Annotated in this window: 55 protein-coding genes (2 of these 55 running past the window's edge); 24 read left to right on the plus strand and 31 right to left on the minus strand. The window is 73.2% G+C overall.

What is annotated here, in order from left to right:
- Window positions 1-373 carry the 3' end of a PKD domain-containing protein gene (locus ABZ128_RS07360; protein ID WP_356846608.1) on the plus strand. 1226 nt of this gene lie to the left of the window's left edge, so 373 of the gene's 1599 nt are visible here — the last part of the coding sequence; its start codon lies beyond the left edge, outside the window; the stop codon is at window positions 371-373.
- A 176-nt stretch (window positions 374-549) separates the two neighbouring features.
- Here ABZ128_RS07360 and ABZ128_RS07365 read toward each other — a convergent pair whose 3' ends face one another.
- The 6 genes from ABZ128_RS07365 to ABZ128_RS07390 form a co-directional block, all read right to left on the minus strand.
- Complete coding sequence (locus ABZ128_RS07365; protein WP_356846609.1) at window positions 550-1038, minus strand: DUF3180 domain-containing protein; 489 nt, start codon at window positions 1036-1038, stop codon at window positions 550-552.
- Window positions 1039-1098: 60 nt separating this feature from the next.
- Window positions 1099-1707, minus strand: a complete 609-nt coding sequence (gene folK, locus ABZ128_RS07370) for a 2-amino-4-hydroxy-6-hydroxymethyldihydropteridine diphosphokinase (protein ID WP_356846611.1) — start codon at window positions 1705-1707, stop codon at window positions 1099-1101.
- Window positions 1704-2063: a dihydroneopterin aldolase gene (gene folB, locus ABZ128_RS07375; protein WP_356846612.1), complete on the minus strand. Its 360-nt coding sequence runs from the start codon at window positions 2061-2063 to the stop codon at window positions 1704-1706. The genes folK and folB overlap by 4 nt, the downstream gene beginning before the upstream one ends.
- A 130-nt stretch (window positions 2064-2193) precedes the next feature.
- Window positions 2194-2637: a nuclear transport factor 2 family protein gene (locus tag ABZ128_RS07380; RefSeq protein WP_356846613.1), complete on the minus strand. Its 444-nt coding sequence runs from the start codon at window positions 2635-2637 to the stop codon at window positions 2194-2196.
- Window positions 2638-2689: 52 nt separating this feature from the next.
- Window positions 2690-3553 (minus strand): dihydropteroate synthase, encoded by an 864-nt coding sequence (gene folP / locus ABZ128_RS07385; RefSeq protein WP_356846703.1) that lies wholly within the window; start codon window positions 3551-3553, stop codon window positions 2690-2692.
- 767 nt (window positions 3554-4320) lie between these two features.
- On the minus strand, window positions 4321-6174 hold the full coding sequence (locus ABZ128_RS07390) for a phosphatidylglycerol lysyltransferase domain-containing protein (protein ID WP_356846614.1): 1854 nt from the start codon (window positions 6172-6174) through the stop codon (window positions 4321-4323).
- 152 nt (window positions 6175-6326) lie between these two features.
- Between ABZ128_RS07390 and ABZ128_RS07395 the strand changes: the two genes are divergently transcribed.
- Window positions 6327-7436, plus strand: coding sequence for an alpha/beta hydrolase-fold protein (locus ABZ128_RS07395; protein WP_356846616.1), 1110 nt, complete (start codon window positions 6327-6329; stop codon window positions 7434-7436).
- 131 nt (window positions 7437-7567) lie between these two features.
- Here the strand turns inward: ABZ128_RS07395 and ABZ128_RS07400 are convergent, their stop codons facing one another.
- Window positions 7568-8548: an ATP-binding cassette domain-containing protein gene (locus tag ABZ128_RS07400; RefSeq protein ID WP_356846617.1), complete on the minus strand. Its 981-nt coding sequence runs from the start codon at window positions 8546-8548 to the stop codon at window positions 7568-7570.
- A gap of 154 nt (window positions 8549-8702) precedes the next feature.
- On the opposite strand from ABZ128_RS07400, the gene ABZ128_RS07405 reads away from it, so the two are divergent.
- The 4 genes from ABZ128_RS07405 (at window position 8703) to ABZ128_RS07420 (ending at window position 12190) form a co-directional block, all read left to right on the plus strand.
- A complete protein-coding gene (locus ABZ128_RS07405) occupies window positions 8703-9389 on the plus strand; it encodes an ABC transporter permease (protein WP_356846618.1) in 687 nt (228 codons plus the stop codon).
- A 4-nt stretch (window positions 9390-9393) separates the two neighbouring features.
- Window positions 9394-10059, plus strand: a complete 666-nt coding sequence (locus tag ABZ128_RS07410; protein ID WP_356846619.1) for an ABC transporter permease — start codon at window positions 9394-9396, stop codon at window positions 10057-10059.
- Between the two features lie 77 nt (window positions 10060-10136).
- Window positions 10137-11123: an ABC transporter substrate-binding protein gene (locus tag ABZ128_RS07415; RefSeq protein WP_356846620.1), complete on the plus strand. Its 987-nt coding sequence runs from the start codon at window positions 10137-10139 to the stop codon at window positions 11121-11123.
- A 101-nt stretch (window positions 11124-11224) separates the two neighbouring features.
- Window positions 11225-12190, plus strand: a complete 966-nt coding sequence (locus ABZ128_RS07420; protein ID WP_356846622.1) for a hypothetical protein — start codon at window positions 11225-11227, stop codon at window positions 12188-12190.
- An 18-nt stretch (window positions 12191-12208) separates the two neighbouring features.
- Here ABZ128_RS07420 and ABZ128_RS07425 read toward each other — a convergent pair whose 3' ends face one another.
- On the minus strand, window positions 12209-12796 hold the full coding sequence (locus ABZ128_RS07425) for a TetR/AcrR family transcriptional regulator (RefSeq protein WP_356846623.1): 588 nt from the start codon (window positions 12794-12796) through the stop codon (window positions 12209-12211).
- Between the two features lie 162 nt (window positions 12797-12958).
- On the opposite strand from ABZ128_RS07425, the gene ABZ128_RS07430 reads away from it, so the two are divergent.
- Entirely contained in the window at window positions 12959-13846 is an 888-nt protein-coding gene (locus ABZ128_RS07430; RefSeq protein ID WP_356846624.1) for an NAD(P)-binding domain-containing protein, read from the plus strand.
- Window positions 13847-13917: 71 nt separating this feature from the next.
- Here ABZ128_RS07430 and ABZ128_RS07435 read toward each other — a convergent pair whose 3' ends face one another.
- The 3 genes from ABZ128_RS07435 to ABZ128_RS07445 form a co-directional block, all read right to left on the minus strand.
- Complete coding sequence (locus ABZ128_RS07435) at window positions 13918-14133, minus strand: hypothetical protein (protein WP_356846625.1); 216 nt, start codon at window positions 14131-14133, stop codon at window positions 13918-13920.
- A gap of 67 nt (window positions 14134-14200) precedes the next feature.
- Window positions 14201-15073, minus strand: coding sequence for an arylamine N-acetyltransferase (locus tag ABZ128_RS07440; RefSeq protein WP_356846626.1), 873 nt, complete (start codon window positions 15071-15073; stop codon window positions 14201-14203).
- Window positions 15074-15120: 47 nt separating this feature from the next.
- On the minus strand, window positions 15121-16263 hold the full coding sequence (locus ABZ128_RS07445; protein WP_356846627.1) for an NADH-quinone oxidoreductase subunit D: 1143 nt from the start codon (window positions 16261-16263) through the stop codon (window positions 15121-15123).
- A 31-nt stretch (window positions 16264-16294) separates the two neighbouring features.
- Between ABZ128_RS07445 and ABZ128_RS07450 the strand changes: the two genes are divergently transcribed.
- Both ABZ128_RS07450 and ABZ128_RS07455 read left to right on the plus strand, forming a co-directional pair.
- A complete protein-coding gene (locus ABZ128_RS07450; protein WP_356846628.1) occupies window positions 16295-16786 on the plus strand; it encodes a PH domain-containing protein in 492 nt (163 codons plus the stop codon).
- Window positions 16783-18096: a PH domain-containing protein gene (locus tag ABZ128_RS07455; RefSeq protein WP_356846629.1), complete on the plus strand. Its 1314-nt coding sequence runs from the start codon at window positions 16783-16785 to the stop codon at window positions 18094-18096. The genes ABZ128_RS07450 and ABZ128_RS07455 overlap by 4 nt, the downstream gene beginning before the upstream one ends.
- 13 nt (window positions 18097-18109) lie before the next feature.
- On the opposite strand, the gene ABZ128_RS07460 is transcribed toward ABZ128_RS07455, so the two are convergent.
- The 3 genes from ABZ128_RS07460 to ABZ128_RS07470 all read right to left on the minus strand — a co-directional run bounded on the left by ABZ128_RS07460 (window position 18110) and on the right by ABZ128_RS07470 (window position 20536).
- Window positions 18110-18550, minus strand: a complete 441-nt coding sequence (locus ABZ128_RS07460) for a DUF1992 domain-containing protein (protein ID WP_356846631.1) — start codon at window positions 18548-18550, stop codon at window positions 18110-18112.
- Window positions 18551-18638: 88 nt separating this feature from the next.
- Window positions 18639-19316, minus strand: coding sequence for a response regulator transcription factor (locus ABZ128_RS07465; protein WP_356846632.1), 678 nt, complete (start codon window positions 19314-19316; stop codon window positions 18639-18641).
- A gap of 17 nt (window positions 19317-19333) precedes the next feature.
- Window positions 19334-20536 carry a sensor histidine kinase gene (locus ABZ128_RS07470; protein WP_356846633.1) on the minus strand — a complete coding sequence of 401 codons (1203 nt, stop codon included), beginning with the start codon at window positions 20534-20536 and terminating at the stop codon, window positions 19334-19336.
- Window positions 20537-20643: 107 nt separating this feature from the next.
- On the opposite strand from ABZ128_RS07470, the gene ABZ128_RS07475 reads away from it, so the two are divergent.
- Window positions 20644-21633: an SAM-dependent methyltransferase gene (locus ABZ128_RS07475; RefSeq protein WP_356846634.1), complete on the plus strand. Its 990-nt coding sequence runs from the start codon at window positions 20644-20646 to the stop codon at window positions 21631-21633.
- Between the two features lie 82 nt (window positions 21634-21715).
- On the opposite strand, the gene ABZ128_RS07480 is transcribed toward ABZ128_RS07475, so the two are convergent.
- Complete coding sequence (locus tag ABZ128_RS07480; protein ID WP_356846636.1) at window positions 21716-23272, minus strand: M28 family metallopeptidase; 1557 nt, start codon at window positions 23270-23272, stop codon at window positions 21716-21718.
- A gap of 153 nt (window positions 23273-23425) precedes the next feature.
- Entirely contained in the window at window positions 23426-24547 is a 1122-nt protein-coding gene (locus ABZ128_RS07485; RefSeq protein WP_356846638.1) for a DUF5937 family protein, read from the minus strand.
- 107 nt (window positions 24548-24654) lie between these two features.
- On the opposite strand from ABZ128_RS07485, the gene ABZ128_RS07490 reads away from it, so the two are divergent.
- Complete coding sequence (locus ABZ128_RS07490; protein ID WP_356846640.1) at window positions 24655-24909, plus strand: hypothetical protein; 255 nt, start codon at window positions 24655-24657, stop codon at window positions 24907-24909.
- Here ABZ128_RS07490 and ABZ128_RS07495 read toward each other — a convergent pair.
- The 5 genes from ABZ128_RS07495 to ABZ128_RS07515 are packed head-to-tail and all read right to left on the minus strand — an operon-like array spanning window position 24879 to window position 30430.
- Entirely contained in the window at window positions 24879-25688 is an 810-nt protein-coding gene (locus tag ABZ128_RS07495; protein ID WP_356846641.1) for a type III pantothenate kinase, read from the minus strand. The genes ABZ128_RS07490 and ABZ128_RS07495 overlap by 31 nt on opposite strands.
- On the minus strand, window positions 25688-26692 hold the full coding sequence (nadC, locus tag ABZ128_RS07500) for a carboxylating nicotinate-nucleotide diphosphorylase (RefSeq protein ID WP_356846643.1): 1005 nt from the start codon (window positions 26690-26692) through the stop codon (window positions 25688-25690). Before nadC ends, ABZ128_RS07495 begins: the two co-directional genes overlap by 1 nt.
- Window positions 26689-28458 (minus strand): L-aspartate oxidase, encoded by a 1770-nt coding sequence (locus ABZ128_RS07505; RefSeq protein WP_356846644.1) that lies wholly within the window; start codon window positions 28456-28458, stop codon window positions 26689-26691. Before ABZ128_RS07505 ends, nadC begins: the two co-directional genes overlap by 4 nt.
- The gene (gene panC / locus ABZ128_RS07510) at window positions 28455-29453 is read right to left on the minus strand and encodes a pantoate--beta-alanine ligase (RefSeq protein ID WP_356846705.1); all 999 of its coding nucleotides are present in this window, start codon (window positions 29451-29453) and stop codon (window positions 28455-28457) included. Before panC ends, ABZ128_RS07505 begins: the two co-directional genes overlap by 4 nt.
- Window positions 29454-29488: 35 nt before the next feature.
- Window positions 29489-30430: a DUF2520 domain-containing protein gene (locus ABZ128_RS07515; RefSeq protein ID WP_356846645.1), complete on the minus strand. Its 942-nt coding sequence runs from the start codon at window positions 30428-30430 to the stop codon at window positions 29489-29491.
- A 98-nt stretch (window positions 30431-30528) separates the two neighbouring features.
- On the opposite strand from ABZ128_RS07515, the gene ABZ128_RS07520 reads away from it, so the two are divergent.
- From ABZ128_RS07520 to ABZ128_RS07550, 7 genes are all read left to right on the plus strand, one after another.
- On the plus strand, window positions 30529-31662 hold the full coding sequence (locus ABZ128_RS07520) for a beta-eliminating lyase-related protein (protein WP_356846647.1): 1134 nt from the start codon (window positions 30529-30531) through the stop codon (window positions 31660-31662).
- A 213-nt stretch (window positions 31663-31875) separates the two neighbouring features.
- Window positions 31876-32139 carry a DUF397 domain-containing protein gene (locus ABZ128_RS07525; protein ID WP_356846649.1) on the plus strand — a complete coding sequence of 88 codons (264 nt, stop codon included), beginning with the start codon at window positions 31876-31878 and terminating at the stop codon, window positions 32137-32139.
- A 16-nt stretch (window positions 32140-32155) separates the two neighbouring features.
- Window positions 32156-32776 (plus strand): hypothetical protein, encoded by a 621-nt coding sequence (locus ABZ128_RS07530; protein WP_356846650.1) that lies wholly within the window; start codon window positions 32156-32158, stop codon window positions 32774-32776.
- Between the two features lie 14 nt (window positions 32777-32790).
- The gene (locus ABZ128_RS07535; protein ID WP_356846652.1) at window positions 32791-32958 is read left to right on the plus strand and encodes a hypothetical protein; all 168 of its coding nucleotides are present in this window, start codon (window positions 32791-32793) and stop codon (window positions 32956-32958) included.
- A 156-nt stretch (window positions 32959-33114) separates the two neighbouring features.
- The gene (locus ABZ128_RS07540; RefSeq protein ID WP_356846654.1) at window positions 33115-33630 is read left to right on the plus strand and encodes a BlaI/MecI/CopY family transcriptional regulator; all 516 of its coding nucleotides are present in this window, start codon (window positions 33115-33117) and stop codon (window positions 33628-33630) included.
- A gap of 9 nt (window positions 33631-33639) precedes the next feature.
- Window positions 33640-34170 carry an amino-acid N-acetyltransferase gene (locus tag ABZ128_RS07545; protein WP_356846656.1) on the plus strand — a complete coding sequence of 177 codons (531 nt, stop codon included), beginning with the start codon at window positions 33640-33642 and terminating at the stop codon, window positions 34168-34170.
- A 164-nt stretch (window positions 34171-34334) separates the two neighbouring features.
- Complete coding sequence (locus ABZ128_RS07550; RefSeq protein ID WP_356846658.1) at window positions 34335-34673, plus strand: Lsr2 family protein; 339 nt, start codon at window positions 34335-34337, stop codon at window positions 34671-34673.
- Here ABZ128_RS07550 and ABZ128_RS07555 read toward each other — a convergent pair.
- A complete protein-coding gene (locus tag ABZ128_RS07555) occupies window positions 34652-35257 on the minus strand; it encodes an SCO3374 family protein (RefSeq protein ID WP_356846660.1) in 606 nt (201 codons plus the stop codon). The genes ABZ128_RS07550 and ABZ128_RS07555 overlap by 22 nt on opposite strands.
- A 452-nt stretch (window positions 35258-35709) precedes the next feature.
- Between ABZ128_RS07555 and ABZ128_RS07560 the strand changes: the two genes are divergently transcribed.
- Complete coding sequence (locus tag ABZ128_RS07560; protein WP_356846662.1) at window positions 35710-38235, plus strand: ATP-dependent Clp protease ATP-binding subunit; 2526 nt, start codon at window positions 35710-35712, stop codon at window positions 38233-38235.
- A 1637-nt stretch (window positions 38236-39872) separates the two neighbouring features.
- Window positions 39873-40478, plus strand: a complete 606-nt coding sequence (locus tag ABZ128_RS07565) for a M23 family metallopeptidase (RefSeq protein WP_356846664.1) — start codon at window positions 39873-39875, stop codon at window positions 40476-40478.
- Window positions 40479-40547: 69 nt separating this feature from the next.
- Here the strand turns inward: ABZ128_RS07565 and ABZ128_RS07570 are convergent, their stop codons facing one another.
- From ABZ128_RS07570 to ABZ128_RS07595, 6 genes are all read right to left on the minus strand, one after another.
- Window positions 40548-41780 (minus strand): LamG-like jellyroll fold domain-containing protein, encoded by a 1233-nt coding sequence (locus tag ABZ128_RS07570; RefSeq protein WP_356846666.1) that lies wholly within the window; start codon window positions 41778-41780, stop codon window positions 40548-40550.
- 135 nt (window positions 41781-41915) lie between these two features.
- Window positions 41916-43229, minus strand: a complete 1314-nt coding sequence (gene cseC, locus ABZ128_RS07575) for a two-component system sensor histidine kinase CseC (protein ID WP_356846668.1) — start codon at window positions 43227-43229, stop codon at window positions 41916-41918.
- A complete protein-coding gene (gene cseB / locus ABZ128_RS07580) occupies window positions 43226-43939 on the minus strand; it encodes a two-component system response regulator CseB (RefSeq protein ID WP_356846669.1) in 714 nt (237 codons plus the stop codon). The genes cseC and cseB overlap by 4 nt, the downstream gene beginning before the upstream one ends.
- Before the next feature lie 47 nt (window positions 43940-43986).
- On the minus strand, window positions 43987-44622 hold the full coding sequence (locus ABZ128_RS07585; RefSeq protein WP_356846671.1) for a hypothetical protein: 636 nt from the start codon (window positions 44620-44622) through the stop codon (window positions 43987-43989).
- A gap of 134 nt (window positions 44623-44756) precedes the next feature.
- Window positions 44757-45329, minus strand: coding sequence for a SigE family RNA polymerase sigma factor (locus ABZ128_RS07590; protein ID WP_356846673.1), 573 nt, complete (start codon window positions 45327-45329; stop codon window positions 44757-44759).
- Window positions 45330-45557: 228 nt separating this feature from the next.
- Window positions 45558-46481 carry an A/G-specific adenine glycosylase gene (locus tag ABZ128_RS07595; RefSeq protein WP_356846675.1) on the minus strand — a complete coding sequence of 308 codons (924 nt, stop codon included), beginning with the start codon at window positions 46479-46481 and terminating at the stop codon, window positions 45558-45560.
- A 239-nt stretch (window positions 46482-46720) separates the two neighbouring features.
- On the opposite strand from ABZ128_RS07595, the gene ABZ128_RS07600 reads away from it, so the two are divergent.
- Window positions 46721-47518: a hypothetical protein gene (locus ABZ128_RS07600; RefSeq protein ID WP_356846706.1), complete on the plus strand. Its 798-nt coding sequence runs from the start codon at window positions 46721-46723 to the stop codon at window positions 47516-47518.
- A gap of 127 nt (window positions 47519-47645) precedes the next feature.
- On the opposite strand, the gene disA is transcribed toward ABZ128_RS07600, so the two are convergent.
- Together disA and radA are read right to left on the minus strand one after the other, a co-directional pair.
- Window positions 47646-48770 carry a DNA integrity scanning diadenylate cyclase DisA gene (gene disA, locus ABZ128_RS07605; protein WP_356846676.1) on the minus strand — a complete coding sequence of 375 codons (1125 nt, stop codon included), beginning with the start codon at window positions 48768-48770 and terminating at the stop codon, window positions 47646-47648.
- Between the two features lie 192 nt (window positions 48771-48962).
- On the minus strand, window positions 48963-50363 hold the full coding sequence (gene radA, locus ABZ128_RS07610) for a DNA repair protein RadA (RefSeq protein ID WP_356846677.1): 1401 nt from the start codon (window positions 50361-50363) through the stop codon (window positions 48963-48965).
- A gap of 171 nt (window positions 50364-50534) precedes the next feature.
- On the opposite strand from radA, the gene ABZ128_RS07615 reads away from it, so the two are divergent.
- Window positions 50535-52247, plus strand: a complete 1713-nt coding sequence (locus tag ABZ128_RS07615; protein ID WP_356846678.1) for a hypothetical protein — start codon at window positions 50535-50537, stop codon at window positions 52245-52247.
- 34 nt (window positions 52248-52281) lie between these two features.
- On the opposite strand, the gene ABZ128_RS07620 is transcribed toward ABZ128_RS07615, so the two are convergent.
- Window positions 52282-53064 carry a hypothetical protein gene (locus ABZ128_RS07620; protein ID WP_356846707.1) on the minus strand — a complete coding sequence of 261 codons (783 nt, stop codon included), beginning with the start codon at window positions 53062-53064 and terminating at the stop codon, window positions 52282-52284.
- A gap of 96 nt (window positions 53065-53160) precedes the next feature.
- Between ABZ128_RS07620 and ABZ128_RS07625 the strand changes: the two genes are divergently transcribed.
- Together ABZ128_RS07625 and ABZ128_RS07630 are read left to right on the plus strand one after the other, a co-directional pair.
- The gene (locus tag ABZ128_RS07625) at window positions 53161-54090 is read left to right on the plus strand and encodes a Ppx/GppA phosphatase family protein (protein WP_356846679.1); all 930 of its coding nucleotides are present in this window, start codon (window positions 53161-53163) and stop codon (window positions 54088-54090) included.
- A gap of 146 nt (window positions 54091-54236) precedes the next feature.
- On the plus strand, window positions 54237-54848 hold the 5' portion of the coding sequence (locus tag ABZ128_RS07630; RefSeq protein ID WP_356846681.1) for a sugar phosphate isomerase/epimerase. It continues 219 nt past the right edge of the window; 612 of the gene's 831 nt are visible here — the first part of the coding sequence; it begins with the start codon at window positions 54237-54239; its stop codon lies beyond the right edge, outside the window.

Raw genomic sequence — 54848 nt, forward strand, 5'->3', positions numbered from 1 at the left:
GGACTCCCGGGGCATGCACCCCGGCAGCTGGCCCTGCCTCGCCGGCGGGTACTTCCCCATGAACATGGACTCCATGAACCGCGGTGATCTCCCCATCGAGGCCTATGTCCTGAATCTCACCGTCGCCGCCACGACCGGAGCGGGCCACCTCTCAGTCGCCCCCGACCCGTACTCGGTGGACGTGTACCGCAACGGGCGCCCGGTCCCGCCGCCCCGGCCCACCTCCTCGGCCCTGAACTGGACGGCCGGCAAGGACGTCTCCAACCTGGTCCAGGCGAAGCCCGGCCCGTACGAGATCGTCGACCTCTGGAACCAGAGCAGCCGGGAGGTCCACTACATCGTCGACTGGTTCGGCGAGTACGACGCCTACTGATCCGCAGGCGGGCTGCCGAAGACCGCGCGGGAAGAGCGTCCGGGCGAGGACTCCATCGCCGCCGGCCCTTGGCCAAGTCCTCGGCGTCGAACTCCAGGGACAGGTCCTCCATCAGCGACGGCATTGGCAGCGCGAGCTGACCTACGACGGACTGCGTGCCGCCGCGGATGCTCGCTCTAGGCGCGGGCCGAGGACTGCGGGGTGGTGTCGTCGTCCTCCGGGAGTTTGAGGACGTGTTCCAGGAACAGGGCGGCGGCGATGACGGCCGCGCCCGCCAGGACCGAGAAACCGGCGTACCAGGCCTGGTCGCGGCGGGCGGGGACCTCCAGGCCGCCGGCCCACAGGAAGACCCCCACGCCGCCGTACATGCCCGCCACGAGGGCCGCCACCAGGGCACTGGCCTGGCCGAAGACGACGGCGCGGGCCGCCATCAGCGGCTCCACGCCCTTGGCGTCCGGCCGGCGCTCGCGCTGGGCCTTGAGGCGGGAGCGGAGCGAGAGGGCCGTGGCCAGCAGGACGACCGCGATGGCGCCCAGGACGATGGGGGCGGCCAGCGGGACGCCGGGCAGCGTCCCGTACGCGCTCCACAGCCGGGCGCCGGCCCAGGACAGGACCCCGGCGACGGCGAAGATCCCCGCCAGAACCGCCGGCCTCAGTTGCTTCACGTGCCCGCTCCCCGCTTCCGTCCTGTTGCCTGTCGGCAGCCGTGCCCAGGCTACTAACGACTACTCGGGCAGGCGGAGTTCCAGGTCCGGGCGCGGCGTGATGCCGGCCGGGCCGATCGCGGCCAGCAGGGCGGCCACCGGGCCGCGGCCAGGGATCCGCGCCTCCGGGTCGATGTCGTGCCACGGGGCCAGGACGAAGGCCCGCTCGTGGGCGCGGGGGTGCGGGAGGGTCAGGACCGGGTCGTCCGAGACCACGTCGGCGTACGACACGATGTCGACGTCGATGGTGCGCGGACCCCAGCGCTCCTCGCGGACGCGGTCGAAGGCCTCTTCGATGGCGTGGCCGCGCTCCAGCAGGGAGGAGGGCGGCAGGGTGGTCTTCAGGGTGATGACCGCGTTCAGGTACGCGGGCTGGGAGCCGGGCTCGACGCCCCACGGCTGGGTCTCGTAGACGGGGGAGACGCCCTTGACCCGCAGGCCGGGGGTGTCGCCGAGGGCGTCGATGGCGCCCTGGAGCGTCTCCAGCCGGTTGCCGAGGTTCGCGCCGAGCGCGATTACGGCCCATTTGGGGTTGGACAGGGTCACGTCGGCCGCGTCCACCGTCTCGACGACGGATGCGGGCACCGGCTGGACGGTGGGGTCGCTCTGGGCGTTCAGTGCGTTGTTCACACGCGGCTCCGGGTGATCGTGATGGTCACGTCGTCGAAGGGGACGGTGATGGGCGCGTCCGGCTTGTGGACGACGACTTCCACCTGTGCCACCGCTTCGTGCTTGAGGCACTGCTGGGCGATCCGCTCGGCGAGGGTCTCGATCAGGTCGACGGGCTCTCCCTGGACCACGTCGACGACCTCCTCGGCGACGACCCCGTAGTGCACGGTCTTCGCCAGGTCGTCGTCCGCCGCGGCGGGGCGGGCGTCGATGTGCAGCACGAGGTCGACGATGAAGGTCTGGCCCTCCTCGCGCTCCCGGGGGAAGACGCCGTGGTGCCCGCGAGCCTTCAGGCCGCGCAGTGCGACACGATCCACGCGAATCACTCCTGCTTTCGTAGGTGCTTCCGGTCCGGGACTCCCCGGATCCATGGGCCTACGCCGAGTGCGGTCGGCGTCGTCCGTCTTCGAATTTACCTGCGAAACGCGCTCGACCCCGCCGGAGGGGTCAGGCGGAGCCCTCCTCTTCGTCCTCCTCGGACTCCGTCAGGACCGGAGAACCGTGGTGGGACCAGAGCCGCCAGCCCTCGGATGTGCGTCGGAACACATTCGTGGCGACGACGAGCTGGCCGACGAGCGGACCGAGCTCCCCGCCGTCCTCGGCGGGCCCGCCGCTGAGGATGTTCTCGGTGCACGTCACCAGTGCGGTGTCGCCTATGACGGCGACCTTGGTGTCGGTGAGGAAGAACTGGATGTAGTCGGTGTGCGACATGATCAGCGCGTACGAGCGCAGGACCTCGCCGCGGCCCGAGAGCACCGGCCAGCCGGGGTGCACGCAGGAGATCTCGTCGTCGAGCCAGAGCGCCGACAGCGTGTCGAAGTCCCCCCGCTCCATGGCCTCGTAGAAGGCCGTGTTGGTCTCCTCGACCGCTTCGACGTCGGTACGGCTCACCGTGCCCCTTTCCAGGCTGTACGGGTCCCACCCGAGGGTCGGATGGGGCGGATCACAGAGCCCCTTCCACGGCGCGGGCCACCCGAACCGCGTCGGCGGTCGCCCGTACCTCGTGGACCCGTACGGCCCAGGCGCCCTGGTGGGCGGCGATGGCGGAGACGGCGGCGGTGGCGGCGTCGCGCTCCCGGGCGGGCGGGGGCGGGGCGTCGGCGGCGCCGGCCAGGACCCGGCCGAGGAATCGTTTGCGCGAGGCGGCGACCAGCAGCGGGAAGCCGAGGGCGCGCAGCTCGGGGAGGTGGGCGACCAGGGCGAGGTCGTGCTCGGCGTTCTTCGCGAAGCCGAGCCCCGGATCGACCAGGAGCCGCTCGGGGGCGATGCCGCCGGCGACGACCGCGTCGATGCGGGCGCGGAGCTCGGCGGTGACCTCCGCGAGGACGTCCCCGTACACGGCGAGGCTGTTCATGTCCTGGCTGAAACCGCGCCAGTGCATCACCACGAAGGGCACCTCGGCCGCGGCGACCGCGGGGATCATGCCGGGGTCGGCGAGGCCGCCGCTGACGTCGTTGACCAGTGCGGCCCCGGCGGCGACGGCCCGGGCGGCGACGGAGGCGCGCATGGTGTCGACGGAGACGGTGACGCCCTCGGAGGCGAGGCCGCGGACCACGGGGACGACCCGGCGCAGCTCCTCCTCCTCGTCGACGCGGGTGGCGCCGGGGCGGGTGGACTCACCGCCGACGTCGACGAGGTCGGCGCCCTGGGCGACCAGGTCGAGGCCGCGCTTGACGGCGGCGGTGGTGTCGAACCAGCGGCCGCCGTCGGAGAAGGAGTCGGGGGTGACGTTCACGACGCCCATGACCCCGCAGCGGTCCCATTCCGGCAGCCCTGCGACCCGGCCCCGGCCGGCGGCCCCGTGCATCGTGTTCATGGTCCCAGGGTAGGGCCGCCACCACTGCCCTGGCCGGGCGGGACGAGCCTCCGGGCCGCTCCGCCCCCGCCCCCGGGCTCGGCCCGGGGCGCAGGCCCCGTCTCCGGGCACCGCCTTGAGCCGGGGTCCCGGACGCGGTTCGTCCCCGGCCCCGCGGCGGGCGCGGTCCGGGCCCCCGCGTCTCGCCGGGCGCGGCCTCGTGGACACGGTTCGGACCCCGGGCCCCACCCCGTCCGGGCGCGGTTCGGCCCCGGCCCCGTCTCCGGCGCGGTCCGAGCCGCGGCCCGTACCGGGCGGTCCCGGCCTTGGCCCCGTAACTGGGCGCGGTTCGGGTTCCGGGCCCGGGGCACGGTCCCAGCCTCGGTCCGGTGGCAGGCGGGGTTCGGGACTCGGGGCCCGTCCCCGGGCGGTGTCGGCTTCGGCCTCGTATCGGGCGCGTCCCAGGGCCAGGCCCTTCCCCCGGCGGGTCCGGGTCCAGGTCCCCGTCCCTGGGCGTGGTTCGGGTCCCGGGCCGTCCCCGGGGTGGTGTTGGCCTCGGCCTCGTTGCGGGGCGGTTCGGGCCCGGGCGCCGCCCGCGCGCGGTCCTGGCTCCGGGCCCCGGGCGCGGTGGCGGTCTCGGGCCGTATGAGGTGCGGGCCCGGGCACGTTCGGCTGGGGTGGGCGTTGGTCGGCGGGCTTCGGGAACGCCGGAGCCCGGCTTCCCGGGGGTGCCGGGGGCCGGGCTTCGGTGCCGGGGGCGTGACCCGCCCGGCCAGGGCTTACGCGGCCTGGACCTCGCGCTCCGCCTGCGCCGGGACGGTGGCGGTCAGGTGGGTGTGGGCGCAGGTGCGCACCGGCTTGGGCCGGCGGCGGGCGGCGAACAGCCGCGGCAGCGCCAGGGTCACGAAGCCCTCGGCCTGCATCGCGGCGAAGCCGATGCGGGGCAGGTCGCGGGTCTGCCGGAAGACGACGAAGCGGGGCTCCCAGCGGGGGCGGAACTTCGCGTTGAACTTGTACAGCGACTCGATCTGGAACCAGCGCGACAGGAACACCAGCAGGCTGCGCCACATCCGCAGCACCGGCCCGGCGCCGATCTTCTCGCCGCGGGCCAGCGCCGAGCGGAACATCGCGAAGTTCAGCGAGACCCGCTCGATGCCCAGCGACGGGGAAGCCTCCAGGGAGGCGACGATGAGCAGTTCGTTCATACCGGGGTCGGCGGCGCGGTCACGGCGCATCAGCTCCAGCGACATGCCGTCCTTGCCCCAGGGGACGAAGTGCTGGATCGCCTTGAGGTCGCCGAAGGGGCTGGTGTCGCCCTCCTCCACGCGGTGGGCGGTGGCGATGAAGCAGTCCCCGTCGCCCGGGTCGCCGACCCGGCCGAGCGCCATGGAGAAGCCGCGCTCGGTGTCGGTGCCGCGCCAGGCCTCGGCGGCGCCGCGCACCTGCTCCAGCTCCTCCTCCGTCAGCTCGCTGACGCGGCGGACCTTGGTGGTGTAGCCGTTGCGCTCGATGCGCTTCACCATCTGGCGGACATTGCGCATGGGCCGGCCGGAGAGGGAGAAGTCTTTGACATCGACAATCGCCTCGTCACCGAGCTCCAGGGCGTCCAGACCGGTCTCGCGGGTCCAGACCTCGCCGCCGGTCTCGCTGCATCCCATGACGGCCGGGGTCCAGGAGTGCGCCTTGGCCTCCTCCATGAAGCGCTCGATGGCGCCGGGCCAGGCCTCGACGTCGCCGATCGGGTCGCCGGAGGCGAGCATCACGCCGGAGACGACGCGGTAGGTGACGGCGGCCTTGCCGCTGGGGGAGAAGACGACGGCCTTGTCGCGGCGCAGCGCGAAGTGGCCGAGCGAGTCGCGCCCGCCGTGCTTGGCGAGCAGCTCGCGCAGCTTCAGCTCGTCGTCGGAGGTGAGCCGGGCGGCCGGGTGCTCGGGGCGGAAGGCGAGGTAGATGGTGGTGAGCGCGGTCAGCATGCCGAGGGCGCCCAGGGAGTAGCCCACCGTCCAGGAGACCCGGCCCGCGTAGTCGACCGGTCCCTCGAAGCCGAACAGGCCGTACACGACGTGGCTGATCTGCTCGTAAATACCCGGATGGCCGACGACACGGCCGGGGTGCGAGTTGACGATGACCAGACCGAGGCCGATGGAGCCGGCGCCCATGAGCACGAAGTTGGCGAGTGCCTTCCAGCGGCTGCGCGGGTCCGGCAGCGCCTTGAATTCACTCTGGTGGCGCACCAGCAGGCCGAGGAGCACCGCCGCGATGACGACCCCGATGACGGAGTGCCGGTACGTGAACTGCGCCACAGCGCCTGCGGGCAGCAGGACCACGGCGGCCCGCCAGGCCCGCCGCTTGCGGCGCTTGAGGCCGTGGGCCAGCAGCAGGAGCAGTACGCCCGCGCTGAGGGCGAGGGCGGCCGCGAAGGGGCCCAGCGAGCCGGGCAGCACCTCGGTCACCGCGTGGATCCGGCTGTGCCGGAAGCGCGGGAAGACTCCCGCGGCGATGTCCAGGAGGCCGACGACCGTTACGGCCGTACCCACCAGGCCGGGCACCGACTCCGGTCGGGGACCACGGAGGATTCGGCGGACCTGCTTCGGAACCTGTCCCGACTTATCGCCATCTATCCTGCTAGACATCGCTTCCCGTTGCTCCGCGAGAGATCATGTGGCCGAAGGCCGCGACAGCCTCCGGGGTGTGGTGCGTCCACTAGGACGACATCGAGGCCGAGCGGGTTCACTCTTCCGTCGAGAAAAACTAGTCCTGCCATCAGAAAGTCGACTGACTGCTCATGGGTCTCACCAGTAATACGGTTCTGGCGCTGGCCATCGTCGCCGGTGTGCTGCTGTTCGCAGCCACGGTGTGGTTCTGGCCCCGGCTCTCGGGCCGCACCTGGCGTGCGCTGCTCGGCCGGATCGGCCTCCTGCTCGCGACCCAGCTGGCGCTGTTCTCCGCAGTCGGTCTGGCGGCGAACAAGTCGTTCTCCTTCTACGGCTCATGGGCCGACCTGTTCGGCCGGCAGACATCGGTCGGCAAGGTCGTCGACCACTCGATGTCCAGCAAGGACATCAAGGTCGTCGACAAGCAGAAGCTCGACGTGCCGGGCGGTGCCCAGCCCCAGGTGGGCGGACAGATCCTGAAGGTTGCCATAACCGGCCAGAAGTCGAAAATAACGAGCCCCGGGTACGTGTGGCTGCCGCCGGAGTACTTCCAGCCGCAGCACAAGGACAAGAACTTCCCGGCCTCCATCGTGCTGACCGGCTACCCCGGCACCGCCGAGAACCTGATCAAAGGGCTGAACTACCCGATGACGGCCTTCAAGCAGGCCAAGGCGGGCAAGATGAAGCCGATGATCCTGGTCATGCTGCGCCCGACCATCGCGCCGCCGCGCGACACCGAGTGCGTGGACATACCGGGCGGCCCGCAGACCGAGACCTTCTTCGCCCAGGACCTGCCGCAGGCCATCCAGGACACCTTCCGGGTCGGCAAGAAGCCCCAGAACCTGGGCTTCATCGGCAACTCCACGGGCGGCTACTGCGCGCTGAAGATCGCCGCGCACTACCCGCAGACCTTCGGCGCGGGCGTGGGCCTGTCCGCGTACTACGACGCGGCGAACGACGCGACGACGGGCAACCTCTTCCAGGGCGACGACAAGCTGAAGAAGCGCGCGGACGTCCTCTACAGCATGGAGCACAAGAAGCCGGCCGGTACGTCCTTCCTCGTGACGAGCAGCCAGACCGGCGAGCCGAACCTGGAGGACACCAAGAAGTTCATCAAGCTGGTCAAGGGACCGGACCGGGTCTCCTCGATCATCCTCGACAGCGGTGGCCACAACTTCAACACCTGGCGTCGCGAGATCCCGCCGATGCTGGTGTGGCTGAGCAGCCGCATCCAGGCCTGACCGACGGCGGGACGGCCCGCCGGCAATGACCGTGACCGGCCCGACCAGGCCGGTCACACGTCGTTCCGGGCCCTGCCGAGCCGGTCCCCGGGGCCTTCCGGGCGACGCGGCCCGCGCGGGCCGCGTCCGCCTCAGACGTCCTGCAACCGGGCCCGGCGCAGGGCCTGGTGCACGCCTTCCGGGGTCAGGACGCCGACCAGCGCGCCCGACTCGGGGTCGGTGACCCCGATCCGGCCCGAGTCCTCCTGCAGCAGCGCCGCCAGCGCCTCGCGCAGCGTCGCGCCCAGGGGGACCGAGGCGACCGGAGTGGCCGGGGCGGCCGTGGCGCGCTCGTCCGGCCGCGCCAGGTCGGTGGCCTCGACGGGAGTGACCGCGAGCCGCTTGAGCCCGCGGTCCGCGCCGACGAAGGAGGCCACGTACGGGGTGGCCGGCGCGCCCAGCACCGCGGCCGGGCGGGCGAACTGCTCGATGGTGCCCTCCCCGTAGACGGCGATGCGGTCGCCGAGCCGGACGGCCTCCTCCAGGTCGTGCGTGACCAGCAGGATCGTCTTGCGCACCGTCTTCTGGAGCGCGAGGAACTCGTTCTGGAGGCGCTCGCGCACCACCGGGTCCACCGCCCCGAACGGCTCGTCCATCAGCAGCACCGGCGGATCGGCGGCGAGCGCGCGGGCCACCCCGACGCGCTGGCGCTGCCCGCCGGACAGCTGCTCCGGGTAGCGGTTGCCGTACACCGCCGGGTCGAGGCCCACCAGCTCCAGGAGCTCGGCCGCCCGGGCGCGGGCCTTCGCCTTCGGGGTGCCGATGAGCTGCGGCACGGTCGCGGTGTTCTCCAGCACCGTCTTGTGGGGGAACAGCCCGACCTGCTGGATGACGTACCCGATCCTGCGGCGCAGCTCGACCGGGTCGGCGGTGGAGACGTCCTCGCCGCCGAGCAGGATCCGGCCGGAGGTCGGCTCGATCAGCCGGTTGACCATCTTCATGGTGGTGGTCTTGCCGCAGCCGGACGGGCCCACCAGGGTGACCAGCTCGCCCTCCGCCACCTCGAAGGACAGGTCCTCGACGGCCGTGGTCCCGTCGGGGTACCGCTTGGTCACGTGCTCGAATCGGATCACACCGCCATCCTTCCCTACCGGCACAGCCGTTTTGTAAAAGGAGTGTTGCCCCCGTGCGAAGGAATCCGGCCATGGTCGGCGGCGGGGGTTAGGGTCGCTCGTGACGGACACCCGGTACGGGGGAACGCGCGGTGCGGCGGCAGGGGGTGGGGACATGGCCGGGCAGAACTGCATGGTGGCGAACGACTGGATCTGCTGGGACTACGTCACCTCCCGGTCGCAGGAGCTCACCGACGCCACGCTCCAGCACGTCTGGATCACCGGCGCGTCCGTGCTGATCGGCCTCGCCGTGTCCCTGCCGCTCGCCCTGCTCGCCCGCCGCGGCCGCCGCTGGGCGGCGCCGGTGCTGGGCCTGACCACCCTGCTCTACACGATCCCCTCGCTCGCCATGTTCTCCCTGCTGCTGCCGTTCTTCGGGCTGTCGGCGGCCCTGGTGGTGACCGGCCTGGTGCTGTATTCGCTGACCATCCTGGTCCGCAACGTGATCGCCGGTCTGGAAGCCGTCCCCGAGGAGGTACGGGAGGCCGCGCGCGGCATGGGGTACGGGCCGGGCCGGCTGCTGTGGCAGGTGGAACTGCCGCTGGCGCTGCCCGCCCTGCTGGCGGGGGTGCGGATCGCCACCGTGTCGACGGTGGCGCTGACCACCGTCGGCTCCATCGTGGGCAAGGGGGGCCTGGGCAACCTCATCGCCCCGGCCGTGAACAGCTCCTTCAAGGCCCAGGTGCTCACCGCGTCCGTGCTGTGCGTCCTGCTCGCCCTGGTGGCGGACCTGTTGCTGCTCGGCCTCCAGCGGCTGCTCACGCCGTGGACGCGGGCCGCCCGATCCGCGAAGGGGGCCTGAGCGGATGGGTGCGCTGTCAGGGGCCTGGGACTGGCTGGCGGACGGCGCCAACTGGTCCGGGGAGAACGGCGTGTGGCACCGGCTCGGCGAGCACGTCTACGTCAGCGGGCTCGCCCTCGGTCTCGCCTGTGCGGTGGCGCTGCCGATCGGCCTGTGGCTCGGCCACCTCGGCAAGGGCGGCGCCCTCGCGGTGAACGTGTCCAATGCCGGGCGGGCCGTACCGGTCTTCGCGGTGCTGGCGCTGTTCATGGTCTCTCCGCTGCGCAGCGCGGGCTACCTGCCGACGGTCGTCGCGCTCGTGCTCTTCGCCGTCCCGCCGCTGCTGACCAACGCGTACGTGGGCATGCGCGAGGTGGACCGCTCGGTGGTGGAGGCCGCCCGCGGCATGGGGATGTCCGGGGGCCAGCTGTTCTGGCGGGTGGAACTGCCGCTGGCGCGCGGGCTGGTGATGACGGGGCTGCGCTCGGGCGCCGTCCAGGTGGTCGCCACGGCCACCATCGCGGCGATGGTCGGGCAGGGCGGCCTCGGCCGGATCATCACGGCGGGCTTCAACACGTACAACACGGCGCAGGTCGTCGCGGGAGCCCTGCTGGTGGCGGCGCTGGCCCTGCTGGTGGAGGGCGTGCTGGTGGCGGCGGACCGGCTCTTCCCGCGCCCGGCGGGGCGCTGAGACCTGCCCGGCCGGCCCCTCCCGGCCCGCCGGTCACCCTCTGTCCCTGTCATCCCATCTCCCTTGGAGGAGCAACCATGAGCAAGTCCACGCGCGTCCTCGGCGCGGCCCTGGGGGCGGTGGCCCTGACCGTCTCGCTGACCGCGTGCGGCGGCGACAGCCTGGAGAAGAGCAAGGACGCGGGCGGCGGCGCCTCGGCCGGGTCCGGCTCCGGGTCCGGCAAGGGCGAGCTGGTGATCGGCGCGGCCGGGTTCACCGAGTCGACCGTGCTGGCGGAGCTGTACGCGCAGGTGCTGCGGGACGCGGGCTACAGCACGTCGATCCACACGGTCAACAACCGGGAGCTGTACGAGCCCTCGCTGGAGAAGGGCGAGATCGACGTGGTCCCGGAGTACGCGGCCACCCTCGCGGAGTTCCTCAACGCCAAGGTGAACGGCCCCAAGGCGCCGCAGGAGAAGCCGGTCGCCTCCAGCGACGTGGCGGCGACGGTGTCGGCCCTGGAGAAGCTGGCGGCGCCGCTCGGGCTGAAGGTGCTGCCGGCGGGGCCGGCGGTCGACCAGAACGCGTTCGCGGTGTCGGCCGAATTCGCCGCGAAGAACAACCTCAAGACACTTTCCGATCTTGGTGGGTCGGGATTGAAGGTGAAGATCGCGGCCGGTGACGAATGCGCCGTACGGCCCTTCTGTGCTCCCGGGTTGAAGAAGACATACGGAATCGACGTTTCCGGTATTGACCCGAAGGGGGTGGGCACACCCCAGGCCAAGCAGGCCGTGAAGGACGGCGTCGACCAGCTGGCGCTCACCACGACCACGGACGCCACCCTCGACGGCTTCGGCCTGAGGCTGCTGGAGGACGACAAGAAGCTGCAGAACGCCGACAACGTCCTGCCGGTGGTCAACGCCGAGGACGCCGGCTCCCCCGAGGTCGCCGCGGCACTCGACAAGCTGACCAAGGTCCTCACGACCGCCGACCTCGTCGACCTGAACCGCCGCGTGGACGCCCAGCGGGAAAAGCCGGCGGACGTCGCCAAGGCCTACCTCAAGGCGAAGGGCCTGCTGAAGTAGGAGTAGCTACCGGTTTGATGGAGAAATGACAGGTAACTGCCCGGCTACAGATTGCCGGGCAGTTACCCCACTCGACCTCCACGCCCTGTAAATTTCAGGCCATGCCCCGTGGACGCCACCGCAATCCCGAACCCCTGCACCGGTTGCTCACGCCGACGACCGTGGCCGGTGTCTCCCTCACGAGCGCGGCAGTGGCCTGGCTGCTCGCGGACCCCGTGGCGCTGCGGCTGCTCGTCGCTGCCACGGCCGCCGCGGGTGTCGCGGGCGCCGTCGTCATGCGCGCCTGGGACCGCGCGGCCGGGCGCCGCGTCGCGGAGCTGGCCCGGGAGCGGGTCAAGGACGAGTGGAAGACCGAAGAGCGCATAGCCGAGCTCGAATCCGACCTCGAAGAGGCCCGGATGCTGCGCGCCAAGCTCGACGCGAAGCTGCGGGCCAAGCGGGTCGAACTGGCGGGGCTGCGGGGCGAGCACGCGGCGCTGCTGCGGCGGTACGCGACCGCCGAGACCGAGCGGGCCAGCGCCCTGGAGGGCCGCCGGCTGCTCGCCATCGAGGCCGCGGCGGCCCCGGCCGCCCCGAAGGAGCTCCCGCCGGTCTCCGAGGAGCGCACGTCGAGCGGCGCGCCCACCTCGGTCGGCTACGCCCGCGCCCACGCGGCGCTGGTGGCCCTGGCCCGCCGGGCGGAGCAGGCGGCCGCTCCGGCCCTCTCCGCTCCGGCCCTCTCCGCTCCCGCTCCTTCCGCGGTCCCGGCGCGGCGGCAGGCGGCGACCGTGGCCCCGTACGCGGGCCCGCGGCGGGCGTCCCGCGCCGAGGGCGGCTTCGACTTCTTCGGCACGAAGAACGCGGCGCAGGCCCGGGCGGCGATCGAGTCGGTGCAGAACGAGGACCTGGCCGACGTGGTCGGCGCCGAGGCCCTCGCGGTCCACAAGGCGGAGAGCGAGCAGGCCGCCGGGGAGCCGGGGTTCAAGCCCGCTCCCGAGCAGGCCGCGCCGGGCAATGTCATCGACCTGACGGCCCACGACGAGACCGAGCCGATCGACGTCGCGCGGCTGCGCACCGCCATCTCGTAGTCCTGGCGCCCTCGTTCCTCACGGGGCGTACGAGCCCACCAGCCGGGCCAGGTGACGGCCGGCCAGCAGCAGCGGGGTCCGGCTCCGGGTGACCTGGGCGGTCATCTCCGCGCCTTCGAGCGTGTTCACGACGGTCACCGCGAGGTCGCGGGCCTCCGGCTCCGGCCAGCCCGAGGCCAGGAGCTTCGCCGCCACCAGCTCCTGCCAGTGCGCGAAGGCCTGCGCGCAGGCGGCCTGCAGTTCGGGCAGGCGGCCGACCGTCTCCAGGGCCGTCGCCGTCACCGGGCAGCCGTCCCGCCAGTCCGAGGCGGCCAGGGCGTCGGCCAGCAGGACCGTGACCTCCTCCAGGGCCCGTGCCGGGTCGGCTTGCGCGGCGAGTCCGGCCCTCAGCAGCTCCGCGAACTCGGCGTCCCCGTACCGGAGCGCGGCGACCGCCAGCTCCTGCTTGCCGCCGGGGAAGAAGTGGTACAGGGAGCCCAGGGTGGCCTCCGCCTCGCGGACGAGCTGCTTGACCGGGGTGTTCTCGTACCCGCCGTGCTGCATGAGGCGGGAGGCCGTGCGGACCAGCCGCTCGCGCGTCCCCAGTTCGGGCTTCGTCGCTGTCATGGGCCGGATCCTACCTCCGCAATTGGATAGAGCGCTCGTTCTAGTCCGTGCTACGGTCGGCCCCGAGCGCTGGATAGAGCGCTCGTTCTAGTTCTGTCACAGCGTCGGCTTCGTGCCACCGCACCGCCCTCGCCATGCCACCGGATCCAGGAGAACTCCGCCATGCAGCAGAGCAGCAGCAGCGCCAAAGCCGCGGTCACCGTCATCGGCCTCGGCCCCATGGGCCGCGCCATGGCCGCCGCCTACCTCGACGCGGGGTACGAGGTCACGGTCTGGAACCGCAGCCCCGGCAAGGACGCCGACCTGGTCGGACGCGGCGCCCGGCGGGCCCGCTCCGCCGCGGAGGCCGTCGCCGCCGGCCCCCTCGCCGTCCTCAGCCTCATCGACGTCGAGGCCATGTACCCGGTCCTCGCGGACGCCGACCTCGACGGCAGGGTCCTGGCCAACCTGTCCTCCGACGTCCCGGACAAGGCGCGCAAGGCCGCCGAGTGGGCGGCGGCGCGCGGCGCCTCGTACCTCACCGGCGGTGTGAACGTGCCGCCCGCCGGGATCGGGCAGGAGGGCTCCTCGATCTTCGTCAGCGGTCCGCAGCGCGCGTACGCGGAGCACCGCGAGACGCTCGACGTGCTCGCCGCCACCGACTACCGGGGCGAGGACCCGGGCTACGCGCAGCTCTACTACCAGCTCAACATGATCATGTTCTGGACGGCGTACACCGGCTGGTACCAGGCCGTCGCCGTCGCCCGCGCCAACGGGCTGACGGCGGCCGACATCCTGCCGTATGCGGGGTACACGGCGGACAGCCTGCGGGGCTTCTACACCCACAGCGCCGCCGCCCTCGACGCCGACGACCACGCCGGCCGGGCCCAGCGCCTGTCCATGTGTGCCGCGAGCGTCGAGCACATCCTGCACACCGCCGCCGACTCGGGCGTCGACACCGGGATCCTCGCCGCGCACGCCGAGCTGTACCGGCGCGGGGTCGACGCCGGCTTCGGCGGCGAGAGCAGCTCACGGCTGGTGCAGCTGCTGGGGAACCCGGTTCAGGGATAGGCGGGGACCGTCAGCCGCGGGCGGTACGGGGACCCGCGCGGTACTCGGCGCCGCGCAGGTGCGTACTGGGCTCAGAACAGCGGCAACTGGCCCGGATGCGGGGGCAGTACGAAGCCGTCCAGGGTCGGTGCGGAGGCGCCGAGCACCACCCGCGCGCGGGAGCCCGGACAGGACACCAGATCGCCGCGGCCCCGCCCGGCGGGAGGGTCGTGGCGGGCGATCCGGCCGGCGGTCACGGCGCAGTCGCGCCCGCATACGGGGCAGGCCCGTCTGGGGGAGTGGGACATGGCCCCAGTCTGCACCCCCGCACCGACAACGTCCGACGGACCGCCGCCCGTACCCGCGCCGCCGGCGTCAGCCGACGGCGCTGCCCGCGCGGTCGGCCAGCCACGCCTCGTGGGACCGGCACACCGCGGCCCACAGCGCCGCCCGGTCCACCGGCGTCAGATCGTCGAGCTCCCGCCCGAACACCCCGCCCACGACCGCCCAGAGCTCCTCGGGCGCGTCCAGGACCTGCTCGCTCGTCTCCTTCCCGGGCTCGATCCGGCTCAGCACCCGCCCCCGCAGCACGTCGATGCCCGTCGCGTCGCGGCGCAGCAGCGCGAGGGTCCGCACGAAACCGGAGTCCGGGGAGGTCGACAGCCGCAGGTGCTCGGCCTCGAAGTCTGCCGTGACGGCCGGCGCCGAGCGGAAGTTGACCACCGGGCAGGGGCCGCCGTCGTTGACGTACCGCCAGCCGGCCCCGCCGCCCCCGTCGCCGTCCTCCAGCGGGGCCAGCTCGTAGGTGAAACCGCCCTGCCGGTACGTCCCCGCCCGCAGCGGCAGCGGCTCGTACGGCCCGTCACCCAGCCCGGCGTCGACGAAGAACTCCTCGCCCTCCGCCCGTACCGTCAGCGCGAGGTGGTCGCCGCTGACGTCCCGCCGCTCGCGGTCCGCCGCGCCGAGGACACCCCCGAGGTGCCGGGTCACCTCGTAGCCGAGGGTTTCGAGCAGCAGCGCGAACCCGCCGTTGAGGTGGAAGCAGTACCCGCCGCGCCCGGCGGCGAAGCGGCGCGCCGACAGCTCGGGGTCGATGCCGGGCGCCCGGCCGAGCTGGATGTCGACGTTCTCGTACGGGATGCGTTCGAGGTGCGCGCGCTGGAGTGCGAACAGCGCCGCGACGGTGGGACGCGGCGGCCGGGCGAGGCCCAGCCGCCGGAGGTAGCCGTCGGATATCTCTGGGGTCATCCCCGCAGAGTAGGGGCTCCCACTGACAACTCCCCGGCTCCTGACCGCTACTTGTCAATATCCCCGACGACGAAGAAGAGCGAGCCCAGGATCGCCACCATGTCCGCGACCAGCTGGCCGGGCAGCAGCACCGACAGGGCCTGGATGTTGTTGTACGACGCCGAGCGCAGCTTCAGCCGGTACGGGGTCTTGTCGCCCTTCGAGACCAGGTAGTAGCCGTTGATGCCGAGCGGGTTCTCGGTCCAGGCGTACGTGGCCCCCTCGGGCGCCTTCAGCACCTTCGGCAGGCGCTGGTTGATCGGGCCGGGCGGCAGCTCGTCCATCCGGTCCAGGCAGGCGACGGCGAGGTCGAGGGAGTTGTGGGTCTGGTCCAGCAGGCACTCGAACCGGGCCAGGCAGTCGCCCTCGGTGCGCGTGACCACCTGCAGGACGTCCTGGAGCTCCCCGTAGGCGAGGTAGGGCTCGTCGCGCCGCAGGTCGAAGTCGACCCCGGAGGCACGGGCGATCGGCCCGGAGACCCCGTACGCATGGACGGCCTCCGCGGACAGGACGCCGACGCCGCGGGTGCGGCCGCGGAAGATCTCGTTGCCGTGGACCAGCTTGTCGTACACGTCCATGCGGGTGCGCACGTCGGCGATCGCCGCGCGGGCCCGGCCGAGCCAGCCGGCCGGCAGGTCCTCCTTGAGGCCGCCGACGCGGTTGAACATGTAGTGCATCCGGCCGCCGGAGATCTCCTCCATGACGGCCTGGAGCTCCTCACGCTCGCGGAACGCGTGGAAGATCGGGGTGATTCCGCCCAGTTCGAGGGGATACGAGCCGAGGAACATCAGGTGGTTCAGCACCCGGTTCAGCTCCGCGAGCAGGGTCCGCATCCACACGGCCCGCTCGGGCACCTCCATGCCGAGCATCCGCTCGACGGCCATGACCACGCCGAGCTCGTTCGAGAACGCGGAGAGCCAGTCGTGGCGGTTCGCGAGCATCACGATCTGGCGGTAGTCGCGGGCCTCGAAGAGCTTCTCGGCGCCGCGGTGCATGTAGCCGACGACCGGCTCGGCGCTGACGATCCGCTCGCCGTCCAGGACGAGGCGCAGGCGCAGCACGCCGTGCGTCGAAGGGTGCTGCGGTCCGATGTTGAGCACCATGTCGGTGCTCTCCGCCGCACCGCCGATGCCGACCGTGGTCTCCGTCATGGCCGCATTGTCTCAGCCCTAGGGTGAAGGCATGGAAACGGGGACAGAGGGTGAGACGAGCCGCCCCGAGTGGGTGGGGCTGCCCGGGGGACTGCTGCGGCTGAGGCGTCTGCTCCTGGTGCTGTGGACGGTGCCGCTGACCGCCGTCACCGCCCTGGTGCCCGGGCTGCTGGCCGGGCCCGCCTGGGCGGCCTGCGGGCTCGTCTGGCTCGCCGTCGCGGCCTGGGGAGGGGTGCTGCTCGGCCGCAACTGGCGGTCCTGGCGGTATGCCGAGCGGGCGGACGACCTGCTGATCAGCCGCGGGGTGCTGTGGCGGACCCAGACCGTCGTCCCGTACGGGCGGATGCAGCTGGTCGAGGTCACCTCCGGCCCGCTGGAGCGCCGCTTCGGGCTGGCCTCCGTCCAGCTGCACACGGCGGCCGCGGCGACGGACGCCAAGATCCCCGGGCTGGCGCCGGCCGAGGCGGAGCGGCTGCGGGACCGGCTGACGGAGCTCGGCGAGGCCAGGTCGGCGGGGCTGTGAGCGGCGACCCCGCGGCCGCGGCGGCCGGAGAGCGGCGGCTGCACGTGCTCACCCCGCTGCGCCGCGCCTGGGTGCCGATCGCCGCGCTCCTCGGCGCGGCCGGCCACCAGGGCGAGCGGGCGGCGCAGTGGCTGGCGGAGCTGTCCACCGCCCAGCGGACCGCCGGGGCGGCCGCACTGCTCCTGCTCTTCGGCCTGTACGGGTTCCTGAGCTGGTGGTTCACCCACTACGCCGTGACCGACACCGAGCTGCGCATCCGCAGCGGGCTCCTCTTCCGCCGCACCGCGCACATCCGCCTCGACCGTATCCAGGCCGTCGACGTCACCCGCCCCCTCGCGGCCCGCCTGGCCGGCGTCGCCAAGCTCCGGCTCGACGTCATCGGCACCGGCGACAAGGACGAGCTGGCCTTCCTCGGCGAGCGGGAGGCGGTGGCGCTGCGCGCCGAACTGCTGGCCCGGGCGGCGGGCTTCGCGCCCGAACGGGCCGCCGCCGTGGGCGAGGCCCCGGAGCACGAACTGCTCCGCGTCCGCCCCCGTGAACTCCTCGGCTCGCTGGCCCTCACCCTCTCCGTGTGGGCGGCGGTCGCCGTCGGCCTGGCCGCTCCTGTGCTGGTGTGGTGGGTCAGCGACAACCCGTGGGTGGCGCTGGGCACCCTGCTGCCCGTCCTGGGCGGGGTCTGGGCGGGCACCGCCGGCCGTTTCCTGGCCGAGTACGACTGGCGGGTCGCCGAGTCCCCGGACGGGCTGCGCCTGGACCACGGACTGCTGGACCGGGCCCACGAGACGGTGCCGCCCGGGCGGGTGCAGAGCGTGCGGATCGTGGAGCCGCTGCTGTGGCGGCGCCGGGGCTGGGTCCGGGTGGAGCTGGCCGTGGCCGGCTCGAAGAACGGGGTCCTGGTCCCGGTGGCCACGCGGGCCGCCGCCCAGGCGGTGATCGCCCGGGTGCTGCCGGGCGTGGACCTCGCGGCCCTCGGCTTCGCGCCCGCCCCCGGCGGGGCCCGGTGGGTGGTCCCGGTGTGGTGGAAGGGCTACGCGGTGGCCGTCTCGGCCGAGGTGTTCGCCGCGCGCAGCGGGCGCCTGTGCCGCCGTACGGAGATCGTCCCGCACGCCAAGGTGCAGAGCGTGCGGCTGAGCCAGGGCCCCTGGGAGCGGGTGTGCGGGGTGGCCGACGTGCACGTGGACACCGGGGCGAACGGCACGGTCACCGCCCGGCTGCGGGCGACGGCCGACGCCGCCGCCCTGCTGACGGCCCAGGCGTCCCTCTCCCGCACCTCCCGAGCGGACGCCCGCCCGGACCGGTGGATGACCTGAGGCCCGGCTCGCTCTAACCGGGGCCCGGGCCGGGGCCGGTGCCGGGGCCGATGCCGCGGGGGCCGCCGGGGCGCCGGGCCGCCAGTACCTCCTCGACGTCGAACTCGGTGAGGCCCAGGGGCGGGCCGGGCGGCGGCCTGCGCAGTGCCGCGCGGATCTTCTCGTTGATCTCGGAGAGGATCGCGCGGGCCTCGCGCTCGGAGCGCGCCGCCGAGACCGCCTCCAGGGCGTCCTCGGCCTCCCTGCGCAGCGCGAGCGCGGGCGGCAGGACCGCGAAGCCCTCGCGGTGCATCTTCTCCTTGATCCACCACATCTCGTCGTACGGGGCGTCGAGCGAGGGCAGCGGCTTGCCCAGGCCGGGCAGGTCCGCGAACTCGCCGCGCTCGGCGGCCTCCCTGATCTGCCGGTCCACCCAGGACTCCACGCTGACGCCCGGGGGCTTGCGTTCGGTCACGGTCCCTCCTCGCAGTTCGTCCCCCGCCCGGCGGTACGGGCCTCGCCCCGGCCACCGGCCCGGACGGCCCGGCCGGTGCGGGCCGGGCTCAGCCCGCGGCGCCGCCGCCCGCGCGGACCAGGCCCGTTTCGTAGGCGAGGACCACGACCTGGACCCGGTCGCGCAGGCTGAGCTTCGTCAGGATCCGGCCCACGTGCGTCTTCACCGTGGCCTCGGACAGCACCAGGCGGCCCGCGATCTCGCCGTTCGACAGGCCCTGGGCGACCAGCAGCATGACCTCCCGCTCGCGCTCCGTCAGCCGCTCGATCTCCTTGTTCTGCGGCTCCTGCGTACCGGTCGGCAGCAGCGGGGCGAACCGGTCCAGCAGGCGCCGGGTCGTGGACGGGGCCACCACCGCGTCGCCGCTGTGCACCGAGCGGATCGCGGCCAGCAGCTCCGCCGGCGGAACGTCCTTCAGCATGAAGCCGCTCGCGCCCGCCTTCAAGCCCGAGAAGGCGTACTCGTCCAGGTCGAAGGTGGTCAGGATGATCACCTTGGGGTGCTCGGGCCGCTCGCAGATCCGCCGCGTCGCCTCCACCCCGTCCAGCTTCGGCATCCGCACGTCCATCAGCACCACGTCCACCTTCGTGGCCCGCAGCACCTCCAGCGCCTCCAGGCCGTCACCGGCCTCGGCGACGACCTCCATGTCCGGCTGGGCGGCGAGCACCATCCGGAAACCCGTGCGCAGCAGCACCTGGTCGTCGACCAGCATCACTCGGATGGACATCAGTTACCTCGACCTCGTCATTTCTTCTTGAGCGGGAGCAGGGCGCTGATCCGGAAGCCCCCGCCCGGGCGGGGGCCCGCGTCCAGGGTTCCGCCGACCATACCGATCCGTTCCCGCATGCCGATCAGCCCGTGCCCGGCACCGTCGGCGCCGCCGTCCTCGTACAGCTCGTGGGCCGCGCCCCGGCCGTCGTCCTCGACCAGCAGCCCGAGCCCGTCGTCGAAGTAGACCAGCCGGACGCTGGCCTTCGCGTCGGGGCCGCCGTGCTTGCGCGTGTTCGTCAGCGCCTCCTGGACGATCCGGTAGGCGGTGAGCTCCACACCGCTGGGCAGCCGGCGCGGGGCGCCCTCGACCTCGAAGTCCACCGCGAGACCCGCCGCCCGTACCTGCTCGACGAGGACCTCGATCTGCTCGACGTCCGGCTGCGGCACGTAGTCCTCGGACTCCTGCGGCTCGCCGGTCCGCAGCACGCCGAGCAGGCGGCGCATCTCGGCCAGCGCCTGGCGGCCGGTGCCGGAGATGGTCTGCAGGGCCTCCTTGGCCTGGTCCGGCGCCACGTCCATCACGTACGCCGCCCCGTCGGCCTGCACCACCATCACCGACACGTTGTGCGCGACGACGTCGTGCAGCTCGCGGGCGATCCGGGCCCGCTCGGCGGCCACGGCGACCTTGGCCTGGGCCTCGCGCTCCTTCTCCAGGCGCTGGTTGCGCTCGACGAGCTGGGCGTAGTACGCGCGGCGGGTGCGCAGGGAGTCGCCGAGCACCCAGGCGAGGGCGAAGGGGACGATGGCGAACAGGGTGAAGAAGACGTTGTCGGTGGTGCCGCCCTTGTCCACGTGGAAGCGCAGCGCGTACAGCGGGGAGGCGGTCAGCCCGATGGCGAAGGCCGTACGGGAGAGCCGGCGCGAGACCTCGGCCGAGGCGGCGACCGTGTAGAGGACGACCAGCATCCCGAAGTCCCCGGCGTGCACGTCGGTGCCGGTCAGCAGCTGGTAGACGCCGGTGCCGACGGCCAGCCAGAACATGGGCACGGTCCACTTGCGGCGCAGGGCCACGACGGCGCCCATCGCCAGCACCGAGGGCAGGGCGACCAAACGGGGCGCGGCGCCCGCGGGGCCGGGCTCGGCGACCTCCAGCATCGCGATCCCGACGAGGAGGACAGCCCAGAAACTGTCGACGCCCGTCGGGTGTCTGCGGAGGAAGTCGTAGAGGCGCTGCACGTAACCCAGCGTAGGCAACGCCGATGGGTGCCGGAGTCAACCACAGGTGCGAACCTCGTGACCGGGGTGTACTCCGCAAGGTGGAGGGCGCCCTTAGCCTGTGGGGGATGAGCACGCAGAGCACTCGGGGTGTAGGGGCGGGGCCCGTCCGCTGGCGCACGGCAATGGAGCGGGCGCTCTACGGGCCCGACGGCTTCTACGTGCGCCCCGGCGGGCCGGGACCCGCCGGGCACTTCCGCACCTCGGTGCACGCCTCGGGCCTGTACGCGGGGGCCGTGGCGCGGCTGCTGCGACGGGTGGACGCCGAGCTCGGTCACCCCGAGGACCTCGACCTGGTCGACGTCGGCGCCGGGCGGGGCGAGCTGCTGGCCGGGGTGCTGGCCGCGCTGCCCGCGCAGGTCGCGCAGCGGGTGCGGCCGTACGCGGTGGAGCGCGCCGGGCGGCCGGACGGCCTGGACGCGCGGATCCGGTGGGTGCCGGAGCCGCCCGGGGGGACGAGGGGTCTGCTGTTCGCGAACGAGTGGCTGGACAACGTGCCCGTGGACGTCGTGCAGGACGGGCGCTACGTGCTGGTCGCGCCCGACGGTACGGAGAGCCCGGGCCCGCAGGTGGACGGCCCGGACCGGGCCTGGCTGGAGCGGTGGTGGCCGGACGCCCGGTCCGAGGGGCGCGCGGAGATCGGCAGGCCGCGTGACGAGGCCTGGGCGGCGGCCGTCGCGACGCTGGAGCGGGGGCTGGCGGTGGCCGTGGACTACGCCCACATCCGCGGTGCCCGGCCTCCCCACGGGACGCTGGCCGGGTTCCGCGGAGGCCGGGAGGTGCGGCCGGTGCCGGACGGCAGCTGCGACGTCACCGCGCACGTGGCGCTCGACGCGTGCGCGGGGCCGGGGTCGGCGCTGCTGAGCCAGCGGGAGGCGCTGGGCCTGCTCGGCGTCTCGGGGGCCCGGCCCCCGCTGGCCCTGGCCTCCTCCGACCCGGCGGGGTACGTCCGCGCGCTCGCCTCCGCGGGGGAGGCGGCGGAACTCACCGCGCGCGGCGGGCTGGGGGACTTCCTGTGGCTGGTCCAGCCGGTCGGCACCGCACCCTGGCCGGGCTGACCGGGCCCACCGCCGGCCCGGGCCGAACCGGGTGCGCCGCGCCGGGCCGAGCCCCGCGCGGCGCACCCCTCGCTCCGTGGGGCTATTCGGTGACGTCGTGGCCGTGGCCCTCGCGGAGGCCGCCGCCGGCTCCCGCGCCGCCGTCCGTCGGCTTCGCGACGACCGGCTGCGACAGCGGGGCCAGGTCGAAGGCGTAGTGGCCGACGGCGTTCGCGATGACGTCCACGTTGATGTCGAGGGCCTTCTGGTCGATGTTCGCGATCGTGTCGCCCTTGCCGTGGTAGTTCACGTCGTACGCGATCCCGGCCTGGCCGCCGAACTTCGCGGCCTGGGCCGCCGTCTTGATGCCCTCGGCGCCCGTGTCCGTACCGCCGGACGGGATGCCCGCCTCGATGAACGGGCCGTAGTCGGAACGGCCGGTGAAGTCGGAGCCCTCGTGCGGGATCTTCTGCGCGTCGAGGAAGTCGGTGATGCCCTTCTCCAGCTGCGCCGAGCCCTCGGGGCCGGGGCCCGAGCCGACGTGGTCGGAGTCGTCGCCGTCGTAGACGAAGTACGCGGCGTTCGGCGAGGCGATCATGTCGAAGTTCAGGTACAGCCTGATCTGCTTCTTCTGTTCCGGCGTCAGCCCGCCCACGTACGCCTCCGAACCGAGCAGGCCGAACTCCTCCGCCGACCACCAGGCGAACTTGACCTTGTTCTTGATCTTGTTCTGGCTGCTCGCGAGACGCTGGGCGACCTGGAGGATGCCGGCCGAGCCGGAGCCGTTGTCGTTGATGCCGGGGCCCGCCGAGACCGAGTCCAAGTGGGCGCCGAGGAAGACGGTGTTGTTCTCGTCGCCGCCCCGCGTCTCCGCGACGACGTTGTACGTCTTGCGGTTCTCGCGCAGCTCCCGGACGTCCAGGGTGACCTCGACCGGGCCGGCCGCGGCCTCGGCGGCGAGCCGCTCGCCCTCGGCCTTGGTGACGCCACCGGTCGGGACCTTGCCCGCGTTCGGGTCGCCCAGGGTTCCGTTGAGGGCGCCCTCGGTGTTGTTGTAGATGACCGCGCCGACCGCGCCCGCCGCGGCGGCGTTGGCCTGCTTGACCGCGAAGGTGCAGCCGCCGCGCTTGATCAGGGCGATCCTGCCGGTGAAGGCGCCCGCGGCGAAGTCGCCGGGCTCGCAGCCGTTCGTACCGTCCGCGTCGACCGGGGCGACGGCGAGCGGGGCCGTCACGCCGCCCTCCGGGCCGCTCGCGGTGTACGTCATCAGCTTGAGCGGGACGTCGCGCCCCGCCGCACCGTTGACCTTGAGGGTCTCGGCGATCGTCTCGACGTACACGAACTCGAACTCGTTCTTCGTCACCTTGTAGCCGGCGGCCCGCATGACGGCCTCGACGTACTGGGCGGACTGCACGTGGCCCTTGGAGCCGGCCACCCGGGTGCCGTTGTTGTAGTCGGCGATGGACTGAAGGACCTTCAGGTGGTTGAAGGCCCCCTTGCCGGTCGCGTCCTTGACCAGTTTCCTGGCCAGGGCGTCACCCCGTGCGGCGTCGCTCTGCGGGCTGCCTGCGGCTCCGGCGGGGCCGGCGAGCAGCAGGGGGGAGACGAGGGCCGCGGCTGCCAGGGCGGCGGTGGCTGCGGCTATACGGCGTGAGGGCATGAAGTTCCTTCCACGACAGATGCGAGCAGGCAAACGGCGAGCGGTGGACGCACGCTATAGACGCAGAAGCCGATCTGGCCATAGCTTTCACTGATTCCGGTTCGTGAAATCCGTATATCGGTCAATCTGCGCTGCCTGCAACCGGTCGGGGGCCTAACGGAGGATGCCCTCGATGAAGTCGGATCCGATGCGGGCGACCGCCGCCAGGTCCAACTGGTGCTGGGCGTACCGGCCTTGGCGCCGAGTGTGGAGCAGCCCGGCCTTCTTCAGCGCCGACAGGTGCCGGGACACCTCCGGGGCGGTGATCCCGTACACCGTCGCCAGCTCGCTCGTCGTGTACGGGGCCCGGGCCAGGCTCCGGCACAGCTGCATCCGCATCGGGTGCGCCAGCGCCTCCATCCGCCGCTGCAGCAGCTCCACGGAACCGGGCGCGGGCAGCCCGGGCGAGCCGAGCGGGTAGTGGACCACCGGCATCCAGCCGGGGGCGTGCAGGACGAGCAGGTGCGGCCAGCCGAAGTGGGTCGGCACGAACACCAGCCCGCGGCCGGCCGCCGGATCGGTGGCCGTGGCCGAGCCGTTGACCATCTTGTCGGCGGTGATCACCGTGTGGTGCTCGTCGACGCTCAGCGCCGGGGACACCTCCTGGAGCACGGCGGCCAGCCCCTTGCGCCGCAGCACCTGCGTCTTGTGCCGGGCGTCGGCGCCCTGCTGCGCCTCGATCCGCTGCCAGGTCTCCGCGAAGAAGGCCTCGTCGCAGTCCTCCAGCAGCCGGCGCAGCCACACCCGCATCGCGGCGGTGTCGTCCAGCAGCCGGACCGAGAACTCCAACTGGCGCGGACCGCGCGCGGCCGCCACCTCCAGGGCCTTCGCCCGGGCGGCCGGGTCCCGCAGCGGGGACGGACCGCCGCCCTCGTTGTAGAGCGCCAGCCAGCAGTGCTCCAGGGCGGCCATCACGAACCGCTCGTCATCCATCCGGTCCAGTACGTCGAGCTCCTCGGCCAGCGTCGCGGCGGGCCGCCCGGTCCCGCCGGGCACCCCGGCGAAGGCCATGAAGATGTCGGAGAACGAACTGCGCCACATGAACTCGGCTTCGAGCAGCCGCTCCGCAAGGCTGCGGTCGAGCGCGGCGGCGGTCGCGGTGGTCCACGAGGCGAGGCCCGGGTGGTGGGCTGGCTGCGAGAGCGCGTGCAGGGCCATGCAGAGCTCCGCGAGCGGGGAGGGCGCGAAGGTGATCCGCTCGACGGGCAGCCCGGCGATGTCGATGGTGACGCTCATCGCCCCATTCTCCCCGGCGCACCGCTGCGACCAGCACGGACACCGTCCGATTGACGGGGACGGCCAATCGTCGTGCGGGCACCCGCCGACGGGGCGAGGGTGGAGGCATGACCGCCATCGAGCAGTACCTCCTCGACACCTACCGGGCGTCCCGGCACGGCGAACCGATGCCCCCGCCGCCGGGCCGGGACGACGTCGCCGTCTTCCGGGCCGCCCGCGCCCACGAGCAGTTCCGGGCCGTCCTGGACGGCCGCCCGGCCGGCCACCCCTGGCACGCCGCCCTGCGCCGCCTCCTGACCCGGACCGGGCAGCACGGGAGGCGGCGCCGGCCTCAGTCGAAGTTCGGCGCGTTGCGCTCGTAGACCAGGCGCAGGCCGATCAGAGTGAGCCACGGCTCGTGGTCGTCGATCACCGAGGACTCGCCCAGGACCATCGGCGCGAGGCCGCCCGTCGCGATGACGCGGACGTCGTCCGGGTCGCCGTGCGGACCCGCCAGCTCCTTCGCCATCCGGGTGACGACCCCGTCGACCTGGCCCGCGAAGCCGTAGACCACGCCCGACTGCATCGCCTCGACGGTCGACTTTCCGATCACGTTGCGCGGCCGGGCCAGCTCGATCTTGCGCAGCTGGGCGCCCCGTACGCCGAGCGCCTCCATCGAGATCTCGATGCCCGGGGAGATCACCCCGCCCACGTACTCGCCCTTCGCGGACACCGCGTCGAAGGTCGTCGCCGTGCCGAAGTCCACGACGATGGCCGGGCCCCCGTACAGCTCCACGGCCGCGACCGCGTTGATGATGCGGTCCGCGCCGACCTCCTTCGGGTTGTCCATGAGGATGGGGACGCCCGTCTTGATGCCCGGCTCGACCAGGACCGCGGGGACGTCCCCGTAGTAGCGGCGGGTGACCTCGCGCAGCTCGTGCAGCACCGACGGCACCGTCGAACAGATCGCGATGCCGTGGATGCCGTCGCCGAGCTCGCTGCCGAGCATCGGGTGCATGCCCATCAGACCCTGCATCAGCACGGCCATCTCGTCGGCCGTGCGGCGCGGGTCCGTGGAGATGCGCCAGTGCTCGATGATGTCGTCGCCGTCGAACAGGCCGAGCACGGTGTGCGTGTTGCCGACGTCGATGGTCAGCAGCATTACCGCTCCTCGCGCAGGTCCAGGCCGATGTCCAGGATCGGGGACGAGTGCGTGAGCCCGCCGACCGCGAGGTAGTCGACGCCCGTCTCGGCGTACGCGCGGGCGTTGGCCATCGTCAGGCGGCCCGAGGACTCCAGCAGCGCCCGCCCGTGCACCAGCGCCACCGCCTCCTCGGTCTCGATCGGGGTGAAGTTGTCGAGCAGGATCAGGTCCGCGCCCGCGTCCAGGGCCTCGCGGACCTGCTGGAGGGTGTCCACCTCGACCTCGATCGGCAGGTCGAGGAACTGCTCGCGCACCGCCTGGAAGGCCTCCCGGACACCGCCGGCCGCGATCACGTGGTTGTCCTTGACCAGCGCCGCGTCCGACAGCGACATCCGGTGGTTGACGCCGCCGCCGCAGCGCACCGCGTACTTCTCCAGCGACCGCAGGCCGGGCGTGGTCTTGCGGGTGTCGCGGACCTTCGCCTTGGTGCCCTCCAGCTCGTCGGCCCAGGTGCGCGTCGCCGTCGCGATGCCCGACATCAGGCACAGCAGGTTCAGCGCGCTGCGCTCGCCCGTCAGCAGGTCCCGGGTCCGGGCCTTCACCGTCAGCAGCACCTGGCCGGGCCGCACCCGGTCGCCGTCCTCGACGTGCCGCTCGACCTCGAACTCGTCCTCGCAGACCACCGAGAGCACCGCCTCGGCGACCCGCAGACCGGCGACCGTGCCGGCCTCGCGCGCGGTGAAGTCCGCGTACGCCACCGCGTCCTCGGGGACGGTGGCGACGGTGGTCACGTCCACGCCGCCGTCGAGGTCCTCGGAGATCGCCATGTGGGCGATGTCCTCGACCTCGATCGGGTCCAGTCCGGAGTCGGCCAGCAGCTGCGCCAGCGCCGGGTCCAGGCCGCTCTCCTCGCCGTCACCGCAGGCGCAGCCGTCACCGCAGCCGCCGCCCGCCGCGGACTCGTCGAGCAGCGGAAGCTCCGCGTGCCCGTGCTCGTGGTCGTGCTGTTCGGGGGTGCTCACGATGACTGCTCCTGGCTCAGGGGGTGCTCGGGGTACGGGTGCTGTACGGGCGGGAAGCCCGCGGAGTCGGTGGTGGTGACGACCAGGGCGCGCTTCTCGGTGCGCGACAGCCGCACGACGAGGTGGCGGCGCCAGGCGGCATCGTCCCGGTCGGGGTGGTCCTCGCGCCAGTGGCAGCCGCGGGTTTCCGCCCGCCGCTGCGCGGCGGCGACCAGCACCCGGGCCACGCACAGCAGGTTGGTGGCCTCCCAGGTGTCCACGCCCGGTTCGGCGGTCTTGCCGTGGGTCTCCAGGCCGTTCAGGGCGGCGAGGTAGAGGTCCTCCAGCGCCGTCGCGGCGCCGGCCAGCGACTGCGCGGACCGCAGCACGCCCGCGCCCTCCGTCATGATGCGCTGGACCTCGTACCGGGCCTCGGCCGGCTGGAGCGGGCCCGTCGAGGGCTCCGGGACGACCGGGCCGGTGCCCGACGGGGCGTGCGCGACGATGTCCTCGGCGATGCGCTCGGCGAAGACCAGGCCCTCCAGCAGGGAGTTGGAGGCGAGCCGGTTCGCGCCGTGGACGCCGGTGCAGGCCACCTCGCCGCACGCGTACAGGCCCGGGACGGTCGTCCGGCCGTGCAGGTCGGTGCGGACGCCGCCGGACGCGTAGTGCGCGGCGGGCGCCACCGGGATCGGCTCCGTCACCGGGTCGATGCCGTGGGCGCGGCACGCCGCCAGGATGGTCGGGAAGCGCTGCTCCCACATCTCGGCGCCGAAGTGCCGGGCGTCCAGGTACATGTGCCGGGCGCCCTGCTCCTGCATGCGCCGCATGATGCCCTTGGCGACGATGTCGCGCGGGGCCAGCTCGGCCAGTTCGTGCTGCCCCACCATGAAGCGCACGCCGTCCGCGTCGACGAGGTGTGCGCCCTCTCCGCGGACCGCCTCCGACACCAGGGGCTGCTGGCCCTCGGCGTCCGGGCCGAGGAAGAGCACCGTCGGGTGGAACTGGACGAATTCGAGGTCGGAGACCTCCGCCCCGGCGCGCAGCGCGAGCGCCACCCCGTCACCGGTGGACACCGACGGGTTGGTGGTGGCGGAGAAGACCTGGCCCATGCCGCCGGTCGCCAGGATCACGGCGGGCGCGTGGACGGCGCCGACGCCGTCGTGCTGGCCCTCGCCCATGACGTGCAGGGTGACGCCGGCCGTCCGGCCCTCGGCGTCCTGGAGCAGGTCCAGGGCCAGCGCGTTCTCGACGGTCTCGATGCCGGCCGCGTGCACCGCCTCCACCAGGGCCCGGGAGATCTCCGCGCCCGTGGCGTCGCCGCCCGCGTGCGCGATCCGGCGCCGGTGGTGGCCGCCCTCGCGGGTCAGCTCGATCTCGCCGGTCTCGGCGGAGGTGTCGAAGACGGCGCCGGCGGCCATCAGGCGCCGCACCGCATCGGGGCCCTCGGTCACCAGGAGCCGTACGGCGGCCTCGTCGCACAGACCCGCGCCGGCGACCAGGGTGTCGTCCAGGTGCTGTTCGGGGGTGTCGCCCTCGCCGAGCGCGGCGGCGATGCCGCCCTGGGCCCAGCGGGTCGAGCCGTCGTCCAGCCGGGCCTTGGTGACCACGACGGTACGGCGGCCCGCGGCGGCGCAGCGCAGGGCGGCGGTCAGGCCGGCGACGCCGGAGCCGACGACCACGACGTCGGCTTCGACGGCCCAGCCGGGGGCGGGGGCGTGCAGCCGTATACCGGTGCCGGAACCGGCAGGACCGGTGCCTGCGGCGCTGGTGCCAGGGGTGCTCACGTGTGTGCTCCGAACTCCAATGGGATGTTGTCGATCAGCCGGGTCGTGCCGACCTTCGCGGCGACGGCCAGCACGGCCTGCCCGGTGAAGTCGGGGCCGACCTCGGTGAAGTCCTGCGGGTCCACCAGCGCCAGGTAGTCCAAGACCAGCGGCGGCTCGTGCCGGCCCGCCTCCTCCAGCACGTGGCGTGCCGCCGCCCGTACGCCCTCCGGCAGGTCGGTGCCGGCGGCGCAGGCCGCGGACACGGCGTGCGCGTCGGCGGAGGCGCGGATCTCCCCGAGCCGGGCGAGCGCGGTGGCCCGCTCGTCGCTGGCCGGGGCGGCCTCGGCGCGGGCGAGCAGCGCGGCCTGCGCGGCGAGGCGGTCCTGGCCGGCGAACAGGGCGCGCGACAGGGCCAGGGCCGTACGGCGCTCCTGCGCGGACAGGTAGCGGTTGCGGGACGACAGCGCGAGCCCGTCCTCCTCGCGGACGGTCGGTACGCCGACCACCTCCACGGGGAAGTTCAGGTCGGTCACCATCCGCCGGATCAGCGCCAGCTGCTGCGCGTCCTTCTGGCCGAACAGGGCCAGGTCCGGGCGGGTGAGGTGGAGCAGCTTGGCGACGACGGTCAGCATGCCGTCGAAGTGGCCCGGACGGGTGGCCCCTTCGAGCCGCTCGCCCATCGGCCCCGCGCTGATCCGCACCTGGGGTGCGCCGCCCGGGTAGACCTCGTCGACGGCGGGGGCGAACACGGCGTCCGCGCCCGCGCCGCGGGCGATCACCAGATCGGCTTCGAGGGTGCGGGGATAGCGGTCGAGGTCCTCGTTCGCCCCGAACTGCAGGGGGTTGACGAAGACGGTGACCACGACCTGGCCGTCCGGTCCCGCCTGCTCGCGGGCCGTACGGATCAGGGTGGCGTGCCCCTCGTGCAGGGCGCCCATGGTCATGACGACGGCCCGGGGGCCGGCGCCGGAGCGCGGGAGCCCCGCCAGCTCCCGGGCGGTGTCGATCAACAGGAGATCGCGGGCCGGATCCCGGGTCAGGTCTCGGCTCACCGGTCCGTGCTCCCTTCCGCGCCGTTCGCGCTGTCGGCCAGGACCCCGAGCAGGTCCTCGGCGAGTTCGGGCTTGAGCAGACCGTGCGCGAGGGCCCGGTCGGCGGTGGTGCGGGCCATCGCGAGGTATCCGGCCACCGCGCCGGGGGCGTGCTCGCGCAGCTGTGAGACGTGCGCGGCGACCGTACCGGCGTCCCCGCGGGCCACCGGCCCGGTCAATGCCGCGTCGCCCGAGCGCAGGGCGTTGTCCAGGGCCGCGCCGAGGAGCGGGCCGAGCATCCGGTCGGGGTGCTCGACACCGGCCTTGTGCAGCAGCTCCATGGCCTGGGCGACCAGCGTGACCAGGTGGTTCGCGCCGAGGGCCAGCGCCGCGTGGTAGAGCGGGCGGGCCTCCTCGGCGATCCACTCGGGCTCCCCGCCCATCTCGATCACGAGGGCCTCGGCGGCCAGCCGCAGCTCCTCGGGGGCCGTGACGCCGAACGAGCAGCCCGCCAGGCGCTGGACGTCGACCTCGGTGCCGGTGAAGGTCATCGCGGGGTGCAGGGCCAGCGGGAGCGCACCCGCGCGCAGGGCCGGGTCCAGCACCGCGGTCCCGTAGCGCCCGGAGGTGTGGACGAGGAGCTGGCCGGGGCGGACGGCCCCGGTTCCGGCGAGGCCCTCGACGAGGGAGGGCAGTGCGTCGTCGGGCACGGTGAGCAGCACCAGGTCGGCCCGCTCCAGCACCTGGGCGGGCGGTACCAGCGGCACGTCCGGCAGCATCCGCTCGGCCCGGCGGCGCGAGGCGTCGGAGACGCCCGAGACGGCGACGGGCCGGTGCCCGGCCTGCTGGAGGGCACGCGCCAGCGCGGGTCCGACCCGGCCGGCGCCGACGACGCCGACGGTGAGCCGGGCAGGGCGGTCGGACGGATCCCGTGGCTCCGTCTGTGGGGGTGCGTTCACGCGGGGAGGGCCTTCCGTTCCAGTCCGCGGGGGGTACCGGACGATACGCCGCCATGCTAGCCCCTGGGCGTACGGGCCGGTCGGCGATGATCAGGGCCATGAGCGGCAACGAGGCACTGAGGAAGAGGCTGGTCGCGGCGGGGCGCGGGGCCGAGCGGATGCTCTCCCGCAGTCTGCGCGAGCCGACGGCGGGGGAACTGATGGCCGAGCTGACCGGGCTGGACGTTCCCGATCCGGACGAGCCGGGCGACCTGTACGGGGACGGCGTGGTGGGCCTCCTGGAGCGGCGGGTGGCGGAGCTGCTCGGAACGCAGGAGGCGGCGTTCTTCCCGACGGGGACGATGGCCCAGCAGGTGGCGCTGCGCTGCTGGGCGGGGCGGACCGGGAACCCGGTGGTGGCCCTGCACCCGATGAGCCATCCGGAACGCTGGGAGGGCGGCGCGCTGCCCTTGGTCTCCGGTCTGCGCACGGTGCATCCGACGTCGGAGGCACGCCAGCCGACGGCCGCGGAGGTCACGGACCTGCCGGAGCCCTTCGGCACGCTGATGCTGGAGCTCCCGCTGCGGGACGCGGGCTTCCTGCTCCCCTCGTGGGAGGAGCTGGAGGCGCTCGTGGAGGCGGCCCGGGAGCGCGATGCGGTGGTGCACTTCGACGGGGCCCGGCTGTGGGAGTCCACCGTGCACTTCGGCCGGAGCCTGCCGGAGATCGCGGGGCTCGCGGACTCCGTGTACGTGTCCTTCTACAAGTCGCTGGGCGGGCTGAGCGGGGCGGCCCTGGCCGGCCCGTCCTCCCTGATCGCCGAGGCCCGGGTCTGGCGGCACCGGTACGGGGGCCAGGTCTTCCGCCAGTTCCCGCAGGCGCTGTCGGCGCTGGCCGGGCTGGAGCGGGAGCTGCCGCTGCTGCCCTCGTACGTGGCCCAGGCGCGGATGGTCGCCCGGGAGCTGGGTTCGGCCTTCGCCGCGGCCGGGCTCCCGTGGTTCCGGATCCACCCGCAGGTCCCGCACACGCACCAGTTCCAGGTGTGGCTGCCGTACGAGGCCGACCGGCTGACGGAGGCGGCGGCCGGGCTCGCGGAGGACACCGGCACGGTGCTGTTCCGCACCTGGTCGGCGGAGGGCGGCGCGCCCGGCATCGCCGTGACGGAACTGGAGGTCACCGCCCCGGGCCTCACCTGGACCCCCGAGGACGTCCACCGGGCCGCCGAGGCCTTCACCGCCCGCCTCCACCCCTGACCCCGGTCCGAGGGCAGAGGCGGAGCCGGGCGGGAGCCGTGGCCGGGAAGCGTGGGCGGGGGCGCCGTTTCCGGCCCCGCACGGCAGGGGCGTCCGGGCGCGCGGCGGGGGCATGACGGGGCGGATTTCACGGAAATCGCCGGTACGCGGCCCACTCGGCGTTACCGTCCTGCCACGGGAAGCACCTGCGCCGTCGACCGGAGGAGACACTCCATGACCGCTCAACCCGCCTGGCGGAAGTCCTCGTACTGCGGCGAGGGCGAGGCCTGCGTGTACGTGGCCGCCGCCCCCGGCCACCTCGTCCGGGTGGCCGACCGGGCCGACCCGGCCCACCTGGTTCTGGCCACCACCCAGGCCGCCTGGACCGCCTTCCTGGACGCCGTCAAGACGTCGGACGGCCCGGGCGCCGCGGACACCCCGGCCGCCCCGCACCCGCCGCGCCGGAATCGCGCCCCTCAGGGGATTTTGTCCGATTAGCGCGTATCTTCGGCGCATGCCCACGCCTTACGGATCCCGCGGCGGCATGGCGTTCAGCGCCGCCGAGCTGCACCTGCTCAGGCGAACGCTCGCCCTCGCCCTCCCGTCCTCCTCGGCCCCCCTGACGGCTTCCGAGGTCCAGGACTGCCTGCGCCTCGCGCAGTCGGTGGACGACGCGGTCCAGGAGGCGGGCCGGCTCAGAGAGTTCCTCCTCGCCGACCTGGCCCGCTACCGGGGCGCCCTGCCCGGGAGCCTCTCCGGATACCTGGAGCTGCTCCAGGACGCCCTGGCCGCGGGGTACGAGCCCGCCTCCGACGACCTCGCCGCCCTGCGGGCCCTGCGCGGCAATCCGGTCGCCTCGGCGGTGCTCGACCGCTGCCAGGCCGTGGCCGAACGCTCCGTACGGCGCCGGCTGACCACCACCCCGGCCCCCCGCACCCGGCTGCTGGCCCTGGCCGGCGGCAAGGACAAGGACGAGCCCTCGCGGCCCGCGCCCGCCCCTGCACCCGGGCCCGCCCCCACTCCGGCACCCAAGGGGCCGTCGCGGCCGGAGCGGCCCGTACCGACGCCCGGCGAGGTCTTCCCGCCGCGCCGCAAGCCCGCCCCGCCCCCCGGGGCGGACCTGGCCGCCGGGTAGCTACGCTGGGGGCCATGGACTACGTTTCCGCGCTCGTGCCCCCCATCGTGATGGCCGCGTTCTTCATCGCCCTCGTCGTGACGATCGTGAAGAGCCAGGGCGGCGCCAACAAGGCCAAGGAGGACGCGGCGGTCGACGCCGTGCTCGCCCGCGCCGAGGCCGCCCGCCCCTCGCAGAAGTAGCAGCAGGCAAAAGCAAACAGCGGCGCGGACGCGGTCCGCGCGCTGCGGTACCGCAGGACATCGGGCGCACGCTCCGCGGAGCGCGCGCCCGATTTTCTTGCGCGTTGCCCCCGGAATAGTCGGGCAATTCCGCACAACCCGCACTATCGTGCTGTTGTGCCTCGCCCCCTGGGAGAACTCGAAGACGCGGTCATGACGCGGGTGTGGCAGTGGAACCGCCCGGTCACCGTCCGGGAAGTCCTGGAAGACCTTCAGCAGGAACGGTCCATCGCCTACACGACGGTCATGACCGTTATGGACAATCTCCATCAGAAGGGCTGGGTCCGCCGGGAAGCCGAAGGCCGCGCCTATCGATATACCGCGGTCTCCACCCGCGCCGCCTACTCGGCCGCACTGATGAACGAAGCCTGGTCGACGAGCGACAACCCCGCCGCCGCGCTCGTGGCCTTCTTCGGCATGATGTCCGCGGAGCAGCGCGAAGCCCTTCGCGACGCCTTCCGGATCGTGGGCTACGACGACGAGTCAGGGCCGGAGGCCCACCCCGGCCCGCATGCGGAAGCGGCCCCCGCGGCGGCCGCCGGAGCCGCCCCCGAAGCCGCCCCCGAAGTCGCTCCCGGGGCGCCTCCCGCCGAAGACGACTCCGCCGGGCGCCCGGCCGAGCCGGGGCGATAGCGTCCGGGCATGGCTGAGTTTTCCGCTGCAGAAGCAAAAACAGTGACGATCCGCCGTGCCCGCACCGGTGATGTTCCCGCGCTGCGCCGCCTGCTCGACCAGTACGTGCAGCAGCGGATCCTCCTCGACAAAGCCCCCGTCGTCCTTTACGAGGACATCCAGGAGTTCTGGGTCGCGGAACGCGACTCCGACGGCGAGGTGGTCGGCTGCGGCGCTCTCCACGTCATGTGGGAAGACCTCGCCGAAGTCCGCACTCTCGCCGTCGACCGCACGCTGAAGGGCGGCGGAGTCGGCCACCAACTGCTCCAGCAGTTGTTGGACACGGCCCGGGCTCTGGGCGTCAGCAGGGTTTTCTGCCTGACCTTCGAAGTGGACTTCTTCGCCAAGCACGGCTTCGTCGAGATCGGCGAGACCCCGGTCGCGACCGATGTGTACATGGAGCTCCTGCGTTCCTATGACGAGGGTGTCGCCGAGTTCCTCGGTCTCGAACGAGTGAAGCCGAACACCTTGGGCAACAGCCGGATGCTTCTGCACCTCTGAACGATCACGGCGGCTTTTCCCGTGCTCCGCACACCTGTGGCCTATGTCCGAATCGCGCACGTTTCCCGCCCCGTTGCGGTCTCGAACCTCTCCCGGGGGGTTTGTGTTTTCCTGGGAAAAGCGGTTTCCTTTCCGCGTACTGCTTTTCGATGAAAGGAAATCCGGTGGCACAGAAGGTTCAGGTCCTTCTTGTCGACGACCTCGACGGTGGCGAGGCGGACGAGACCGTGACGTTCGCTCTGGACGGCAAGACCTACGAGATCGACCTCACCACCGCCAACGCGGAAAAGCTCCGTGGCGCGCTTGAGCAGTTCATCAAGAGCGGCCGCCGTACCGGTGGCCGTGCCGCCGCCGGCCGCACCAAGGGCCGGGCGGCCGCGCCCTCGGGCAACCCGGACACCGCCGAGATCCGCGCGTGGGCCAAGGCCCAGGGGATGAACGTCAACGACCGCGGGCGCGTCCCGCAGGACATCCGCGACGCCTACGAGAACGCCAAGGGCTGACCCGCGGCACCCCGTAGCGGCGTACGCCGACGCAGGCGGGCCCGGTGGCACTCCGTCGCCGCCGCGGCCACCAGGCGTACGAGATCGGGCCCGCGCGCGGGCCCGGCAGCTCCCTGCCCGGGACCGGGCAGGGACGGCAGCAGTGCTTCACACCCCTGCTCGGGGGGTCGCAGCCACACGGCGGCCCCCCGGGGACTCCCCACCACGGGATAGCCTGGAGGAACCGGGGCCGTGATCCGGCCTCCCGTACCGACGGCGCCGAGATCGAGGGCGACCCCGCCCCACTCCAGCCAGTCGAGCAGCCCCTCCAGTTCCTCCGCGCTGCCGGCGGCCACCAGGAAGCGCATCCTGCGGCCCATCAGCGCCACCGGACCGGTCGCGACCGGCCTGCGCAGCAGCTCCGCCCCCGCGTCGGCGGGAAGCTCCAGGACGTCGAACCCGATCCCGGTGATCAGCTGGGCGGGCGGACCGCCCGCGGTGCTCCAGCCGAGCACGCGCTCGTACCAGGCGGCGTACGCACGGGTGTTCGTATCCGTGTGCGCATCCTCGGGCGTGACGCGTGGCGGCGGAACGGTGAGGGCCATGCCCGGAGCAACTCCCGAGAGGGCCCCGGGTTACGTTCAGCACCGGACTCGGTGCGGAACGTAAAGGTCCATCGAGGCGGAGTCCCACATTCGGGACAGATTCCTGTTCGCCCTCAGCGGAGGGAACCGGTGCCCCCGGCATGGAGTGTCAGACCTTGCGGGTAAGACATTCCTAGTGGATGGGGGGCGACACGCTGATTTGGACGGGTTCCGTTCGCCATCGGCGTACACCTGTGACGGGTATCTGCCTGGCCTGCGGGAACATCGTCTCGCACCATCGGGTTGGAGCAGTTGTCGGCTGTTGAAGCTGGTTTTCCCCCCGCACACGGGGGTGAGCCGCGGACGGATGTCGGCAGTTGGAATGAGCTGTCCCGCCCCGCGGGACTAGCATGCGGAAGGACAGGGCGGGGACCGACCCCGAACTGCCCGACCGCTCTGAGGAGCGATAAACGATGTTCGAGAGGTTCACCGACCGCGCGCGGCGGGTTGTCGTCCTGGCTCAGGAAGAAGCCCGGATGCTCAACCACAACTACATCGGCACCGAGCACATCCTCCTGGGCTTGATCCACGAGGGTGAGGGTGTCGCCGCTAAGGCCCTGGAGAGCCTCGGGATTTCGCTCGAGGCTGTTCGCCAGCAGGTTGAGGAGATCATCGGCCAGGGCCAGCAGGCCCCGTCCGGGCACATCCCCTTCACCCCGCGGGCGAAGAAGGTCCTGGAGCTTTCGCTCCGAGAGGCCCTCCAGCTCGGCCACAACTACATCGGCACGGAGCACATCCTGCTCGGCCTGATCCGCGAGGGCGAGGGCGTCGCCGCCCAGGTCCTGGTGAAGCTGGGCGCCGATCTCAACCGGGTCCGGCAGCAGGTCATCCAGCTGCTCTCCGGATACTCCGGCGGAGGCAAGGAGTCGGCGACGGCCGGCGGCCCGGCCGAGGGCACCCCCTCGACCTCGCTCGTCCTGGACCAGTTCGGCCGCAACCTGACGCAGGCCGCCCGCGAATCCAAGCTCGACCCGGTCATCGGGCGCGAGAAGGAGATCGAGCGGGTCATGCAGGTGCTGTCCCGCCGCACCAAGAACAACCCGGTCCTCATCGGCGAGCCCGGCGTCGGCAAGACCGCCGTCGTCGAGGGCCTGGCCCAGGCCATCGTCAAGGGCGAGGTGCCCGAGACCCTCAAGGACAAGCACCTCTACACCCTGGACCTGGGCGCCCTGGTCGCGGGCTCCCGCTACCGCGGTGACTTCGAGGAGCGCCTGAAGAAGGTCCTCAAGGAGATCCGCACCCGCGGCGACATCATCCTGTTCATCGACGAGCTCCACACCCTCGTGGGTGCGGGCGCCGCCGAGGGCGCGATCGACGCCGCCAGCATCCTCAAGCCCATGCTGGCCCGTGGTGAGCTCCAGACCATCGGTGCCACGACCCTCGACGAGTACCGCAAGCACCTTGAGAAGGACGCGGCTCTTGAGCGCCGCTTCCAGCCGATCCAGGTGGCGGAGCCTTCCCTCCCCCACACGATCGAGATCCTCAAGGGCCTGCGCGACCGCTACGAGGCCCACCACCGCGTCTCCATCACGGACGAGGCCCTCGTCCAGGCGGCGACGCTGGCCGACCGGTACATCTCGGACCGCTTCCTGCCGGACAAGGCGATCGACCTGATCGACGAGGCCGGCTCCCGGATGCGCATCCGCCGGATGACCGCACCGCCGGACCTCCGCGAGTTCGACGAGAAGATCGCGGGCGTGCGGCGCGACAAGGAGTCGGCCATCGACTCCCAGGACTTCGAGAAGGCGGCGTCTCTCCGTGACAAGGAGAAGCAGCTGCTGGCGGCGAAGACCAAGCGCGAGAAGGAATGGAAGGCCGGCGACATGGACGTCGTCGCCGAGGTCGACGGCGAGCTGATCGCCGAGGTCCTCGCGACCGCGACCGGCATTCCCGTCTTCAAGCTCACCGAGGAGGAGTCCTCGCGACTGCTCCGCATGGAGGACGAGCTCCACAAGCGGGTCATCGGCCAGAAGGACGCCATCAAGGCGCTTTCCCAGGCGATCCGCCGTACCCGTGCGGGTCTGAAGGACCCGAAGCGCCCGGGTGGCTCGTTCATCTTCGCCGGCCCGTCCGGTGTCGGTAAGACCGAGCTCTCCAAGACGCTCGCCGAATTCCTCTTCGGCGACGAGGACGCGCTGATCTCGCTCGACATGTCCGAGTTCAGCGAGAAGCACACGGTTTCCCGTCTCTTCGGTTCGCCCCCCGGCTACGTGGGCTACGAAGAGGGCGGCCAGCTCACCGAGAAGGTGCGCCGGAAGCCGTTCTCCGTCGTCCTCTTCGACGAGGTCGAGAAGGCGCACCCGGATATCTTCAATTCCCTGCTCCAGATCCTGGAGGACGGTCGTCTGACCGACTCCCAGGGCCGGGTCGTGGACTTCAAGAACACGGTCATCATCATGACGACCAACCTGGGTACGCGGGACATCTCCAAGGGCTTCAACCTGGGCTTCGCCGCCCAGGGCGACGTCAAGACCGGTTACGACCGGATGAAGGCGAAGGTCAACGAAGAGCTCAAGCAGCACTTCCGGCCGGAGTTCCTGAACCGCGTCGACGACACGGTCGTCTTCCACCAGCTGTCGCAGGAAGACATCATCCAGATCGTCGACCTGATGATCGCCAAGGTCGACGAGCGCCTGAAGGACCGCGACATGGGCATCGAGCTGAGCGGCGACGCCAAGCTCCTGCTCGCGAAGCGGGGCTACGACCCGATCCTGGGCGCCCGCCCGCTGCGCCGGACCATCCAGCGCGAGATCGAGGACATCCTGTCGGAGAAGATCCTCTTCGGCGAGCTGCGCCCCGGTCACATCGTGGTCGTCGGCAAGGAGGGTGACGGCGAGGAGGCCAAGTTCACCTTCCGCGGCGAGGAGAAGTCGGCCCTGCCGGACCTCCCCCCGATCGAGGCCACGGGCTCGGGCCCGGACCTGAGCAAGGGCGCGTAACCGCTGCCGCTCGGCATGCACGAAGGGGCGGCCCCGGAACCACGGTTCCGGGGCCGCCCCTTTCCCGTGCCCGGCCCCTGCACTGCCCGGCCTGGCGAGCCGCTGCCCACAACCCGCGGCGCCGGACCCCCGGCCTATGTGCCTTGGCGCCCCGTATGTCGTCGCAGCCGTGCGGCGGGGGTTTCGCTTACGGCCGGGTGCCGCGGCCGTGCGCCGACGGGCATGACGAGCCGCTGACGGCGGCGCCGGGTCCGCGTCGGCTGCCGCAGCCGTGCGTCGGCCGGCTGCCCGCCGACCGGGGCGCCGGGTCCGCCGCCCCCTTCTGTGGCCCGGGTTCCGCGCCGTGCGCCGGAGTGGCTCGCAGCAGCCAGGGGCGGGCCGGTGCCTGGGCGGGCTCCCCGGGGCTGGGGCGGCCCTGGGGAGCCCCGCTACGGCGATCAGGGGCAGCTGTGGCTCGCCCCCGCCGGCCTTTGGTGGCGCGGCGGTGTGCCACCCGCTCTTGTGCGGGCTCGGGTAGTGCAGCCGTGTGCTGGTCGGGCGCGGTGAGCCGGCGGCGCTGACGTGGGGGCCGGCCGTCCGCCTGCACCCGACGTGCCACCGGGGGGAAGTCGCGCGGATGCGGGTGGAGGGCCGCGGCGGGCCTGCGTGGCCCCGGGCCCGTCGCTGCCGCGGCCAGGGCGCCCGTGGTCGCCCGTACTCGGCCTCTGCCCTGGGCTAGAGCGCGGCACATCCGCCGACCGGGAGCTGCGCCGAACGACCCGCGTCGGCATCCTCCCGGCGGCGCAGGCTGGAGCCGCCTGCGCAGCAGCCTCCCCAGGGGGACCCGCGCCGATGCTCGGCCTCCATCGGGCCCGCGCAGGGCCGGACCAAGTCGACCGGCTGCCGCTGCCGTGCGTCGGCCCGCGGCCCGCCGGCCGGGGCGCCGGGTTCCGCCGCCCCCCTTCGTGGCCGGGTGCGCGGCGGTGCGCCGGCCGGCGTGGCGGGCCTCCGGTCGCCGACGGCGGTGAACCGACAGCCGGCTCCGTGGGCCCCGGGCGGCTGCCGGCCCGCTGGACGCGGGCGGGGGCGCCGGCCGGGACGGGGCCTGGGATGTCGGCGTCGCACCCTGCGGAGTCGCCGCCCGTGGGTAGGGAACCCGCCTGCAGGCGCGCGGTGCCGCAGGGCCCTAAGAGGCCTGGCCTCTGACCGAGGCAGTGGCCGCCCGGTGGCCGGGAAGCACGCCTGCGGCCCGGGGCGCCGGCCTGGGCTGCCGGGGGCCCTTGCCGCCTGTGGGCAAGGGGGTGCGGCGCGGGCCGGGGGATCGTCCAGGACGCCCCGGCGGGGTGGGTCGTGGAGATCCAAAGGGGGGCTCGGCGGTGACAAGCCGCACAGGGCAAAAAGGACCTACTAGAACCTTTCGTAGATCCAGTGTCCGATTTGTCCCCCACGTTGCCCCTGGAAGGGCCCGGTCAAGCGGGACTGCGTCACACTCCGCACCTACGAGCCCCCGTAGTAAAAGGGAGGTTTGAGGATGCGCCGGGACACGGGTTACCAAGGGTGGGCAAGCCCGGCACCCCGCTCAGCGTGCCGGGTCGCTTCGTGCCCCAGCGGGCCGGAGCCCGCGAACCGCTCCTGTCCCCGGCCCCGGAGGTCCTCCTATGTCCGCGAAGCGCGTCAGCACCCGTCGTACCCGTCTTGCCATCGGCGCCACCGCTCTCGGTGCGGCCCTGGCTCTCGGTGCCGGGACGACCGCCGCCTTCGCCGACGAGGCCCCCACCCTGACGGGCACCGCCCAGCTGGTCGCGGCCCAGGCCGCCGCCCAGGCCTCCGCCGCCTCGAAGACCGTTTCCTGGCAGAAGCCGGTCGCCCGCTACACGCTGTCCGCGACCTTCGGCAAGGGCGGCAACCTGTGGTCGCACAAGCACTCCGGCCAGGACTTCGCCTGCCCCGTCGGCACCCCCGTCAAGGCCGTCCACGACGGTGTCGTCGTCAAGGCCGGCCCGAACGGCGGCGGTGACGGCCCGGCCTACGGCAACGCCATCGTGATCAAGCACGCGAACAACACGTACTCGCAGTACGCGCACCTCTCGAAGATCCAGGTCCGGATCGGCCAGAAGGTCTCCAAGGGCGCCCAGATCGCGCTGTCGGGCAACACCGGCAACTCCACCGGCCCCCACCTGCACTTCGAGATCCGGACCACCCCGAACTACGGCTCCGCCGTGAACCCGGTGGCCTTCCTGCGCAGCGCCGGCGTCACCCTCTGACCCTCCGCGGTACGCCCGCTGCCGGGCCCCGCTGCCTGAGCCCCGTTCCGGGCCCCTCCGGGCCGGGGCTCAGTACAGCAGCCACGAGCCCGCCGGCTTGGTCTTCGCGTCGACGCGGCCCGGCTTGAGGGTGTCGATCTGTGCCGGCGAGAGCAGCGCGTCGTACGTCTGCAGGGTCTCCATGGCGCCGCTCCACGGGGCCGTCCACTTGTCCTCGTGGCGCGAGCGGGCGATCTCCAGCGGCCCCTGGGCCTGGTAGATGCCCGGGACCGGCGCCTCGCCGCTCTTCTTCCCGTTCACGTACAGGGCGATCAGCTTGCGCTCGGCGTCGTAGGTGGCCGTCAGCGTGGAGAAGGTCTTCTCCATCTTCGGGCTCTCGCCGGTCACGGTGACCGTGGTCGCCTCCGCGCCCTGGTCGCCCGTCTGGACGCGGAAGATCCAGTTCGGCTTGCCGTTCACCTGGTCCAGGCCCAGTTCGAACGAGAAGGACTTCTCGTTGCCCTGGCTGACGGCGATCTGCCGCCCCTTCGGAGCCCGGTTCCAGACGTGGGCCGAGACGGTGAAGCTCTTGGACGTGTCCACGACGCGCTTCTCGGATTCGGCGTACGAGTTCTCGTTGCCCTTCGTCCGCAGCTCGAAGCGCTTGTCGATGGGGAACACCCCGGCGTCCGGCCCCATCTTCAGCGGGGCCTTGCCGCTGCGGTCCCGGATCCGGGTGGGGTCGTCCTTGACGGTGGGGGTGTTGTCGACGGGGGCCTTGCTCTTGGACCCGCTGGGGGAGGGCGAGGCCGAGGTCGACACCGAGGGCTGGGCCACCGGCTCGTCCTCGCCCTTGTCGCCGCCCAGCAGCAGGAACGTTCCACCACCGGCGAGCAGCAGCAGTACGGTCACGCCGCCGCCGATCATCCACAGCCGCTTCTTGCGCTGCTCGGCCGCCGAACGGTCGGCCATGGCCTCCCAGTCCGGCTGGTCCGACTGCGGCGGGAACGGTACGGGCGCCGGCCCGACCGGCGGCTGCGTGCTCTGGACCGGCAGCCCCTGGGCCCACGGCTGCGGCTGTCCGACCGGGTTCGGCTGGTACGGGTTCGGCGGGGCGGCGCCCTGCTGCGGGTACCCGTAGCCGCCGCCGTCCGCGGGCGGGACCTGCGGCGGCGGGCCGAAGCCGCCGCCGGCGGCGGGCGCGCCGGGCGGGAAGCCGTAGCCGCTGCCCGGGGCCGGGGGGACCGGCGGGAACCCGTAGCCCCCGTTCCCCGGGGCGGGCTCGGGCTGAGGGTGGCTGGAGGGATGCGTACCGTCGGTCATGCCAGGGATGCTAAAACACGGGCCCGCCGGGCCGAACGGCCCGGTCCCGCTGGAACGGCCGCCGCAAGCCGTCACCCCGCCCGAGCCGCAACCCCCCGAAGCCCGTCACCGAGCCCCGTCACACCCCGAGGCCGGTCACCCCGGCAGCCGGATCACCGGGAAGCTGCCCGTCACCGTCGGCGCGTGCTCCGGCAGCCACAGCACCGCCACCGCGCCCGCCGCCGCCCCCGCGCGGTCGGTACCGCCGGGCGCCGCCACGTTGCGGAACGTCAGCCGGGCGCCCAGTACCCGGGCCTGGCCCTCCGCGATGGTCAGCCCCAGCCCGTGGCCCACCCCGGCCCGGTCCGTGGACCCGGTCCGGAACCGGCTCGGCCCCTCGCGCAGCAGCGCCTCCGGGAAGCCCGGCCCGTGGTCCCGGACCCGTACCACCCGGCCCTCGATGTCGACCTGGACCGGCGGCCGCCCGTACCGCGAGGCATTGGCCAGCAGGTTGCCGAGGATCCGCTCCAGCCGGCGCGGGTCGGTGCTCACCACCTCGTCGGCGACGATCCGTACGGACGCCTCCGGAATCAGCGCCGTCACCCGCCGGCTCACGAACTCGCCGAGGGCCACGTCCTGGAGCTCCGCCCGCTCGGAGGCACTGTCCAGCCGGGCCACCTCCAGCACGTCCTCGACCAGCGCCCGCATCGCCCGCGCCCGGTCCAGCACCAGCTCGGTCGGCCGCCCCGGAGGCAGCAGCTCCGCCGCGGTCAGCAGGCCCGTCACCGGGGTCCGCAGCTCGTGCGCGATGTCCGCGGTCACCCGCCGCTCGGCCTCCAGCCGCTGCTGGAGGGTGTCCGCCATGGCGTCCACGGCCCGGGCCAGGTCGTCGGTCTCGTCCCGTACGACGCCGCCGACCGCGTCCCGGACCCGTACGTCGGGGTCCCCGTGCGCCACCCGCTGGGCCGCGACGGCGGCCTTGCGCAGCCGGCGGGAGATCTGCCCGCCGATCAGCACGCCGAGCGCCGAACCGGCGATCACCACGGACAGCGAGCCGACGACCAGGGCCCGGTCCAGGTCGCGGACCAGGTTGGCGCTCTCCTTGAACGCGCTGTGCAGGGACAGCACCTGGCCGTTCCCCAGCGGCGCGGCGGCCCAGACCTCCGGGACCGCCCTCGGGTGCTCCTGGATGTAGGTCCCGCGCCGGCCCGACCGGGCCTTCTCGCGCAGCTCGCCCGGCAGCTCCGGGTCGTTGAGCTTGGCGCCGAACGGCAGTTTGCGCCCGGCTTCGGCGTAGCGGGCGATGAACTGCACGCGTTCCAGCTGGGCGTCGCGGGCGCTCTCCAGCATCGACACGCGGGCAGCGTTGTGCACCACCAGGCTCAGCGCCACGGCGACGAGCGCGCCGACCGCGGCGATGGCGAGTGTGATCTTCCAGCGGATCCCCGTGCGGAGGGTGAAGCGCCTCATGCCTTGAGCTTGTATCCGAAGCCCCGGACCGTTTCGATCCGGTTCTGGCCGATCTTCGTGCGCAGCCGCTGGACGTGGACGTCCACGACGCGGGTGTCGCCGCCCCAGTCGTAGTCCCAGACCCGCTCCAGCAGCCGGTCGCGCGACAGCACGGTGCCGGGGGAGGAGGAGAACTCCAGCAGCAGGCGCATCTCCGTCGGGGTGAGGGCCACCGGGTCGCCCGCCCGGCGGACCTCCATGCCCTCGGTGTCGACCTCCAGGTCGCCGAAGACGAGCACCCCCTGCTCCTCGTCCGGGTCCTCGCCGTTGGGCCCCGCAGCGCCGTTCTGCGGGCCGCCCGCGTGGCCGAAGCGGCGCAGCACCGCACGGATGCGGGCGACGAGGACCGAGCCGTCGAAGGGCTTGGTGACGTAGTCGTCGGCTCCCGCCTCCAGGCCGAGCACCACGTCGATCGAGTCGGCCCGCGCGGACAGCATGATCACCGGGACGGTGGACTCGTCGCGGATGCGCCGGCACAGGCTGACGCCGTCCATGCCGGGCACCATCACGTCGAGCAGCGCGATGTCCGGCCGCCGGGCCCGGAAGGACTCCAGGCCGGACAGGCCGTCGGGCATGGCGGTGACCACGAACCCGTCGCGCTCCAGCGCCAGGGTCGTGGCCTCACGGATGACGTCGTCGTCCTCCACGAACAGGACATGGGTCTCGGCCATGCGCACGCCTCGCCTCGGTTCTTCGCTTCGCGGTGCTTCTGGTGGTGTCAGTTCTTCTGGCTGGTCGCCGGGGCGGGCTGGCCTCCGCCGTCGATGTTGCTGTAGTCGGTGTGCACCCGGTCCTGCTCGGCGAACGCCTCCCCGCCCCAGTGGTACGTGATCACGTCCTCGCCCGACGGATAGGTGAGCGTGTCGCTCTTCGCGTACACCGGCTTGGTGACCACGAGCTCGCCCCGGTCGATCTCCGCGTAGACGGGGGGCGTCTCGTCGGCGAACACATTCTCGTACGTCGTGCCGTCCCCCCGGTACACGTACGAGCCGCGGCCCAGCGCGTCGGCGCAGGACAGCACGTTGACCACGATGTCGACGGCGCTGCTCCCGGTGATCTTCCCGTAGCTCACGTCGACCGGGTACTCCTTGCCGCTGCAGGGCTTGAGATCCCGTTTCACTTCGGCGCTGACCTTGGGGTCCGCCCGCAGCAGGGCGACCGGGTCGACGTTCCGGGCGGGTTTGACGGAGGGCTCCGCGGAGGCCGGGACGTGGTCGGGCGGGGTGGCCGGGGCACTGGTCTTGCCCACGGACTCGGTCCGCGCGGGTCCCCCGTCGCGCAGCCCGGTGCCGCCGCCGGAGCATCCGGCCGCGAACAGCACGGTGCCGGCGAGGACGACCGTCCCCGCCGACATCAGTACGAAAGAGCTCTTGCCGTTCAGGCTTTGGCCGGGGCCTCTGCCCGGAGGCCGGCCCGGGCCTCTGCCCGGACTCCGGCCCGGATCCTGCCCCGGACCCTGGCTCGGACTCTGATCCGGACTTCGGCCCATCAGGCCACGCACCGCTCACGCCCCTCGTACCGGATGGTGTGGTCTCCGCGGTGGTCACCGCGCTCCAGCGCGCGCATGTCCAGGTCCCGGCTCTCCAACTCCTGCCGGAGGCGGGCCAGTGCGCGGTGCAGAGTGCTCTTCACGGTACCCGCCGACATCCCGAGCGCCGCGGCCGTCTCCTCGGTGCTCATCTGCTCCCAGTGTCGCAGCACGACCACGCTGCGCTGCTTGGGTGCGAGCACCTTGAGGATGTCCATCAGCAGGGCGCGGTCGGCGCGCTGGTCGGAGCCGTCCTCGACGGAGGCGTCGGGCAGCTGCTCGGTGGGGACTTCCTCCAGCTTGCGGGCGCGCCACCACTCGGTACGGGTGTTGATCATGACGCGGCGCAGGTAGGCGTCGGCGAGGGACTTGTCGGCGATGCCGTCCCAGCGGCCGTAGGTGCGGACGAGGGCCGTCTGGAGGAGGTCCTGTGCGTCGGTGGGGTCCGGAACCAGGCGCCGGGCACTGCGCAGCAGCGCGTCCTGCCGAGTGCGTACGTACTCCTCGAACCCGAGTACCTCGCCGTGCGCCATCTCAGACCGCCTCCGTTCCCTGCACCGCTCATCCGCTGCCCTTCGGATGCGACGGTACGGAGGCGTTGTCACGAGCCTGTGCGAGCCAGCCTGCGGTGGGCGCACGGACACCCATAGGTTGTGTAACAACGCCTGTGAGCTGCGGTGACTCCGAGTCAAGCGGAACCTTCGACTCAACTTGTATGGGGCACGTACCCGGCTTCCGGCCGACGTGGCCCCGGCCCGTGCTCAGCTCGTCGCGGGGCCCTGCGGCAGCCGGTACGCGCCCCCGGCGAGGGGCTCCACGAGCCCGTCCGCGACCAGCCCGTCCAGCGCCCGGGCCCGCTGCACCGGCTCGTCCCAGACGGTGTCCAGCACGGCCTGCGGAACCGGGCCCACCGCCTCGCGGAGCACGGCGAGCAGCCTGCCCCGCACCTGCCGGTCGGTACCGGCGTACGTCTGCCCGCGGCGCGGCGGTCCGTCGTGCGCGGGCTTGCCGGCCAGGCGCCACGCGCACAGCCCCGCCACCGGGCAGCGGCCGCAGTCCGGGGACTTGGCCGTGCACACCAGCGCGCCGAGCTCCATCGACGCCGCCGCCCAGCGGGCCGCGACGGCCTCGTCCTCGGGCAGCAGGGCCCGGGCCAGGCGGCGCTCGGCGGCCGTCGTGGCGTTGGGCGGGTATTCGACCCCCGTGGTGGTGCGGGCGAAGACCCGGCGGACGTTGGTGTCGAGGACGGCGTGCCGCTGCCCGTACGCGAAGGAGGCCACGGCGGCCGCGGTGTACTCCCCGATCCCGGGCAGCGCGAGCAGCTGCGCGTGCTCGCGCGGTACGTCGCCGCCGTGCCGCTCCGTTATCGCGACGGCCGCCCCGTGCAGGCGCAGGGCCCGGCGGGGGTAGCCGAGCCGCCCCCAGGCCCGTACGGCCTCACCGGGGGACTCGGCGGCCAGGTCGGCGGGGCGGGGCCAGCGGGCGATCCACTGCTCGTACACCGGCAGCACCCGGCTGACGGGGGTCTGCTGGAGCATGAACTCGCTGACCATGACGCCCCAGGGGCCGGCCTCGGGGCGGCGCCAGGGCAGATCGCGGGCGTGCTCGTCGAACCAGGCGATGACGGGGGAGTGCAGCGCGTGGGAGACGGCGGGGGACGCGGTGGAGACGGGGGATGCAGTCATGGCACTCCGCATCCTGGCACGTTTCGGTCCCCCTGGCGTGGCGGCGGTGGACGGGCCGCCGAGGTGTCCGTGCTCACCGAGGGTGTTCAAGGGTGCTCCGTGGCAGGTCGGGTGCGTGGCCGGTTCTCGACCGTCGGACGTCCTCTCCCGGAATGATCATCGCCAAAACACGCCGCGTGCGCGGCATGTGGGGCGCGGATCGGCCCGCCGGTTCTCGTAAAGTTCCGTCCGTGGGATCTATGCGCAATCCGGTCGGGCCGCTCCCCTCCTCCATCTACTGGCGACGGAGGGCCGTGCTGGCTTCCGTCGTCGCGCTCCTGGCGCTCCTCGCCGTATGGACCGTCAGTTCCGGTGGCGGGAAGTCGAGCAGTACGAACGGCAAGGGTGAGAAGGGCCCGCATCCGGCCGCCTCGATCACGCCCGGCCCCTCGGGGACGGGTCCGGCGATCAGTCAGGCGCCGGGCGGGCGGGGCGACTCGGGGGCCGGCGCCGGCAAGAACACCGACCCGGGGGCGAGTTCACCGCCCGCGGGTGGCGCGAGCGGGGGCGGCGCGGGATCGTCCGCGGCGCCCGGCGGCGACGGGGCCGGCGGCGCGGGCGCGGGCGTTCAGGTCCCGGCGGACTCGCCGCTGCCCTCCTGCGCCCCGAGCGGGCTGCAGTGGGAGGTCAAGAGCGTGAAGAACGAGTACGAGACGAACGAGAAGCCCCGTCTCGAACTCGTCACCCGCAACGTCTCCGGCACCACCTGCAAGGTCGACCTCGGGCCGCGGCAGGCGGTGGTGACGATCCTTCAGGCGAGCACCAGCAAGGCCGTCTGGTCCTCGGCGGACTGCCCGGCGGGCGCGGCCAACGCGTTCTTCCGGGTGCCGGCGCAAGGCGAGGCGAAGCAGGCGGTGGAATGGGACCGGCGGTTCAGCGCGGCCGACCAGTGCCAGTCGCCTCCGGCGGGGAGCGCGGTTGCCGACACGTACGTGGTGGAGGTCAAGTCGCCGGGGATGCCGGTGGCCCGGACCTCGTTCGTCCTGAAGCACGACTAGACCGGTGCCCTGCCGGGGCGGGTGCGGTGCCGGTTCGCGGCCGGGGAGGCTGCGGTGGGGCCGGTGCCGGCCGGTGCCGGGGCGGCCGGCGGGGCGGCCCCGCCTCGCACGGCCGTGCCTGCGTCGGTCAGACGTAGCGTTCCAGGATCGAGGACTCCGCCAGGCGGGACAGGCCCTCGCGGACGCTGCGGGCGCGGGCTTCGCCGACGCCGTCGACCGCCTGGAGGTCGTCCACACTCGCGGCCAGCAGCTTCTGCAGGCCCCCGAAGTGCTCCACCAGCCGCTCGATGATGGCCCCCGGGAGCCGGGGAACCTTCGCCAGCAGCCGGTAGCCGCGCGGGGAGACCGCCGAGTCCAGGGTTTCGGGGGAGCCGCTGTAGCCCAGCGCCTTCGCCACGATCGCCAGCTCCAGCAGTTCCGGATGCGTCAGCGCGTCCAGCGCGGGCAGCGCCTCGTCCACCGTGCGGGAACGCTTCGCCGTGGGCTCCGGCACGTAGTCCCGGATCACGAGCTCCCGCTCCTGCTCGATCCCGACCGTCAGCTCGTCCAGCTGGAGGGAGAGCAGGCGGCCGTCGGTGCCGAGTTCCACCACGTATTCGGCGATTTCCGTGGCAATGCGGCGAACCATTTCCAGCCGCTGGGCGACCGCCGTCACGTCGCGGACCGTGACCAGGTCCTCGATCTCCAGCGCGGACAGCGTCCCCGCGACCTCGTCCAGGCGCAGCTTGTACCGCTCCAGCGTGGCCAGGGCCTGGTTCGCCCGCGACAGGATCGCCCCGGACTCCTCCAGGACGCGCCGCTCGCCGTCCACGTACAGGGCGATCAGCCGCATCGACTGGGAGACGGAGACGACCGGGAAGCCGCACTGCTTGGAGACGCGGTCGGCGGTGCGGTGCCGGGTGCCGGTCTCCTCGGTGGGGATCGACGCGTCCGGGACCAGCTGCACGCCGGCGCGGAGGATCTTGGTGATGTCCTTGTCCAGGATCAGCGCGCCGTCGAGCTTGCAGAGCTCGCGCAGCCGGGTCGCGGTGAACTCCACGTCCAGGACGAATCCGCCCGTGCACATCGCCTCGACGGTCTTGTCCATGCCCAGCACGATGAGGCCGCCGGTGTTGCCGCGGACGATCCGCTCCAGACCGTCGCGCAGCGGCTGACCAGGGGCGACCGCGCTCAGGGAAGCGCGCATCAACGCCTCGTGCTTGGAGCTCGCGCCGGACTTCCCGGGTGCTGCTGCCCCGTCCTTGGCTGCCACTGCACTCCTCCGGTCGCGGGTTGCGCCGCCTGCGTACGGCCGGGCGGACCAGCACAAAGTCTACCGGCGCGCGCTGTGCGCCCGCCGTGGCTTGGCCAGGTGCGCCCCCGCCGGGGCCCGTACAGGCCCCCTCGCGGACCCCCTCACCGGCCCCTGAGCAGCGACTCCTCCCCGCTGGTGCGCCTGCGGCCGCTACTCCTTCGCCGCGGCCCGCGACCGGCCGCGCGGCAGGACCCGCAGGGCGTCGCCCATGTCGGCGACCTCCAGCACCTTCATGCCGGCCGGCACCTTCCCGGGGTCGACCGGAACCAGGGCGTGGGTGAAGCCGAGCCGGTGCGCCTCCGCGAGCCGGCGCTGTACGCCGGTCACCCGCCGCACCTCGCCCGCCAGGCCGACCTCCCCGATCGCCACCAGGTTCTTCGGCAGCGGGACGTCACTGGCCGCGGAGGCCAGCGCGAGCGCGATCGCCAGGTCGGCGGCCGGCTCGGTGAGCTTCACGCCGCCCACCGTCGCGCTGTAGATGTCGCGCTTGCCCAGGGCGGTGATCCGCCCCCGCTGCTCCAGTACGGCCAGCATCATCGAGACGCGGGAGGTCTCCAGGCCCGAGGTGGTCCGCCGGGGCGAGGGGATCTGGGAGTCCACGGTCAGCGCCTGCACCTCCGCGACCAGGGGGCGCTTGCCCTCCAGCGTCACCGTCAGGCAGGTGCCGGGGACGGCCTCCGCCCGCCGGGTCAGGAACAGACCGCTGGGGTCGGCGAGCCCGGTGATGCCCTCGTCGTGCAGCTCGAAGCAGCCGACCTCGTCGGTGGCGCCGTACCGGTTCTTCACGCCGCGGACGAGGCGCAGGCGCGCGTGCCGGTCGCCCTCGAAGCTCAGGACGACGTCCACCAGGTGTTCCAGCAGGCGGGGGCCGGCGATGGCGCCGTCCTTGGTGACGTGGCCGACGAGGAGGGTGGCCATGCCCCGTTCCTTCGAGGCGCGGATCAGCGCGCCCGCGACCTCCCGGACCTGGGCCATGCCGCCGGGGGCGCCGTCGATCTCCGGGGAGGCCACCGTCTGCACGGAGTCCAGGATCAGCAGGGACGGCTTCACGGCGTCGAGGTGCCCGAGGACGGCGGACAGGTCGGTTTCGGCGGCCAGGTAGAGGTGGTCGCTCAGCGCGTTGATCCGGTCGGCCCGCAGCCGCACCTGGCTCGCGGACTCCTCGCCCGTGACGTAGAGGGTGCGGTGGGCGTCGCTGGAGGCCTTCGCCGCCACGTCGAGCAGCAGCGTCGACTTGCCGACGCCCGGCTCGCCGGCGAGCAGCACCACGGCCCCGGGGACGAGCCCGCCGCCCAGGACCCGGTCCAGCTCGTCGACGCCGGTGCTGCGGGCGGTCGCCGTCCGGCCGTCGACCTGCGCGATCGGGAGCGCCGCCGTCGAGACCCGGCCCGCGGCGGTGGTGCGCACGGCGGGCGCGCCCATCTCCTCGACGGTGCCCCACGCCTGGCATTCGGGGCACCGGCCGAGCCATTTCGCGGTCGTCCAGCCGCACTCGGAGCAGCGGTAGGACGGCCGGTCCTTGGCGGATGAGCGGGATGTACGGGCAGCCATGCGGCCCACCGTAGCGGCAGCCGGTGACAGTGCTGCCGTCCCCGGTCCCCGTCCCGCACGGACCGGGGCGTCAGGACCGCGGTCAGCGCGCGTTCGATCTGTTCACCCGTAAGGGCTAAAACAGCTGAAGGCTTCACGGCCGTCAGCGGCGTGCCGCCTACCTTCGCCAGGGTGAGCAGCCGCAACCAGGAAACCTCCGCCCAGCGCACCGGCGCACACCGGGCGCACGGGCGCACGCCCTCCGAGGTCCCCGAGGGCCCCGAAGGAGAACAGCCGCCGCCCTTCCGGCACGAGCCGTACCTGGACGGGCTGTTCACGTACTGCCTGTCGGTCCTGTGCGATCACGACACCGCCACCGAGGTCCTGGCGGACGTACTCGCCGTGGCCGAGCGGCATCCCGGGCGCTGCCCGGACGAGGGCGGCCGGCGGGCCTGGCTGTACGCGCTCGCCCGCTGGGCCTGCCTGCGCAGGCTGGGCGAGCAGCGGCGAGGCCGGCAGGGGGCGCATTCCGCCCGGCGCACGCCGGAGCACGGTGACGGTGAGCGCGCGCCAGGGGCGCACCGCTCCCTTGACGTGAGCGCGTACCGCCGGACCGAGCTGGCCCGGCTCGCCTGGCCCGAGGCCGCGGGGACCACGCCCGAGCAGCGCGAGGCCCTGGAGCTCGCGGTCCGCCACCGCCTGGGCGTCCCCGAGCTCGCCGCCGTCCTCGGCACGCCCGCCGCCAGCGCCCGCGAACTGCTCTCCGGGGCCGCCTGCGAGGTGGAGCGGACCCGGGCCGCCCTCGCCGTCGTCGAGACCGGCGGCTGCCCCGCGGTGTCCCGGCTGACCGGCGACGGACAGGTGCTGCTGTCCACCAGCCTGCGGGCCGAGCTCGTCCGCCACGTCGACGACTGCCCGCGATGTCGCCGCGTCGCCGAACGGGTGGGCGCCGCCGCGCCCTGGCCCGGCTCCGGCGGCATCGACGCGGCCCTCCCGCTGGTACCCGCCCCCCGCACCGCCGTCCGCTCGGCCCTGCTGCGCTCCGGGGGCCGCGGCCGCGGGCGGCCCGCCCCGCGCTTCGACCGCAACGGCTTCCCGATGGACCCCAGGGACCGGGCCGCCCGCCGGGACCGGCTGCGCGCGCGGGCCGTCACCACCACCGTCGTCGCCACCGTCGTCGCGGCCCCGGTGATCGCGCTGTGGGCCGCCTACCGGGGAGCCCCCGGCACCGGCGAATCCGCCGGCCCGGACTCCACCCGGATCTCGGCGAGCGAGTCCGAGATCCCGCTGCCGCACACCGACGGGCGTCCGCTGCGGGCCTTCGAGAACGCCGGCAACACCGCCCGTACCACCGGCGAGCCCGGATTCGCCACGGGCGCCCGCGCCGATGCGGCCCCGGACGTGTCCGTCGAGGTGATCAGCTCCGGGCCGCCGGCCGCCCCCGACCAGCCGGGCCCCGCGGGCCGGCTCAGCGTGGCCGCCTCACCGCACGGCGGCACCACCATGCTCACCCTCACCGCGTCCGGCGCCCCGGTCGACTGGCGGCTGTGGTCCGACGCCCCCTGGCTGCAGGCGAGCCGTACCTCGGGCACCCTCGCCCCCGGAGAATCGGTCACCCTGTGGATCACCGTCGACACCGAAGCCCAGCCGGTGGGCGCCTGGTCGGCCCGGGTCGGTGTGGACCCGGGCGGAGCGGTGGTCTCCATCCGCGGCCGGGGCCGCCCGGCCGCCACGCCGACGCCCACCCCGACGCCGACGCCCACCCCCACGCCCACTCCGACCCCGACGCCGACCCCGACGCCCACGCCCACTCCGACCCCCACGGCCACGCCGACGCCCAGCCCGTCAGGAGGAACGGTTTCCCCGTCCCCCGACGCGGGCACGCCGGACGCCGGCTCCTCGTAGTACGCCGGTGACCGGCCGGCCGGCCGGCCAGGCCTCAGGCCGGGTCCGCGGGGTGCGGGGCCATCGGGAGCAGCGAGGAGAGCCGCGCCTCGCACAGCTTCACGAGGGCCTCGTACCCCTCCTTGCCCATCAGCTCGGTCAGCTCGGCGCGGTACGACACGTACACCGGCTCGCCGGCCCCGTGCGCCGAGGTGGCCGACGTGCACCACCAGTGCAGGTCATGGCCGCCCGGGCCCCAGCCGCGCCGGTCGTACTCGCCGATCGAGACCTGGAGCACACGGGTGTCGTCGGGCCGGTCGATCCACTCGTAGGTCCGGCGGATCGGCAGCTGCCAGCACACGTCGGGCTTGGTCTCCAGCGGCTCGCGCCCCTCGCGCAGCGCCAGGATGTGCAGGGAGCAGCCGACGCCGCCCGCGAAACCGGGCCGGTTCTGGAAGATGCAGGAGCCCTCCCAGCGGCGGGTCTGGCGCTCGCCGTCGTCGTCCTTCTGCACCCAGCCCGAGGTGGTGCCCACGTCGTGGAACTGCCACAGCTCGGGCGTCAGCCGTGCCACGTGCTCGGCCACCCGCTTCTCGTCGTCCTCGTCCGAGAAGTGCGCGCCGAGGGTGCAGCAGCCGTCATCGGCGCGGCCCGCCTGGATGCCCTGGCAGCCGCTTCCGAAGATGCACGTCCAGCGGGAGGTCAGCCACGTCAGGTCGCAGCGGAAGACCTGTTCGTCGTCGGCGGGGTCCGGGAACTCCACCCACGCCCGGGGGAAGTCCAGGCCCTTCTCGTCGCTGACGGGGGCGGGCTTGGGCTTCTTCGGCGTTTTGATGATCTTGGACTTGTTGGCCTTCTTCGTATGTGGCACAAACCCAAGCCTAAGCGCCCCTTACTCCACCCCGAATCCTGGCGCACAGTAGCGTTTCCTCGTATGAGACTCGGTGTCCTTGATGTGGGTTCGAACACGGTCCATCTGCTGGTGGTGGACGCGCACCCCGGTGCGCGCCCGCAGCCCGCGCACTCGCACAAGGTGGAACTGCGGCTGGCGGAGCTCCTCGACCAGGACGGCGCCGTCACCCCGGACGGCATCGAGCGCCTCCTCGCGGTCCTCGGCGACGCCGTGCAGGCCGCCGAGGACAAGGGCTGCGAGGACGTACTGCCCTTCGCGACCAGCGCCGTGCGCGAGGCCAAGAACGCCGACGAGGTGCTCGCCCGCGTGAAGCTGGAGACCGGCATCGACCTGCCGATCCTCAGCGGCGAGGACGAGGCGCGGCTGACCTTCCTGGCGGCCCGCCGGTGGTTCGGCTGGTCCGCGGGCAAGCTGCTGGTCCTGGACATCGGGGGCGGCTCGCTGGAGATCGCGTACGGCATCGACGAGGACCCGGACGCGGCCGTCTCCCTCCCGCTCGGCGCGGGCCGCCTCACCACGGGCTGGCTCCCGGGCGACCCGCCGGACCCGTCGGACATCCGGGCGCTGCGCCGCCACGTACGGGCGCAGATCGCGCGCACGGTCGGCGAGTTCAGCCGCTTCGGGACCCCCGACCACGTGGTGGCGACGTCGAAGACGTTCAAACAGCTGGCCCGCATCGCGGGCGCGGCCCGCTCGGCGGACGGGCTGTACGTGCAGCGCGATCTGACCCGCAAGTCCCTGGAGGAGTGGGTCCCGCGGCTGGCGGCGATGACCACCTCGCAGCGCTCCGCCCTCCCGGGCGTCTCGGAGGGCCGCGCCGGCCAGCTCCTGGCCGGGGCCCTGGTCGCGGAGGGCGCGATGGACCTCTTCGGGGTGGACGACCTCGAAATCTGCCCCTGGGCCCTGCGTGAGGGCGTCATCCTGCGGCGGCTGGACCACCTGCCGTCCTGAGGTCCGGCCGGGGGCGCCGTACCTCCACGCCCTTCGGGAGGCCGCGGCCCGGGGCCGGCGCGCAACTGCCGCCCGGCGGGCCCGGAACGGGGCGAGGGTGGTCGTTGTCACGGCGGGGGGCGGGCCGGGGACCGTAACCTGTCCCCGTGGCAAAACCAGTCCGCATTCCGACCGCGAAGGTCGCGCTGTCCACCGCCTCCGTCTACCCGGAGACCACGGCGACCGCCTTCGAGATCGCCGCCCGCCTCGGCTACGACGGCGTCGAGGTCATGGTCTGGACGGACCCGGTCAGCCAGGACATCGACGCCCTGCGCCGGCTGTCGGACTACCACCACGTGCCGATCCTGGCGATCCACGCCCCCTGTCTGCTGATCACCCAGCGGGTCTGGTCCACCGACCCCTGGACCAAACTGCAGCGCGCCCGGGCCGCGGCCGAACGCCTCGGGGCGAGCACCGTCGTGGTCCACCCGCCCTTCCGGTGGCAGCGCCAGTACGCCCGCGACTTCGTCGGCGGCATCTGGCGCATGGCCGAGGAGACGGACGTGCGGTTCGCCGTCGAGAACATGTACCCCTGGCGCTACCGCGACAGGGAGATGCTCGCCTACGCGCCCGAGTGGGACGTGACGAAGGACGACTACCGGCACTACACCGTCGACCTCTCGCACACCGCGACCGCCCGCACCGACGCCGCCGCCATGGTCGACCGCATGGGGGAGCGGCTGGCGCACGTGCACCTGGCCGACGGAAACGGTTCGGCG

Source organism: Streptomyces sp. NPDC006326 (assembly GCF_040612915.1).
In the GTDB taxonomy this organism is placed as follows: Bacteria; Actinomycetota; Actinomycetes; order Streptomycetales; family Streptomycetaceae; genus Streptomyces.

Excerpts from the sequence above, each read along its gene's own strand:
- ABZ128_RS07570 (WP_356846666.1), bottom strand. The coding sequence starts at position 41,780 with ATGACCGACGGTACGCATCCCTCCAGCCACCCTCAGCCCGAGCCCGCC.
- ABZ128_RS07415 (WP_356846620.1), top strand. The coding sequence starts at position 10,137 with ATGAGCAAGTCCACGCGCGTCCTCGGCGCGGCCCTGGGGGCGGTGGCC.
- ABZ128_RS07440 (WP_356846626.1), bottom strand. The coding sequence starts at position 15,073 with ATGACCCCAGAGATATCCGACGGCTACCTCCGGCGGCTGGGCCTCGCC.
- ABZ128_RS07410 (WP_356846619.1), top strand. The coding sequence starts at position 9,394 with ATGGGTGCGCTGTCAGGGGCCTGGGACTGGCTGGCGGACGGCGCCAAC.
- ABZ128_RS07525 (WP_356846649.1), top strand. The coding sequence starts at position 31,876 with ATGACCGCTCAACCCGCCTGGCGGAAGTCCTCGTACTGCGGCGAGGGC.
- cseB (WP_356846669.1), bottom strand. The coding sequence starts at position 43,939 with ATGGCCGAGACCCATGTCCTGTTCGTGGAGGACGACGACGTCATCCGT.
- cseC (WP_356846668.1), bottom strand. The coding sequence starts at position 43,229 with ATGAGGCGCTTCACCCTCCGCACGGGGATCCGCTGGAAGATCACACTC.
- ABZ128_RS07465 (WP_356846632.1), bottom strand. The coding sequence starts at position 19,316 with ATGTCCATCCGAGTGATGCTGGTCGACGACCAGGTGCTGCTGCGCACG.
- ABZ128_RS07390 (WP_356846614.1), bottom strand. The coding sequence starts at position 6,174 with ATGTCTAGCAGGATAGATGGCGATAAGTCGGGACAGGTTCCGAAGCAG.
- ABZ128_RS07430 (WP_356846624.1), top strand. The coding sequence starts at position 12,959 with ATGCAGCAGAGCAGCAGCAGCGCCAAAGCCGCGGTCACCGTCATCGGC.
- ABZ128_RS07445 (WP_356846627.1), bottom strand. The coding sequence starts at position 16,263 with ATGACGGAGACCACGGTCGGCATCGGCGGTGCGGCGGAGAGCACCGAC.
- ABZ128_RS07495 (WP_356846641.1), bottom strand. The coding sequence starts at position 25,688 with ATGCTGCTGACCATCGACGTCGGCAACACGCACACCGTGCTCGGCCTG.
- ABZ128_RS07450 (WP_356846628.1), top strand. The coding sequence starts at position 16,295 with ATGGAAACGGGGACAGAGGGTGAGACGAGCCGCCCCGAGTGGGTGGGG.
- ABZ128_RS07435 (WP_356846625.1), bottom strand. The coding sequence starts at position 14,133 with ATGTCCCACTCCCCCAGACGGGCCTGCCCCGTATGCGGGCGCGACTGC.
- ABZ128_RS07530 (WP_356846650.1), top strand. The coding sequence starts at position 32,156 with ATGCCCACGCCTTACGGATCCCGCGGCGGCATGGCGTTCAGCGCCGCC.
- ABZ128_RS07520 (WP_356846647.1), top strand. The coding sequence starts at position 30,529 with ATGAGCGGCAACGAGGCACTGAGGAAGAGGCTGGTCGCGGCGGGGCGC.
- ABZ128_RS07565 (WP_356846664.1), top strand. The coding sequence starts at position 39,873 with ATGTCCGCGAAGCGCGTCAGCACCCGTCGTACCCGTCTTGCCATCGGC.
- ABZ128_RS07395 (WP_356846616.1), top strand. The coding sequence starts at position 6,327 with ATGGGTCTCACCAGTAATACGGTTCTGGCGCTGGCCATCGTCGCCGGT.
- ABZ128_RS07480 (WP_356846636.1), bottom strand. The coding sequence starts at position 23,272 with ATGCCCTCACGCCGTATAGCCGCAGCCACCGCCGCCCTGGCAGCCGCG.
- ABZ128_RS07625 (WP_356846679.1), top strand. The coding sequence starts at position 53,161 with ATGAGACTCGGTGTCCTTGATGTGGGTTCGAACACGGTCCATCTGCTG.
- ABZ128_RS07475 (WP_356846634.1), top strand. The coding sequence starts at position 20,644 with ATGAGCACGCAGAGCACTCGGGGTGTAGGGGCGGGGCCCGTCCGCTGG.
- ABZ128_RS07585 (WP_356846671.1), bottom strand. The coding sequence starts at position 44,622 with ATGTCGGCGGGGACGGTCGTCCTCGCCGGCACCGTGCTGTTCGCGGCC.
- ABZ128_RS07600 (WP_356846706.1), top strand. The coding sequence starts at position 46,721 with ATGCGCAATCCGGTCGGGCCGCTCCCCTCCTCCATCTACTGGCGACGG.
- ABZ128_RS07555 (WP_356846660.1), bottom strand. The coding sequence starts at position 35,257 with ATGGCCCTCACCGTTCCGCCGCCACGCGTCACGCCCGAGGATGCGCAC.
- ABZ128_RS07425 (WP_356846623.1), bottom strand. The coding sequence starts at position 12,796 with ATGACAGCGACGAAGCCCGAACTGGGGACGCGCGAGCGGCTGGTCCGC.
- radA (WP_356846677.1), bottom strand. The coding sequence starts at position 50,363 with ATGGCTGCCCGTACATCCCGCTCATCCGCCAAGGACCGGCCGTCCTAC.
- ABZ128_RS07590 (WP_356846673.1), bottom strand. The coding sequence starts at position 45,329 with ATGGCGCACGGCGAGGTACTCGGGTTCGAGGAGTACGTACGCACTCGG.
- ABZ128_RS07545 (WP_356846656.1), top strand. The coding sequence starts at position 33,640 with ATGGCTGAGTTTTCCGCTGCAGAAGCAAAAACAGTGACGATCCGCCGT.
- ABZ128_RS07405 (WP_356846618.1), top strand. The coding sequence starts at position 8,703 with ATGGCCGGGCAGAACTGCATGGTGGCGAACGACTGGATCTGCTGGGAC.
- ABZ128_RS07595 (WP_356846675.1), bottom strand. The coding sequence starts at position 46,481 with ATGACTGCATCCCCCGTCTCCACCGCGTCCCCCGCCGTCTCCCACGCG.
- ABZ128_RS07420 (WP_356846622.1), top strand. The coding sequence starts at position 11,225 with ATGCCCCGTGGACGCCACCGCAATCCCGAACCCCTGCACCGGTTGCTC.
- ABZ128_RS07535 (WP_356846652.1), top strand. The coding sequence starts at position 32,791 with ATGGACTACGTTTCCGCGCTCGTGCCCCCCATCGTGATGGCCGCGTTC.
- ABZ128_RS07560 (WP_356846662.1), top strand. The coding sequence starts at position 35,710 with ATGTTCGAGAGGTTCACCGACCGCGCGCGGCGGGTTGTCGTCCTGGCT.
- ABZ128_RS07490 (WP_356846640.1), top strand. The coding sequence starts at position 24,655 with ATGACCGCCATCGAGCAGTACCTCCTCGACACCTACCGGGCGTCCCGG.
- ABZ128_RS07485 (WP_356846638.1), bottom strand. The coding sequence starts at position 24,547 with ATGAGCGTCACCATCGACATCGCCGGGCTGCCCGTCGAGCGGATCACC.
- folP (WP_356846703.1), bottom strand. The coding sequence starts at position 3,553 with ATGCACGGGGCCGCCGGCCGGGGCCGGGTCGCAGGGCTGCCGGAATGG.